This window comes from Dyella thiooxydans, from assembly GCF_001641285.1.
Lineage (GTDB): Bacteria > Pseudomonadota > Gammaproteobacteria > Xanthomonadales > Rhodanobacteraceae > Dyella_A > Dyella_A thiooxydans.
In genome coordinates this window covers 563687-618653 of the sequence record NZ_CP014841.1, presented here as the reverse complement: position 1 = coordinate 618653, position 54967 = coordinate 563687, and the positions used below count along the sequence as shown (strand labels likewise).

General features: G+C 68.1%; 57 protein-coding genes, 3 tRNA genes and 1 other RNA gene (2 of these 61 cut by a window edge). 9 read left to right on the top strand and 52 right to left on the bottom strand.

The features are described from left to right. From infB to ATSB10_RS02665, 32 genes are all read right to left on the bottom strand, one after another. Positions 1–221: the beginning of a translation initiation factor IF-2 gene (infB, locus tag ATSB10_RS02820; RefSeq protein ID WP_063670338.1), read on the bottom strand. It extends 2566 nt beyond the left edge of the window; the window shows 221 of its 2787 coding nt (coding positions 1–221); its start codon is at positions 219–221; the stop codon falls past the left edge of the window. Between the two features lie 130 nt (positions 222–351). Beyond that, positions 352–1857, bottom strand: coding sequence for a transcription termination factor NusA (gene nusA, locus ATSB10_RS02815; RefSeq protein ID WP_063670337.1), 1506 nt, complete (start codon positions 1855–1857; stop codon positions 352–354). Positions 1858–1911: 54 nt separating this feature from the next. Continuing rightward, positions 1912–2439, bottom strand: a complete 528-nt coding sequence (locus ATSB10_RS02810; RefSeq protein ID WP_063670336.1) for a ribosome maturation factor RimP — start codon at positions 2437–2439, stop codon at positions 1912–1914. 191 nt (positions 2440–2630) lie between these two features. Then, positions 2631–2707: transfer RNA gene (locus ATSB10_RS02805), tRNA-Met, on the bottom strand. A gap of 75 nt (positions 2708–2782) precedes the next feature. After that, the gene (gene nuoN / locus ATSB10_RS02800; protein WP_063670335.1) at positions 2783–4237 is read right to left on the bottom strand and encodes an NADH-quinone oxidoreductase subunit NuoN; all 1455 of its coding nucleotides are present in this window, start codon (positions 4235–4237) and stop codon (positions 2783–2785) included. Positions 4238–4249: 12 nt separating this feature from the next. Beyond that, the gene (locus ATSB10_RS02795) at positions 4250–5758 is read right to left on the bottom strand and encodes an NADH-quinone oxidoreductase subunit M (RefSeq protein ID WP_063670334.1); all 1509 of its coding nucleotides are present in this window, start codon (positions 5756–5758) and stop codon (positions 4250–4252) included. Positions 5759–5773: 15 nt separating this feature from the next. Next, positions 5774–7816, bottom strand: coding sequence for an NADH-quinone oxidoreductase subunit L (gene nuoL, locus ATSB10_RS02790; protein WP_063670333.1), 2043 nt, complete (start codon positions 7814–7816; stop codon positions 5774–5776). A gap of 4 nt (positions 7817–7820) precedes the next feature. After that, entirely contained in the window at positions 7821–8126 is a 306-nt protein-coding gene (nuoK, locus tag ATSB10_RS02785; protein WP_017462246.1) for an NADH-quinone oxidoreductase subunit NuoK, read from the bottom strand. After that, the gene (locus ATSB10_RS02780) at positions 8126–8782 is read right to left on the bottom strand and encodes an NADH-quinone oxidoreductase subunit J (protein WP_063670332.1); all 657 of its coding nucleotides are present in this window, start codon (positions 8780–8782) and stop codon (positions 8126–8128) included. Before ATSB10_RS02780 ends, nuoK begins: the two co-directional genes overlap by 1 nt. Before the next feature lie 15 nt (positions 8783–8797). Beyond that, the gene (gene nuoI / locus ATSB10_RS02775; protein WP_017462248.1) at positions 8798–9289 is read right to left on the bottom strand and encodes an NADH-quinone oxidoreductase subunit NuoI; all 492 of its coding nucleotides are present in this window, start codon (positions 9287–9289) and stop codon (positions 8798–8800) included. Between the two features lie 8 nt (positions 9290–9297). After that, positions 9298–10326, bottom strand: a complete 1029-nt coding sequence (gene nuoH, locus ATSB10_RS02770; protein WP_063670331.1) for an NADH-quinone oxidoreductase subunit NuoH — start codon at positions 10324–10326, stop codon at positions 9298–9300. A 2-nt stretch (positions 10327–10328) separates the two neighbouring features. Next, entirely contained in the window at positions 10329–12656 is a 2328-nt protein-coding gene (gene nuoG / locus ATSB10_RS02765) for an NADH-quinone oxidoreductase subunit NuoG (RefSeq protein WP_063670330.1), read from the bottom strand. Further along, complete coding sequence (gene nuoF / locus ATSB10_RS02760) at positions 12656–13999, bottom strand: NADH-quinone oxidoreductase subunit NuoF (protein WP_063670329.1); 1344 nt, start codon at positions 13997–13999, stop codon at positions 12656–12658. The genes nuoG and nuoF overlap by 1 nt, the downstream gene beginning before the upstream one ends. 4 nt (positions 14000–14003) lie before the next feature. After that, a complete protein-coding gene (nuoE, locus tag ATSB10_RS02755) occupies positions 14004–14531 on the bottom strand; it encodes an NADH-quinone oxidoreductase subunit NuoE (RefSeq protein ID WP_063670328.1) in 528 nt (175 codons plus the stop codon). A gap of 19 nt (positions 14532–14550) precedes the next feature. Then, a complete protein-coding gene (locus ATSB10_RS02750) occupies positions 14551–15807 on the bottom strand; it encodes an NADH-quinone oxidoreductase subunit D (protein ID WP_017462253.1) in 1257 nt (418 codons plus the stop codon). Position 15808: 1 nt separating this feature from the next. After that, complete coding sequence (locus tag ATSB10_RS02745; RefSeq protein ID WP_063670327.1) at positions 15809–16537, bottom strand: NADH-quinone oxidoreductase subunit C; 729 nt, start codon at positions 16535–16537, stop codon at positions 15809–15811. Between the two features lie 13 nt (positions 16538–16550). After that, positions 16551–17108 carry a NuoB/complex I 20 kDa subunit family protein gene (locus ATSB10_RS02740; RefSeq protein WP_026107339.1) on the bottom strand — a complete coding sequence of 186 codons (558 nt, stop codon included), beginning with the start codon at positions 17106–17108 and terminating at the stop codon, positions 16551–16553. Next, on the bottom strand, positions 17099–17455 hold the full coding sequence (locus tag ATSB10_RS02735) for an NADH-quinone oxidoreductase subunit A (protein WP_017462256.1): 357 nt from the start codon (positions 17453–17455) through the stop codon (positions 17099–17101). The genes ATSB10_RS02740 and ATSB10_RS02735 overlap by 10 nt, the downstream gene beginning before the upstream one ends. 255 nt (positions 17456–17710) lie before the next feature. Continuing rightward, a complete protein-coding gene (locus tag ATSB10_RS02730) occupies positions 17711–18064 on the bottom strand; it encodes a PilZ domain-containing protein (protein ID WP_017462257.1) in 354 nt (117 codons plus the stop codon). A gap of 86 nt (positions 18065–18150) precedes the next feature. Beyond that, entirely contained in the window at positions 18151–19074 is a 924-nt protein-coding gene (locus ATSB10_RS02725; protein ID WP_063670326.1) for a PIG-L deacetylase family protein, read from the bottom strand. Between the two features lie 23 nt (positions 19075–19097). After that, on the bottom strand, positions 19098–20033 hold the full coding sequence (holB, locus tag ATSB10_RS02720; RefSeq protein ID WP_063670325.1) for a DNA polymerase III subunit delta': 936 nt from the start codon (positions 20031–20033) through the stop codon (positions 19098–19100). After that, a complete protein-coding gene (tmk, locus tag ATSB10_RS02715) occupies positions 20030–20659 on the bottom strand; it encodes a dTMP kinase (RefSeq protein WP_063674307.1) in 630 nt (209 codons plus the stop codon). Before tmk ends, holB begins: the two co-directional genes overlap by 4 nt. Before the next feature lie 2 nt (positions 20660–20661). Then, the gene (mltG, locus tag ATSB10_RS02710; protein ID WP_063670324.1) at positions 20662–21696 is read right to left on the bottom strand and encodes an endolytic transglycosylase MltG; all 1035 of its coding nucleotides are present in this window, start codon (positions 21694–21696) and stop codon (positions 20662–20664) included. Further along, positions 21693–22517: an aminodeoxychorismate lyase gene (gene pabC / locus ATSB10_RS02705; protein WP_063670323.1), complete on the bottom strand. Its 825-nt coding sequence runs from the start codon at positions 22515–22517 to the stop codon at positions 21693–21695. The genes mltG and pabC overlap by 4 nt, the downstream gene beginning before the upstream one ends. Beyond that, positions 22514–23866 carry an aminodeoxychorismate synthase component I gene (locus ATSB10_RS02700; RefSeq protein WP_063670322.1) on the bottom strand — a complete coding sequence of 451 codons (1353 nt, stop codon included), beginning with the start codon at positions 23864–23866 and terminating at the stop codon, positions 22514–22516. The genes pabC and ATSB10_RS02700 overlap by 4 nt, the downstream gene beginning before the upstream one ends. A gap of 7 nt (positions 23867–23873) precedes the next feature. Further along, a complete protein-coding gene (gene fabF / locus ATSB10_RS02695; protein ID WP_063670321.1) occupies positions 23874–25163 on the bottom strand; it encodes a beta-ketoacyl-ACP synthase II in 1290 nt (429 codons plus the stop codon). 149 nt (positions 25164–25312) lie between these two features. After that, on the bottom strand, positions 25313–25552 hold the full coding sequence (acpP, locus tag ATSB10_RS02690; protein WP_017462265.1) for an acyl carrier protein: 240 nt from the start codon (positions 25550–25552) through the stop codon (positions 25313–25315). 227 nt (positions 25553–25779) lie between these two features. Then, positions 25780–26523, bottom strand: coding sequence for a 3-oxoacyl-ACP reductase FabG (gene fabG, locus ATSB10_RS02685; protein WP_063670320.1), 744 nt, complete (start codon positions 26521–26523; stop codon positions 25780–25782). Positions 26524–26556: 33 nt separating this feature from the next. Beyond that, positions 26557–27504 (bottom strand): ACP S-malonyltransferase, encoded by a 948-nt coding sequence (gene fabD, locus ATSB10_RS02680; RefSeq protein ID WP_063670319.1) that lies wholly within the window; start codon positions 27502–27504, stop codon positions 26557–26559. A gap of 141 nt (positions 27505–27645) precedes the next feature. Then, a complete protein-coding gene (locus tag ATSB10_RS02675) occupies positions 27646–28620 on the bottom strand; it encodes a beta-ketoacyl-ACP synthase III (RefSeq protein WP_063670318.1) in 975 nt (324 codons plus the stop codon). A gap of 154 nt (positions 28621–28774) precedes the next feature. Next, a complete protein-coding gene (rpmF, locus tag ATSB10_RS02670; RefSeq protein WP_017462269.1) occupies positions 28775–28969 on the bottom strand; it encodes a 50S ribosomal protein L32 in 195 nt (64 codons plus the stop codon). Between the two features lie 36 nt (positions 28970–29005). Beyond that, positions 29006–29482: a YceD family protein gene (locus ATSB10_RS02665; protein ID WP_169816734.1), complete on the bottom strand. Its 477-nt coding sequence runs from the start codon at positions 29480–29482 to the stop codon at positions 29006–29008. A 194-nt stretch (positions 29483–29676) separates the two neighbouring features. Here ATSB10_RS02665 and ATSB10_RS02660 point away from each other — a divergent pair, with 194 nt between their 5' ends. Further along, complete coding sequence (locus ATSB10_RS02660) at positions 29677–30123, top strand: hypothetical protein (protein ID WP_063670316.1); 447 nt, start codon at positions 29677–29679, stop codon at positions 30121–30123. Further along, complete coding sequence (locus ATSB10_RS02655; protein WP_063670315.1) at positions 30120–30701, top strand: Maf family protein; 582 nt, start codon at positions 30120–30122, stop codon at positions 30699–30701. The genes ATSB10_RS02660 and ATSB10_RS02655 overlap by 4 nt, the downstream gene beginning before the upstream one ends. Before the next feature lie 2 nt (positions 30702–30703). Here the strand turns inward: ATSB10_RS02655 and ATSB10_RS02650 are convergent, their stop codons facing one another. After that, complete coding sequence (locus tag ATSB10_RS02650) at positions 30704–32239, bottom strand: ArnT family glycosyltransferase (RefSeq protein ID WP_236886476.1); 1536 nt, start codon at positions 32237–32239, stop codon at positions 30704–30706. Positions 32240–32349: 110 nt separating this feature from the next. On the opposite strand from ATSB10_RS02650, the gene ATSB10_RS02645 reads away from it, so the two are divergent. From ATSB10_RS02645 to ATSB10_RS02630, 4 genes are read left to right on the top strand one after another with little or no spacing between them, the layout of a single operon-like run. Continuing rightward, positions 32350–33288 carry an AAA family ATPase gene (locus ATSB10_RS02645; RefSeq protein WP_063670313.1) on the top strand — a complete coding sequence of 313 codons (939 nt, stop codon included), beginning with the start codon at positions 32350–32352 and terminating at the stop codon, positions 33286–33288. Continuing rightward, on the top strand, positions 33288–34241 hold the full coding sequence (locus tag ATSB10_RS02640; RefSeq protein ID WP_063670312.1) for a DUF58 domain-containing protein: 954 nt from the start codon (positions 33288–33290) through the stop codon (positions 34239–34241). Before ATSB10_RS02645 ends, ATSB10_RS02640 begins: the two co-directional genes overlap by 1 nt. Then, positions 34238–36208 (top strand): transglutaminase TgpA family protein, encoded by a 1971-nt coding sequence (locus tag ATSB10_RS02635; protein ID WP_063670311.1) that lies wholly within the window; start codon positions 34238–34240, stop codon positions 36206–36208. The genes ATSB10_RS02640 and ATSB10_RS02635 overlap by 4 nt, the downstream gene beginning before the upstream one ends. Before the next feature lie 44 nt (positions 36209–36252). After that, on the top strand, positions 36253–36834 hold the full coding sequence (locus tag ATSB10_RS02630; protein WP_063670310.1) for a Slp family lipoprotein: 582 nt from the start codon (positions 36253–36255) through the stop codon (positions 36832–36834). Between the two features lie 66 nt (positions 36835–36900). Here the strand turns inward: ATSB10_RS02630 and ATSB10_RS02625 are convergent, their stop codons facing one another. The 9 genes from ATSB10_RS02625 to ATSB10_RS02585 form a co-directional block, all read right to left on the bottom strand. Further along, the gene (locus ATSB10_RS02625) at positions 36901–37245 is read right to left on the bottom strand and encodes a histidine triad nucleotide-binding protein (RefSeq protein WP_063670309.1); all 345 of its coding nucleotides are present in this window, start codon (positions 37243–37245) and stop codon (positions 36901–36903) included. 18 nt (positions 37246–37263) lie between these two features. After that, complete coding sequence (locus ATSB10_RS02620) at positions 37264–37650, bottom strand: GNAT family N-acetyltransferase (RefSeq protein ID WP_425478151.1); 387 nt, start codon at positions 37648–37650, stop codon at positions 37264–37266. Between the two features lie 22 nt (positions 37651–37672). Further along, the gene (gene recR, locus ATSB10_RS02615) at positions 37673–38275 is read right to left on the bottom strand and encodes a recombination mediator RecR (protein ID WP_063670307.1); all 603 of its coding nucleotides are present in this window, start codon (positions 38273–38275) and stop codon (positions 37673–37675) included. A gap of 103 nt (positions 38276–38378) precedes the next feature. Then, the gene (locus ATSB10_RS02610; protein ID WP_063670306.1) at positions 38379–38702 is read right to left on the bottom strand and encodes a YbaB/EbfC family nucleoid-associated protein; all 324 of its coding nucleotides are present in this window, start codon (positions 38700–38702) and stop codon (positions 38379–38381) included. 25 nt (positions 38703–38727) lie between these two features. Continuing rightward, on the bottom strand, positions 38728–40410 hold the full coding sequence (dnaX, locus tag ATSB10_RS02605) for a DNA polymerase III subunit gamma/tau (RefSeq protein WP_063670305.1): 1683 nt from the start codon (positions 40408–40410) through the stop codon (positions 38728–38730). A gap of 116 nt (positions 40411–40526) precedes the next feature. Further along, an RNA gene (gene ffs / locus ATSB10_RS02600) (signal recognition particle sRNA small type) lies at positions 40527–40623 on the bottom strand. A 61-nt stretch (positions 40624–40684) separates the two neighbouring features. Beyond that, a tRNA-Ser gene (locus ATSB10_RS02595) sits at positions 40685–40777 on the bottom strand. 140 nt (positions 40778–40917) lie between these two features. Beyond that, positions 40918–41676, bottom strand: coding sequence for an MBL fold metallo-hydrolase (locus ATSB10_RS02590; protein WP_063670304.1), 759 nt, complete (start codon positions 41674–41676; stop codon positions 40918–40920). Continuing rightward, the gene (locus tag ATSB10_RS02585; protein WP_063670303.1) at positions 41673–42437 is read right to left on the bottom strand and encodes a 3-deoxy-D-manno-octulosonic acid kinase; all 765 of its coding nucleotides are present in this window, start codon (positions 42435–42437) and stop codon (positions 41673–41675) included. The genes ATSB10_RS02590 and ATSB10_RS02585 overlap by 4 nt, the downstream gene beginning before the upstream one ends. 25 nt (positions 42438–42462) lie before the next feature. Here ATSB10_RS02585 and ATSB10_RS02580 point away from each other — a divergent pair, with 25 nt between their 5' ends. Next, positions 42463–43503 (top strand): glycosyltransferase family 9 protein, encoded by a 1041-nt coding sequence (locus ATSB10_RS02580; RefSeq protein WP_063670302.1) that lies wholly within the window; start codon positions 42463–42465, stop codon positions 43501–43503. Positions 43504–44022: 519 nt separating this feature from the next. Here the strand turns inward: ATSB10_RS02580 and ATSB10_RS02575 are convergent. From ATSB10_RS02575 to hisS, 3 genes are all read right to left on the bottom strand, one after another. Continuing rightward, the gene (locus ATSB10_RS02575) at positions 44023–44421 is read right to left on the bottom strand and encodes a DUF6165 family protein (protein WP_063670301.1); all 399 of its coding nucleotides are present in this window, start codon (positions 44419–44421) and stop codon (positions 44023–44025) included. Between the two features lie 76 nt (positions 44422–44497). Beyond that, entirely contained in the window at positions 44498–46402 is a 1905-nt protein-coding gene (locus tag ATSB10_RS02570) for an HAL/PAL/TAL family ammonia-lyase (protein WP_063670300.1), read from the bottom strand. 181 nt (positions 46403–46583) lie between these two features. Beyond that, a complete protein-coding gene (hisS, locus tag ATSB10_RS02565; RefSeq protein ID WP_063670299.1) occupies positions 46584–47969 on the bottom strand; it encodes a histidine--tRNA ligase in 1386 nt (461 codons plus the stop codon). 151 nt (positions 47970–48120) lie between these two features. Between hisS and ATSB10_RS02560 the strand changes: the two genes are divergently transcribed. After that, positions 48121–48197, top strand: a tRNA-Pro gene (locus ATSB10_RS02560). A gap of 45 nt (positions 48198–48242) precedes the next feature. On the opposite strand, the gene ATSB10_RS02555 is transcribed toward ATSB10_RS02560, so the two are convergent. The 3 genes from ATSB10_RS02555 to ATSB10_RS02545 form a co-directional block, all read right to left on the bottom strand. Then, a complete protein-coding gene (locus tag ATSB10_RS02555) occupies positions 48243–48515 on the bottom strand; it encodes a DUF4242 domain-containing protein (RefSeq protein ID WP_063670298.1) in 273 nt (90 codons plus the stop codon). Between the two features lie 26 nt (positions 48516–48541). After that, entirely contained in the window at positions 48542–48961 is a 420-nt protein-coding gene (locus ATSB10_RS02550) for an SRPBCC family protein (protein WP_083966056.1), read from the bottom strand. Between the two features lie 120 nt (positions 48962–49081). Beyond that, the gene (locus ATSB10_RS02545; protein WP_063670296.1) at positions 49082–49888 is read right to left on the bottom strand and encodes a ferritin-like domain-containing protein; all 807 of its coding nucleotides are present in this window, start codon (positions 49886–49888) and stop codon (positions 49082–49084) included. Between the two features lie 68 nt (positions 49889–49956). On the opposite strand from ATSB10_RS02545, the gene ATSB10_RS02540 reads away from it, so the two are divergent. Beyond that, a complete protein-coding gene (locus ATSB10_RS02540) occupies positions 49957–50346 on the top strand; it encodes a VOC family protein (protein WP_063670295.1) in 390 nt (129 codons plus the stop codon). A gap of 28 nt (positions 50347–50374) precedes the next feature. On the opposite strand, the gene purF is transcribed toward ATSB10_RS02540, so the two are convergent. From purF to folC, 4 genes are all read right to left on the bottom strand, one after another. Continuing rightward, on the bottom strand, positions 50375–51850 hold the full coding sequence (gene purF, locus ATSB10_RS02535) for an amidophosphoribosyltransferase (RefSeq protein WP_063670294.1): 1476 nt from the start codon (positions 51848–51850) through the stop codon (positions 50375–50377). A gap of 30 nt (positions 51851–51880) precedes the next feature. Beyond that, positions 51881–52555, bottom strand: coding sequence for a CvpA family protein (locus tag ATSB10_RS02530; RefSeq protein WP_063670293.1), 675 nt, complete (start codon positions 52553–52555; stop codon positions 51881–51883). A 28-nt stretch (positions 52556–52583) separates the two neighbouring features. Continuing rightward, the gene (locus tag ATSB10_RS02525) at positions 52584–53603 is read right to left on the bottom strand and encodes an SPOR domain-containing protein (RefSeq protein ID WP_063670292.1); all 1020 of its coding nucleotides are present in this window, start codon (positions 53601–53603) and stop codon (positions 52584–52586) included. A gap of 89 nt (positions 53604–53692) precedes the next feature. Beyond that, positions 53693–54967, bottom strand: the 3' portion of a protein-coding gene (gene folC, locus ATSB10_RS02520) for a bifunctional tetrahydrofolate synthase/dihydrofolate synthase (RefSeq protein ID WP_063670291.1). Its footprint extends 15 nt past the window's final position; the window shows 1275 of its 1290 coding nt (coding positions 16–1290); its start codon lies beyond the right edge, outside the window; the stop codon is at positions 53693–53695.

Here is a 54967-nt window from a genome sequence, read left to right as displayed (position 1 = left end):
TTGAGGGTGATCTGCCGGGGCGCCGCATCGTCGACCTCCGGTGCCGCCTCGTTCTTGCCGTGGGTACGGCGCAGGAAGCCGAGCAGCTTCACCTTCTCGGTGCTGCTGATGACCTGCTCCGGATCGGAGAATTTCATGCCTGCCTCGCCAAGCTGTCCGAGCAGCTTGTCCACCGGCATGCCAAGTACCTTGGCGAGTTGTTTGATCGTGACATCCGACATCGTGTTCTTTCTCCGCCGTTCCCGCGCTTCACGTCCGTGCGGCCATGCCTGCACGTCCACCACCGTCCCTGGTGGAGAGTCCGCATGGACTCTCCCCGGCGCGCCCGTCCCAGGGCGCGGCCGCTCGCGGTTAGCCGCCCTTCTCCAGGCGCTCGATCATCGGCTGGCGTGCAGCCATGATCAGCGCCGCAGCACGTTCCTCGTCCATGCCCTCGATATCGATCAGGTCGTCGACCGCGAGGTCGGCCAGATCGTCCACCGTACTCACTTCGCGCGCCGCGAGGGCGTAGGCCGTGGCCTCGTCCATGCCCTCGAGCGCAAGCAGGTCCTCGGACGGCTGGTGCTCCTCCAGCCCCTCCTCGACCGCCAGCGCCTCGGTCAGCAGCGCGTCGCGGGCGCGGGCCCGCAGCTCCTCGACGATGTCCTCGTCGAAGCCCTCGACCGCCAGCAGCTCGGCGCTGGGCACGTAGGCGATTTCCTCGACGCTGGAGAAGCCTTCCTGCACCAGGATGTTGGCGATCTCCTCGTCGACCTCGAGCTTCTCCATGAACAGCGCAAGCGCAGCCTGCTGCTCGGCCTCGCTCTTGGCGGTGACCTGGTCCTGCGTCATCACGTTGAGCTGCCAGCCGGTGAGCTTGCTGGCCAGGCGCACGTTCTGACCACCGCGGCCGATCGCCTGGGACAGCTTGTCCTCGGCCACCGCGATGTCCATCGAATGCTTTTCCTCGTCCATGATGATGGACTGCACCTCGGCCGGCGCCATCGCGTTGATCACGAACTGGGCCTGGTTCTCGTGCCACAGGATGATGTCCACGCGCTCGCCGTTGAGCTCGTTGGACACCGCCTGCACGCGGGAGCCGCGCATGCCGATGCACGCGCCGATGGGATCGGTACGGCTGTCGTGGGCCAGCACGGCGATCTTGGCGCGGTCGCCCGGATCGCGGGCACAGCCCTTGATCTCGACCAGGCCCTGGCCGACTTCCGGCACCTCGAGCTTGAACAGCTCGATCATGAATTCCGGTGCGGCGCGCGACACGAACAGCTGCGGTCCGCGCACTTCGGACTTCACTTCGTAGAGGTAGCCGCGCACGCGGTCGCCGACGCGGTGCGACTCGCGCGGGATGGTCTTGTCGCGGGGAATGAACGCCTCGGCGTTGCTGCCGAGGTCGAGATAGACGTTGCCGCGCTCGACGCGCTTGACGATACCCACCACCAGCTCGCCGACGCGATCGCGGAAGGCATCGACCACCTGCTGGCGCTCGGCCTCGCGCACTCGCTGCACGATCACCTGCTTGGCGGCCTGAGCCGCGATGCGGCCGAACTCGGCGTTCTCGATCTGCTGCTCGACGAACTCGCCGACCTGGGCGTCCTCGCGCTCGTCCACGGCGTCCATCAGGCGCACCTGGTAGAACGGCGACTCCATCTCGCCGTCGTCGGCGATGACTTCCCAGCGACGGAAGGTCTCGTATTCACCGGAGTGGCGGTCGATCTCCACGCGGATGTCGGGATCCTCATCGGGGTAGCGCTTCTTCGCCGCAGACGCCAGCGCGGCTTCCATCGCCTCGAAGATGACCTCGCGCGGCACGCCCTTCTCGTTGGCGACTGCGTCGACGACCAGCAACAGTTCTTTGCTCATTGCAGCTACTCCGTGGGTCGCCGCTCTCCGGCGCCCGCTCGCTAGGGATAGGTCTTACTTGGCCTTCTTGGCCGGCTTCTTGCCACCCGGCTTGGGCTGCGGCACGTAACCGAGCGCCACCCAGTCCGGTACCACGCGGGCGCTTTCCATATCCGCCTGGTCGAATTCGAACGACTTGCCTTCCGCCTCCAGCACGATCCGCTCGCCGTCCACCTGCACCAGCTTGCCGCGCAGGCGGCGGCGACCTTCGATCGGCGCCTTCAGCAACACCTTCACTTCCTGCCCGAGCACACGCCCGAACTGCTCGGCCGTGAAGAGCGGACGATCGATGCCCGGCGAGGACACCTCCAGCACGTAATGGCCCGGCACGGGGTCCTCGACGTCCAGCAGGGCCGACAGTTCGCGGCTGGCCGCTTCGCAGTCGTCGATGCCGACCTCGCGTCCACCCGAGTGGTCCAGGACGTCCAGGTAAACCCGAAGCGTACTCTGCCCCTGCGACGGGGTGAACTCCACGCCGAGGCATTCCAGCTGGAGATCCGCCAGAACTTCGCTGAACCGATTTGCCAGTGCCAGGGTATCCATGGTCGGTTTTCCGGTGCCAGAAACAAAAAATGGGCTCAAGTGGCCCATTCCCTAAACTCGCCGATGTACCGGCTCATCCAGCCTTCCCGAGCCACGGCGCCCATGGGGCGCTGCCCTCGGCCGACTGGCGACGCTTCCTTGCGCCCAACAAAAAAGCCTCACGAGGAGGCTTTCTTGTTCTAAGAAAGATCTGGTAGCGGGGGCAGGATTCGAACCTGCGACCTTCGGGTTATGAGCCCGACGAGCTGCCAGACTGCTCCACCCCGCATCAGAGTCCGAAGACTATAGCGACATGGCCGGTTTCTTGCAAGTCTTTCCGGAAATATTTCCCCGGGAAAGGGACTCAGCCGGCCAGCGCGTCGCGGCACCACGCGATCAGCGGCCCCCAGTACAGGCCGATCACCAGCAGGCCCAGTGCGTTGAGCGACAGCACCACGCGCAGCGAACCGTCGGGCTGCATGCGCAGTTCCGAGCCCTCGACTGCCTTGTCGAAGTACATCACCTTGACCACGCGCAGGTAGTAGTACAGGCCGATGATGGCGAACACCGCGCCGACGATGGCCAGCCACAACATGTTCGCGTGCACGGCCGCCTGCAGCACCAGCAGCTTGGCGAAGAAGCCGAACATCGGCGGCACGCCGGCCAGCGAGACCATCACCAGCATCATCAGGAAGGCCAGCCAGGGCGAGCGCTGGTTGAGACCGCGCAGGTCGTCGATCTCCTCGCACTCGAAGCCCGCCCGGCTCAGCGCCAGGATCACGCCGAACGACGCCGTGCTCATCAGTGCATAGCTGATCGCATAGAACATCGCCGCCGAATAGCCCTCGGGGTTGGCCGCCGAAAGGCCCAGCAGCAGGTAACCCATGTGCGAGATGGTCGAGTACGCCAGCATGCGCTTGAGGTTGGTCTGCACGATGGCGACGAGGTTGCCGATCGCCAGCGAGAGCACCGCCAGCACCGCCAGCATCAGCTGCCACTGGTGCGCGACCTCGGCCATGCCACCGGCCAGCAGGCGATAGGCCATGCCGAACGCCGCCAGCTTGGAAGCCGAGGCGATGAAGGTGGTGATCGGCGTCGGCGCGCCCTGATAGACGTCCGGGATCCACATATGGAACGGCGCGACACCGAGCTTGAAGCTGATGCCCACGACCATGAACACCAGGCCGAACAGCAGCAGGGTCGGCGCCTGGGTGTAACCCATCACGGACTTCAGCTGTGCCAGGTCCAGCGTGGCCTGCCCGCCCATGCCGGAGGCGCCGTAGACCATCGACATGCCATACAGCAGCATGCCCGAGGCCAGTGCACCCAGCACGAAGTACTTCATCGCGGCCTCGGAAGGCAGCGGCGCGTCGCGGTTCAACGCCACCAGCGCATAGGACGACAGCGACAGCAGCTCCAGGCCGAGGTAGACGGTGACCAGGCTGCCGGCCGAAACCAGCAGCATCACGCCGATCACAGCGAAGATCATCAGCGTGTAGAACTCGCCGATGAACAGCTTGCGGTCGCGCAGGTAGGGACGGGAATACACGAACACGAGGATCGTGGTCAGCAGCGCGAACACCTTGAGGATGGTCGCCACGCCGTCGCGCACAAACATGCCGTGGAACGCGCTCACCGCAACCGGCGGCGCAGCACCGACCACCATGTAGATCGCCACCGCCAGCACGGCGATCGAAAGCCAGTGCAGCCAGTGCCGCTGCTCGGGCTTCATGAACGCGTCGAGCAGCAACAGCAAGCACGCGGCGGCGACCAGGTAGAACTCCGGCGCAAGGATCAGGATGTCATTCATTGAGGGCATGGTCGGTCCCGATCAGATCTTGTGAACAGCCAGCTGCTGGACCAGCTGCGCCACCGAGTTGTCCATCAGATGGATCAGCGGCTGCGGCCAGATGCCCAGCGCGAGCACTGCGGCAGCGAAGGCGGCCAGCACGAAGGTCTCGCGCCCGTTGATCTCCTTCATTTCCGCCACGTGCGGGTTGGTGATGTCGCCCCACAGCACGCGCTTGACCATCCACAGCGTGTAGGCCGCGCCGATGATCAAGGTGAAGGCGGCGAACAGCGCGATCCACGGATTGGCGCTGAAGCTGGCCAGCACCACCATGAACTCGCCCACGAAACCGCTGGTACCCGGGAGGCCCGAGTTGGCCATGGCGAACAGCACGTAGAAGAAGCCGAACCAGGGCATCACGTTGATGACGCCACCGTAGTCCTTGATCTGGCGCGTATGCAGGCGGTCGTACAGCACGCCGATGCAGGAGAACATCGCGCCGGAGACGAAGCCGTGCGAGATCATCTGCACCATCGCACCCTGCATGCCGAGCTTGGCCGCATCCAGGTTGCCGGCATCACGCACCAGCATGAAGGCGATGAAGATGCCCAGCGTCACGAAGCCCATGTGGGCCACCGACGAGTAGGCCACCAGCTTCTTCATGTCGTCCTGCACCAAGGCCACGTAACCAATGTAGACCACCGCGACCAGGCTGAGCACGATCACCAGCGGCGCGAAGTGTGCAGCGGCATCCGGGGTGATCGGCAGCGAGAAGCGCAGGAAGCCGTATCCGCCGATCTTCAGCATCACCGCCGCCAGCACCACCGAACCGCCGGTCGGCGCCTCCACGTGGGCGTCCGGCAGCCAGGTATGCACTGGCACCATCGGCACCTTCACCGCAAAGGCCAGCAGGAAGGCGAAGAACAGCCAGGTCTGCTCGGTCATCGACAGCGGCAACGCCGCCAGCGCATGCAGGTTGAACGTCCCGGCCTTCTGGTACAGGTAGATCAGCCCGATCAGCATGAAGATCGAACCGAGGAACGTGTAGATGAAGAACTTGATCGTGGCGTAGACGCGACGCGGGCCACCCCAGATACCGATGAGGATGAACATCGGGATCAGCATCGCCTCGAAGAACACGTAGAACAGCAACGCGTCGGTGGCGCAGAACACGCCGATCATCAGGCCCTCGAGCACCAGCATGGCGGCCATGTACTGGTGCGGCTTGTCCTGGATGACCTCCCACGCGCCGACGATGACCAGGATGCTGACGAAGGTGGTGAGCAGGATCAGGGCGACCGAGATGCCGTCCACCGCGAGGCCGTAGTGCACGCCGAGCGAGGCGATCCACAGGTGATCCTCGCGCAGCTGCATCACTGCACCGTCGAGGTGGTACTGCGGGATCAGGAACAGGCTCACCGCGAAGGTGAGCACGGCGACGGCCAGGGCGAGCCAGCGGGCCAGCGAGGGACGGCCGGAGCCCGCGAGGAGCACCGGGACGGCGCCGACCACGGGAAGCCAGATCAGCAGGCTGAGCAGGTGATTGAACATGGAGCTGGATTCCCTTTAGTGCCCGACCAGCCAGAACCCGCCGAGCAGCAGGATGAGGCCGAGAATCATCGCGAAGGCGTAGTGGTAGAGGTAGCCGGACTGCAGGCGGCGCATCGCCGCAGCGATCTTCTGCACCAGGCTGGCCGAACCGTTGACCATGGCACCGTCGATCACCGCGGCGTCACCGGCCTTCCAGAACAGGCGACCGAGCTTCACGCCACCGCGGGCGAAGACCGCGAAGTAGACGTCGTCCACCCAGTACTTGCGGTCCAGCACGGTCCACAGCGGCTTCAGCGCGCTCTTGATCCGGCCGGCCAGCGCCGGGTTGAACAGATAGATGTAGGTCTGGATGACGAAGCCCGCCAGCACGAGGAAGAACGGCAGCTGCGTGAAGCCGTGCAGCGCCATCGCCATCGCGCCGTGGAACTCGCCCGCCATTTCGCCCAGCACGTTGTTGGCCTCGTCCACGTGGATCGCCTGGCCGAACCAGCCGCCGAACAGCATCGGGCCCACGGTGAAGATGCCCACCAGCAGCGACGGGATCGCCAGCAGGATCAACGGCAGGGTCACCACCCACGGCGACTCGGTCGGTGCGTGCTCGAGCACACCCGGCTCGTGGTGGCCGTGATCGTCATGATGGTCGTCATGGTGCGCATCGTGACCGTGGCCGTGATGGGCCTTCACCGTGAAGCGCTCCTTGCCGTGGAAGGTCAGGTACATCTGGCGGAAGGTGTACAGCGCGGTGACCAGTGCGCCGGCCATCACGCAGAAGTAGGCATAGTGGGCGCCCCAGCGATGCGACTCGCCGACCGCCTCGATGATCGCGTCCTTCGAGTAGAAGCCGGAGAAGAACGGCACGCCGCACAGCGCCAGCGAACCGATCCACATGGTGACCCAGGTGATCGGCATGTACTTGCGCAGACCGCCCATGTAGCGCATGTCCTGCTCGTGGTGCATGGCGATGATCACCGAGCCCGCGCCGAGGAACAGCAGCGCCTTGAAGAAGGCGTGGGTCATCAGGTGGTAGACCGCACCCGAGTAGGCCGAAACGCCCAGCGCCACGGTCATGTAACCGAGCTGCGACAGCGTCGAGTAGGCCACCACGCGCTTGATGTCGTTCTGCACGATGCCGATCAGGCCGGTGAACAGCGCGCCGGTGGCGCCGATCACCATGACGAAGCTGAGCGCCGAGCCGGACAGCTCGTACAGCGGCGACATGCGGGCCACCATGAAGATGCCGGCGGTCACCATCGTCGCGGCGTGGATCAGCGCCGAGATCGGGGTCGGGCCTTCCATCGAGTCGGGCAGCCACACGTGCAGCGGCACCTGGGCCGACTTGCCCATTGCGCCGATGAACAGCAGCACGCAGATCACGGTCGGCGCATCCCAGTGCATGCCCTGGGTGATCGTCAGCGTCTTGCCGACCAGCGAATCGGCACCGGCGAAGGCGGTGGCGTAGTCCAGCGTGCCGAGGAAGTACAGCACCGCCGAGATGCCCAGCAGGAAGCCGAAGTCACCGACGCGGTTGACCAGGAACGCCTTCAGGTTGGCGAAGATCGCGGTCGGCCGCTTGTACCAGAAGCCGATCAACAGGTACGACACCAGGCCCACCGCTTCCCAGCCGAAGAACAGCTGCATGAAATTGTTGCTCATCACGAGCATCAGCATCGAGAAGGTGAACAGCGAGATGTAGCTGAAGAAGCGCTGGTAGCCCGGGTCATCGGCCATGTAGCCGATCGTGTAGACGTGGACCAGTAGCGACACGAAGGTCACCACCACCATCATCATCGCGGTCAGCCGGTCGATCAGGAAGCCGACGCTCGCGCTGAACTTGCCGATCTCGAACCAGGTGTACAGGTTGTGGTTGTAGACCGGCGCGCCGCCCGCGGTGATCTGGTACAGCACGTAGAAGGACAGGCCGCAGGCGACCAGCAGGCCCAGGATGGTCACGCTGTGCGCGCCGGCCCGGCCGATGAACTTGCCGAAGAAGCCCGCCAGCAGGCAGCCGACCAGCGGCGCCAGCGGGATGGTGAGAAGGATTGCCGTCGAGAGTTCCATCCAATCAACCCTTCATGCTGTCGATTTCGGCGACGTTGATCGTGCTGCGGTTGCGGAACAGCAGGACCAGGATCGCCAGGCCGATGGCGGATTCCGCCGCGGCCACGGTGAGAATGAAGAACACGAACACCTGGCCGGACACGTCGCCCAGGAAGCGCGAGAACGCCACGAAGTTCATGTTCACGGCCAGCAGCATCAACTCGATCGCCATCAGCAGCACGATGACGTTCTTGCGGTTGATGAACAGGCCGGCCACGGAGATGCAGAACAGCACCGCGCCGAGCACGATGTAGTGCGAGAGCGTGAGCATCACTTGGTCTCCTCGGAAGCGGTCGGCGCCGGCGTGCGACCGTAGTTCGTATCCGCGTCCATCTTGACGATGCGCACGCGGTCGCTGGCCTTGACCGCCACCTGCTGGCTGGCGGTCTGGTAGCGCACGCCACCGCGATGACGCAGGGTCAGCGCGACTGCCGCGACCACGCCAACGGTCAGGATCAGCGCGGCGATCTCGAACGGCAGCAGATAGTCGGTGTACAGCGCATGGCCCAGCCAGGCGGTGTTGGACAGGCCCGCCTCGGTCGCCGGGTTCGCGCCCAGCACCTTCGCATGCATGGCACGCACACCGATCAGCGCGAGCATCTCCCCGAGCATCACCAGCGCCACGATCAGGCCGACCGGCAGGAACTTCACGAAACCCTCGCGCATCTTTTCCTGATCGATGTCGAGCATCATCACGACGAACAGGAACAGCACCATCACCGCGCCGACGTAGACGACGATCAGCGCGATCGCCAGGAATTCCGCCTCGGCCAGCAGCCATATGCAGGCCGAACTGAAGAAGGTCAGCACCAGTGCGAGCACGGCATGCACCGAGTTGCGCAGGGTGATCACCGCCAGCGCCGAGGCCACGGTCACCGTGGCGAAGGCGTAGAAGCAGATCAGCTGGAACAGTTGTGGATTGATCATGTGTTTCCCCTGCCCTCAGCGGTACGCCGCGTCCTGCGCGCGGGCGGCGGCGATGTCGGCCTCGAAGCGGTCGCCGATGGCGAGCAGCTGCGGCTTGGTCACCACGTTCTCGCCGCGCTGTTCGAAGTGGTATTCATGCACGTGCGTCTCGACGATCGAGTCGACCGGGCAGCTCTCCTCGCAGAAACCGCAGAAGATGCACTTGAACAGGTCGATGTCGTAGCGCGTCGTGCGGCGCTGGCCATCGCTGGCACGCGGGGCCGAATCAATGGTGATCGCCAGCGCCGGGCACACCGCCTCGCACAGCTTGCACGCGATGCAGCGCTCCTCGCCGTTCGGATAGCGGCGAAGCGCATGCAGGCCACGGAAGCGATTCGACTTGGGGATGTGCTCCATCGGGTAGCGCATCGTGTACTTGGGCGCGAACAGGTAGCGCCAGGTCAGCGCCATGCCCTTGAGAAGCTCGATGAGCAGCAGGCTCTTGAAGTAATGGGTAATGCGGGACATGGCTTTCTTCAGACCCCCGTGCCGATGGTGACCCAGCCGTAGTACTTCATGCAGCCGGCGACGAGGACCCACACGATGGTGATGGGAATGAACACCTTCCAGCCCAGCCGCATGATCTGGTCATAGCGGTAGCGCGGGAAGCTGGCGCGGAACCAGAGGAACAGGAAAGCGAAGGCGAAGGCCTTGGCGAACAGCCAGAAGAAGTTGCCGTGGCCGATCCAGCCCCAGCTCTCCGGGAACGGGCTGAGCCACCCGCCCATGAACAGGATCGAGGCGAGGAAGCTCACCAGGATCATGTTGGCGTACTCGGCCAGGAAGAACAGCGCGAACGCCGAGCCGGAGTACTCCACGTGGAAGCCGGCCACGATCTCAGACTCGCCCTCGGCCACGTCGAACGGCGCGCGGTTGGTCTCGGCGACGCCGGAGATGAAGTAGATGACGAACACCGGCAGCAGGGGCCACATGAACCACTCGCCGATGCCTTTGCTGCCCGCCTGCGCCATCACGATGTCGGTCAGGTTCAGCGAGCCGGCCAGCACCAGCACGCAGACCAGGCACAGGCCCATGGCCAGCTCGTAGGAGATCACCTGGGCGGCCGAGCGCATCGCGCCGAGCAGCGCATAACGCGAGTTCGAGGCCCAGCCGGCGAGGATGATGCCGTACACGCCCAGCGAGGTCATCGCCAGCAGGTACAGCAGGCCGGCATTGACGTTGGCCAGCACCATCTTGGTGCCGAACGGGATCACCGACCAGGCGGCCAGCGCCGGCACCAGCGCCAACAACGGCGCGAGGTAGTACAGGAAGCGGTTTGCGTTGGTCGGCAGGATCACTTCCTTGATCAGCAGCTTGACCACGTCGGCGAAGGCCTGCAGCAGGCCGAGCGGACCGATCTTGTTCGGCCCCATGCGCACGTGCATCCAGCCGATGATCTTGCGCTCCCAGTACACGAACATCGCCACTGCCAGCACCAGCGGCAGCACGATGGCGAGGATATGTACGATCGGCCAGACGAGCTGGTTGAGGATCTGGTCGCCCATGGTCAAGCCTTGCTCAGGGTGAGGGTTGCGCCGTAGGCCGGCAGCGTCGCGGTGAGGTCGTGCGCGGCCTCGATCCAGACGGCACCGTCGGGCACCGCGGCGTCGATCACAACCGGCAGCACCGACTGCCCGAGCTTGACCGCCGCGTCGACGACGAGCCCCTGGCGGGCGGCCTCGTCAGCATTCAGACGGGCGGCCGGCGCGCGGTTGAGTGGGTGTGCGTTCAGCGCTTCGGCACGACGCAACACCGCGTCGGTGCGATAGATCGGCCAGCTGGCCAGCCGCGTCAGGCCGGAAACCGCTTCGCGGGTGGCCAGGCCCGCCGCGCCCGGACGGCTCGACACCTCGGCCATGCCTGCACGCAGCCCGGCCAGGTCGTCGAATTCGAAACCGGCGAACTGCAGCATGCCACCCAGCGCGCGCAGCACCTTCCAGCCCGGCCGGGCCTGCCCCGGCAGCTTCGCACCGGCCCGCACCTGCTGCGGCACGCCGTCGACATTGACCAGCGTGCCATCGGTCTCCGGCAACAGCGCGATCGGCAGGATCACGTCGGCCACGTCACGCAGCGTGGGGCTGGCGAATGCCGCGAAGGCGACCACCGAATCCGCGCCGAGCAGCGCATTGAGCGCCTTGCCACCATCGGCGAAGTCGTACGGCGGCTCGATGCCGAACAGCACATAGCCCTTGCGCGGATTGGCCAGCATGGCCTGTGCATCCAGGCCGCCATTGCCCGGCAGCACGCCGGCACGGGCCAGGCCCAGCGCATTGGCGCCGACCGGCAGCTCGTTGACCGCGGCCCCGGTCGCCTCGCCGATGAAGCGGGCGATGGCACGCAGCCACGAAGCCTGCGGATGGGTGACGGCCAGTTCGCCAAGCACGATCACCGACGGACCGCTCTTCAGCTGGGCCAGCGCATCGGCATCGCCCTGGTCGGACGACGCCGCAGCGATCGCCTCGGCCAGCGCCGCCGGCGCGGACGCACCGGCGCCCACCGCCGCCTTGGCCAGACCGAGCAGTGCGTCGACCAGCGACTGCGGCGCGGCGATGGCTTCGCCAGCCAGCTTGTAGTTGAAGTCGAACGCGGCCGGATTGACCGTGTAGACCTTCGCGCCCTTCTTCACCGCCTGGTGCAGGCGATGGTTGAGCAGCGGCATTTCGTGGCGCAGGTTGGAGCCAACCAGCAATGCGCCGCGCACCTTGGCCACGTCGGCGACCGGCATCGCGAACGTGCCGGCGACGGCACCATCGGCGAAGTCGAGTTGACGCAGGCGGTGGTCGACGTGGGCACTGCCCAGGCCGCGCGCCAGACGCACCAGCAGGTCGCCCTCCTCGCTCGTGGCGGCCGGGTTGGCCAGCACGCCCAGTTCGCCTGAGGGGACCTTGCGCAGCGCCTCGGCGGCGAACGACAGGGCGTCCTCCCAGGTGGTCGCCTGCCACTGGCCGTTGCGCTTCACTTCCGGCGCACTGACGCGGTCGGTGGCATACAGTCCCTGGTAGCTGTAGCGGTCACGATCGGACAGCCAGCACTCGTTGATCGACTCGTTGTCGCGCGGCACCGTGCGCAGTACCTCGCCGCGGCGCGTGTGCAGCCACAGGTTGGAGCCGAGCGCGTCGTGGTAGCCGATCGACGGCTTCGCCGTCAGCTCCCAGGCGCGCGCCTTGAACTGGAACGGCTTGTTGGTCAGCGCGCCGACCGGGCAGACGTCGATGATGTTGCCTGACAGCTCCGTCTCGATCGTCTTGCCGATGTAGGTACCGATCTGCAGGTTCTCGCCGCGGTTCATGCCGCCGAGCTCGTAGGTACCGGCGATCTCGCTGGTGAAACGCACGCAGCGGGTGCACTGGATGCAGCGGGTCATCTCGGTGGCGACCAGCGGGCCGATGTTCTCGTCGGCCACGGTGCGCTTGCGCTCGGTGTAGCGGGACACGCTGCGGCCGTAGCCCAGCGAGACGTCCTGCAGCTCGCACTCGCCGCCCTGGTCGCAGATCGGGCAGTCCAGCGGGTGGTTGATCAGAAGGAATTCCATCACGTCCTTCTGGAACTTCAGCGCCTTCTCCGAGCGCGTCATCACCTTCATGCCTTCCGCGACGGGAGTAGCACAGGCCGGCTGCGGCTTGGGCATCATCCGGCCGCCCATCTCCACGTCCACCAGGCACATGCGGCAGTTGGCGGCGATGGGAAGCTTGCGGTGATAGCAGAAGCGCGGGATCGAGACACCGATGGCGTCGGCCGCCTCGATGATCATCGCGCCCTTGCGGATCTGGGTGGGCTTGCCGTCGATCTCGATGTTCAGAAGATCGGGGGCGGCGGGGGTTGGCTGCGCGCTCATCAGGCGGCGACTCCCTGGTTTGCGGCGGCAAGCTTGTCGTCCGTCATGGAGCGACCGTTGCGCACGAAGTATTCGAACTCGTCCCAGAAGTGGTGCAGGAAGCCCTGCACCGGCCAGGCGGCGGCTTCGCCGAAGGCGCAGATGGTGTGGCCCTCGATCTGGCCGGCGACCGCCTTCAGGCGATGCAGGTCATCCTCGGTACCCTTCCCGTCCACGATGCGGCTGAGCACGCGGTACATCCAGCCGGTGCCCTCGCGGCACGGGGTGCACTGGCCGCAGGACTCGGCGTAGTAGAAGCGCGAGATGCGATGGCAGGCCTTGACCATGCAGGTGGTCTCGTCCATCACGATGACCGCGCCGGACCCCAGGCCCGAACCCGCCTTCTGCAGGCAGTCGTAGTCCATGGTGGCTTCCATCATGGTGTCCGCCGGCAGCACCTTCATCGAGGAACCGCCCGGGATCACCGCCTTGAGCTTGTTGCCGTTGCGCACACCGCCGGCCATTTCCAGCAGCTCCGCGAACGGGGTGCCGAGGCGGATCTCGAAGTTGCCCGGCCTGGCCACGTGGCCGGAGACCGAGAAGATCTTCGGGCCGCCGTTGTTCGGCTTGCCGAGGTTGAGGAACCAATCGGCGCCGTTGCGCAGGATCGCCGGCACCGAGGCGTAGGTCTCGGTGTTGTTGATCGTGGTCGGCTTGCCGTACAGGCCGAAGTTGGCCGGGAACGGCGGCTTGAAGCGCGGCTGGCCCTTCTTGCCCTCGAGCGACTCCATCAGCGCGGTTTCCTCGCCGCAGATGTAGGCACCGGCGCCCAGCGCGCCATAGATGTCCACATCAATGCCGCTGCCCTGGATGTTCTTGCCCAGCAGGCCGGCCGCGTAGGCTTCCTTGAGCGCTTCCTCGAAGTGCTCGAACGGCTCATGGTGGAACTCGCCGCGCAGGTAGTTGTAGGCCACGGTGGAACCGGTCGCGTAGCAGGCGATGGCCAGGCCCTCGATCACCGCATGCGGGTTGTAGCGCAGGATGTCGCGGTCCTTGGCGGTGCCCGGCTCGGATTCGTCGGAGTTGCAGAGGATGTACTTCTGCATGTCGCCCTTCGGCATGAAAGACCACTTCAGGCCGGTCGGGAAGCCCGCGCCGCCGCGGCCGCGCAGGTTCGACTTCTTCACTTCCTCGATGATCGCGGTCGGATCGGTCTTCTCGGCAAGGATCTTGCGCCAGGCCTTGTAGCCGTCCACCTGCTCGTAGCTCGACATCGCCCAGGGCTTGTCGAAATGCAGCGTGGTGTAGACGACCTGGTGGTCCTTCGGTGCGGGTCCGACCGGACCGGTGGTGGTGTTCGCCATCGTCTTACTCCAGCCCGTCCAGGATGGCATCGAGCTTTTCGGTGGTGAGCCGTTCGTGATAATGCCCGTTGACCGTCATCGCCGGCGCGTACACGCAGGCCGCGATGCACTCTTCCTCACGCTTCAGGTATACGCGGCCATCCGGCGTGCTCTCGCCAAGCTTGATGCCGAGCTTCTGCTCGCAGTGCCTCACCAGCTCTTCGGCGCCGTTGAGCCAGCACGAGATGTTGGTGCAGATGGCCACGTTGTTGCGGCCGACCGGCCGGGTCTCGAGCATCGAGTAGAAACTCGCCACCTCGTACGCCCACACAGCCGGCAGGCCGAGGTACTTGGCGACCGCGGTGATCAGCTCATCGGTGAGGAAGCCGTGGTTCTGCTCCTGCGCCGCGAACAGCGACTGGATCAGCGCCGAGCGCTTGCGGTCCGGCGGGAACCGGGCCACCCACTCCTCGATGTGCTGGCGGGTGTGTTCGTTGAGGACGACCTGGGGATCGACGTCCTTGACCTGATCGTAATGTCCGGTGGCTTTCATGGTCTTGGCTCCCGTGCGCTCAGCGATCGACTTCGCCGAACACGAGGTCATAGGTGCCGATCATCGCCACCACGTCGGCCAGCATGTGGCCCTTGACGACAGTGTCGATCGACGACAGGTGGGCGAAGCCCGGTGCACGCAGGTGCACGCGGAACGGCTTGTTGGCGCCATCGGAGACCAGGTAGCAGCCGAACTCGCCCTTCGGCGCCTCGACCGCGGCATAGGTCTCGCCGGCCGGCACGCCGTAGCCCTCGGTGAACAGTTTGAAGTGATGGATCAGCGCTTCCATGTCGTCCTTCATCTCGACACGGGAAGGCGGCGCCACCTTGAAGTTCTTCAGCATCACCGGACCGGGGTTGGCGCGCAGCCACTTCACGCACTGCTGGATGATGCGGTTGGACTGGCGCATCTCTTCCACGCGCACCAGGTAGCGGTCGTAGCAGTCGCCGTTGACGCCCAGCGGGATGTCGAAATCCATCTCGGCGTACTTGGCGTAGGGCTGCTTCTTGCGCAGGTCCCAGGCCACGCCCGAGCCGCGCAGCATCGCGCCGGTCATGCCCCACTGCTGGGCCAGCTCCGGCGACACCACGCCGATGCCGACGGTGCGCTGCTTCCAGATGCGGTTGTTGGTCAGCAGCTCCTCGTACTCGTCGACCTTGGACGGGAAGTCCGCGGTGAACGCATCGAGGAAGTCGAGCATGGAACCCTCGCGCCAGCTGTTCAGGCGCTTGAGGTCCTTGCCCTTGTGCCAGGGCGACTCGCGGTACTGCGGCATCTGCGCCGGCAGGTCACGGTAGACGCCGCCGGGGCGGTAGTAGGTGGCATGCATGCGCGCGCCGGAGACCGCCTCGTAGCAGTCCATCAGCTCCTCGCGCTCGCGGAAGGCGTACAGGAACACCGCCATCGCACCGAGGTCGAGCGCATTCGAACCGATCCACATCAGGTGGTTCAGGATGCGGGTGATCTCGTCGAACATGGTGCGGATGTACTGCGCACGCTCCGGTGCCTCGATCCCCATCAGGTTCTCGATGGCGCGCACATAGGCGTGCTCGTTGCACATCATCGACACGTAGTCGAGGCGGTCCATGTAGCCGATCGACTGGTTGAACGGCTTGGACTCGGCCAGCTTCTCGGTGCCGCGGTGGAGCAGCCCCACGTGCGGATCGGCCCGGACGATGGTCTCGCCGTCCATCTCCAGCACCAGGCGCAGCACGCCGTGCGCAGCGGGATGCTGCGGGCCGAAGTTCATCGTGTAATTGCGGATTTCCTGGGCCATGTCAGTTCCTGCGCCAGTCGTCGGCGGCCTCGGCCTGGGCCTGCAAAAGGTCCGCGTCGTCGCGGATGGTGCGCGGCACGAGCACGCGCGGCTCGATCGAGACCGGCTCGTACACCACGCGCTTCTGCTCGGCGTCGTAGCGCACCTCGACGTTGCCGATCAGCGGGAAGTCCTTGCGGAACGGGTGACCGACGAAGCCGTAGTCGGTGAGGATGCGGCGCAGGTCCGGGTGCCCTTCGAACAGGATGCCGTACAGGTCGAACGCCTCGCGCTCGAACCAGTTGGAACCCGCCCAGATGCCGGTGACCGACGGCATCACCGGCAGCGTGTCGTCTTCGCAGAACACACGCAGGCGCAGACGGTGGTTGTGCTCGATCGAAAGCAGCTGGATCACCGCGGCGAAACGGCGCGGATCATGCCCGGCGCGTGGGCGGTTGGCCCAGGCGAAACGCCCCATGGCCTCACCTTCCACGCCGCGCGAGAAACCCTCACCGCCCGCGGTGTTGGTTTCCCACTCGCTCTGGCCGTAGCCGAGATAATCGATGCCGCACAGGTCGATCAGCTGACCGAAGCGGAACGGCGCCTCGTCGCGCAGCGCGGTGGCCACGGCGATCAGGTCGGCCGGACGCACCTCGGCGATGGTCTCGTTGCGCTCGACGCGGATCGCCAGCGTGTCGCCAAAGCGCGCGGCAAGGCGGCCGGCGAGCGAGGTGTCTTGCGTATCAGTCATGGTACGGACGCCTTCAGGAACGCGCGATGGTGCTGGTGCGGCGGATCTTCTTCTGCAACTGCAGGATGCCGTGGATCAGCGCCTCGGCCGTCGGCGGACAGCCCGGTACGTAGATGTCCACCGGCACGACGCGGTCGCAGCCGCGCACCACCGAGTAGGAGTAGTGGTAGTAGCCGCCGCCATTGGCGCAGCTGCCCATGGAAATGACCCACTTCGGGTCGGGCATCTGGTCGTAGACCTTGCGCAGCGCGGGGGCCATCTTGTTGACCAGGGTGCCGGCGACGATCATCACGTCGGACTGGCGCGGCGACGGGCGGAAGATCACGCCGTAGCGGTCCAGATCCAGTCGCGCCGCGCCGGCGTGCATCATCTCCACCGCGCAGCAGGCCAGGCCGAAGGTCATCGGCCACATCGAACCGGTGCGCGCCCAGTTCATCAGCGCATCGACGCTGGTGGTGACGAAGCCGCGCTGGATCACCGGATTGTCCCCTGCCGGACGCAGGATGTCGTCCACCAGGTTCAGCGGCTGCGGGTTGTGCATCACCCGGTCGATGGAAGACATCACTCCCATTCCAGTGCTCCCTTCTTCCAGACGTAGGCGAAACCGATCACCAGCAGCAGCAGGAACAGCGCCATCTCGATGAGCGCAGTCAGGCCAATCGACTTGAACACCACCGCCCACGGGAAAAGGAAGGCGATTTCCAGGTCGAAGATGATGAACAGGATGGCCAGCAGGTAGTAGCGCACGTCGAAGCGCATGCGGGCGTCCTCGAAGGCCTCGAAGCCGCACTCGTAGGGCGAGAGCTTCTCCGATTCGGGACGACGCGGGCCGGCGAGCAGGCCGAGGGCGAGCAGCACCAGGCCAAGCCCGGTGGCGACGCCGATAAACAGCAGGATGGGCCAGTATTCGGCAAGCACGATGCAGCGTACCTCCGCGCCCGCAGGCGCATCAGTGACCGTGAGGATGACGGTCCGGAAGTGATCAGCGGAAAGCAATGGACGCTCAGGGCGCCATCACCATCGCTCACGGTCCGTTTGCGAGCGTCCGATTGACCACGGTCTGGTTCGGGGATCGCGCCATTGTACCAGCGAGGGCAGGTGACACGACAAGTATTCAGCCGCTTTCGAACGGACTTTCGAAAGCGGTGCGCGATCGGCGAGCGCGCCGTCGCACTACATCGTGCTGGTCACGCGGTCCGAGGCGGTCATGCCGGCGAGCAGGTTCTCGATGCGCTGACGCGCCACCTCGCCGTCGCTGGACTCGTTGAAGTGCACGCCGATGCCCGCGGGCCGGTTGCCCTGCGCGCCGACCGGACTGATCCACACCACCTTGCCGGCCACCGAGATGCGTTCGCTCTCGTCGATCAGGCTGAGCAGCAGCACCACCTCGTCGCCCAACGCGTAGCGCTGGGTGGTCGCCGCGAACAACCCGCCGTTCTTCAGGAACGGCATGTAGGCGCTGTACAGCGTCGGGATGTCCTTGATCTTCAGCGAGATGATGCCCTGGCGGGCGACGACGGGGTTCATGCGTGCTCCTGGCGGACCATCCGCGAGCGCATCGGATATCGAATCCTAGCGATGCACACGGGCTTGCGCAAAGCAGGCAGGTCGCACTACCGGCGCAATTCGCGCCAGCCCCAGTGGTCGAAGATCCAGAACGATGGCAGCGTCAGCTCGAGCTTGACGAACAAGGCCCCCTCACCCGCCGGCAGTGCCTGTGCGGCCAGCCGGCCCCCCTGCCCCGGCTCCCGCTGGACCGGCGCACGCGCCCATCGCCACGCGACTCCGGTGCCCGCCGCGGCCGCGGTCAGGCGCAGACACGTCCGCTGCGGCCAACGTGGCGCCCAGGGCAAATCCCTGGGCAGTGGCCCGGTCGACAACACCTCGTACCGTTCGGTGCGGGCGGCGAGTCGCTCCATGCGACGCCGGCTCAGCACCAACTGGCTGGCATGCCGGGCGAGTGCCGCCCGCTTCCGCGACCAGGTGGACGCATCGGCGACACAGGCCACCGAAGGGCACGCCCTGCGCGCACCGCCATGCACCCGATAGAGCCAGACGACGGGCGCCCGGGCCTGCCGCTCCAGCACCAGCCGCATCAGCACATGGGCCGCACCATGGTCAGGATGACGATCATCCAGTGCAGGCATCGCCACCAGCGTGGGTTGCACCCGCGCGATCACCGCGTCCAGCGCCTCCATGCAGGCGCCCGCGGCGCTGGCGATCATCCGGGTGAGCCCCTGGTCCGGCCAGCTCATCGCCGTCATGTCGGTGCCGGACAGGCCGAGCTCCCCGAGCGCCGCCATGAATTCGCCGCGACGACGGCTCGCCCACCGCGCGCGGGCCTGCCGCCCGACCCACAGCCGCCGCTCCAGCCGACGCTGCGGCCACGGATTGTTGTCGCCATCGGTGAGCAGCAGTACGTGTACCGAGCCCCCGGCAGCGAGCACCCGCTGGATGAGGATGCCGGTGGCCAGCGTCTCGTCGTCCGGATGGGGCGCGACCACCAGCAGTCGCGTACGTGCCGACAGAATGTCCATGATCGAGGCTGTCCGTGCCGCGCTCAGCGCCAGCGGGCCAGCAGCTCCAGCAGCGCCAGGTCGTTGCGCAGGGGTCCGCGCAGCGATTCGCGCGTGCGGTTGGCACGATCGTACCAGTCAGCCAGCCCCGCCGCGTCCAGACCGCTGACCAGCGGTCCGGCCTCGCCAGCCGCCCGGGCGCGACTTTCGTCGGCCACGGCCTGCGCCGCGAACCAGACCCGCTGGGCCGGCTCGCTGTCCAGCCAGCGTCGAACGACCTCCGTGGCCTCGCCACGGCCGGCAGCCAGGGCCGCAAGGTCGCGACGCACCTCGCGGCGACGATCCAACGCCCCCTCCTCCGCCCAACGCCGGGCCAGGCCGGGATTGCCGCCGGCCGCCTGCAGCGCCGAGGCGGGATCGTCCACCCCCCGGGCCTGCAACCATGCCAGCGCCTGGGCCGGTTCGGGCAGATGGAACTCGATCCGCTGGCAACGGCTGCGGATCGTCTGCGGCAAGCGCCACGGCGCGTCGGCCACCAGCACCAGCATGGTCTGCGCCGCCGGCTCCTCCAGCGTCTTGAGCAGGGCGTTGGCCGCCGCGGCATTCAGCGCGTCGGCCGGGTCGATGGTCGCCACCTGCCAGCCACCGAACTGGCTGGCCATGGCCAGGCGGGCGGAGAGGTCACGGACCTGGTCGATCACGATCTCGCTGCGCTGCACGCCGTCCTTGCGCAGGCCGTAGCCCACCGCGACGCGATCCGGGTGCGTACCCGCGTCAAGCAGCACGCAACTGCGGCAATGTCCGCACGCCTCGCCATGCTCCGGTTGCTGGCACAGCAGGCCACGGACGAAGCGGTCGGCGAAATCGCGCTTGCCAAGACCCTCGGGGCCACAGAGCAGCAAGGCGTGAGGCAGCGCACCGCGCTCGCGACGCGCCTGCAGCCGCGACCAGGCGTCGTCCAGCCAGGGCATCGCGCTCATCGATCACGCTCCAGCAGCGGCGTCACCGCAGCGATCGCCGCAGCCAGCACCTGCTCCGGTGTCCCGCTGGCGTCGAGCACGCGGAAGCGGTTCGGCTCGGCCACGGCACGCGCGCGGTAAGTGGCACGCACCCGCTCGAAGAACGCATCGGCCTCGCTTTCGATGCGATCGGCCTCGCCACGGCCGGCCGCCCGCGCACGACCATCGGCCACCGGCAGGTCGAGCAGCAGGGTCAGGTCGGGGGCAATCCCGGCGCAGGCCCAGGCCTCGAGCCCGGCGATGCGCTCCACCGGCTGGCCGCGCCCACCACCCTGGTAGGCGTAGCTGGCGTCGGCGAAGCGATCGCACAGCACCCACCGCCCGGCCACCAGTGCCGGTGCGATGCATTCGCGCACCAGCTGGGCACGCGAAGCGAACATCATCAGCAACTCGCTCTCCGCGCTCATCCCGCGCATGGCCGGATCGAGCAGGATCGCGCGCAGTGCCTCGCCCAGCGGCGTGCCGCCCGGTTCGCGCGTCTGCACCAGATCGATACCGCGCCCCACCAGGTGATCGCGCAGACCGGCCAGCAGCGTGCTCTTGCCCGCACCCTCGCCCCCTTCCAGGCTGATGAACACACCGCGCATCGTCAGCGGCACCGCTTGAGCTGGTAGCAGTCGACGTTGCGGTCGTGCTCGGCCAGCGTCCTGGCGAACACGTGCGTGCCGTCGCCCTTGGCCACGAAATAAAGCTCATCGCCGGATGCGGGGTGCAACGCGGCCTCGATCGCCGGCTTGCCCGGCAGGGCGATCGGCGTGGGCGGAAGACCGGGCCGGGTATAGGTGTTGTAGGGCGTGTCGGTGGTCAGGTCACGCTTGTGGATGTTGCCGGTATAGCTGGCCCCCATGCCGTAGATCACGCTGGGGTCGGTCTGCAGCAGCATGTGATGTTCGAGCCGGCGCACGAACACGCCGGCGATGCGCTTGCGCTCGTCCGCGCGACCGGTCTCCTTTTCCACGATGGAAGCCAGGATCAGCGCATCGTAGGGCGTGGTCAGCGGCAGCCCCTGATCGCGCCCGGGCCACAACGCATCGAGCGTCTTGTGCATGGCGGCGTAAGAGCGCTTGAGCACGTCCAGGTCGCTGTCGCCTTTCACGTAGGCGTAGGTTTCAGGCAGAAAGCGGCCCTCGGGCATTTCACCGGGCGCGCCGATCTTCTGCATGATCGTGGCGTTGTCCATGCCCCGGGTGAGGTGGCGCAGCGGCGTGGCCTTGTCCAACGCGGCCCGCAGCTCGGCGAAGGTCCAGCCATCGATGATGGTGAAATCGTGTTGCAGCACGCGGCCGGCAGCCATGTTCTCCAGCAGCGAGCGCGGCGTGAGGCCCGGTACCAGCGCGTATTCGCCCGCATGCAGGCGGCCAGCCACGTGCATCTGCTCGGCCAGCGCGCGCCAGTACAGCGGCGCGGCACGAGTCAACCCGCGGCTGCGCAGCTCGTCGACGATCTGCTTGAAACCGGTGCCGCGAGCGATGTCGATCGTCTGCCCGGCCGAAGCGATGTCCAGCGGCGTCCGCCCGAAGCGGTCGAGGTCACGCCACAGCCATGCGGCGGCAAGCGCCGCCAGCAGCAACAGCAGGATCAGCGCACGCCACACTGCGCGGCCACGCACCAGGAAACGACTCATGCCAGCTCCAATGGAAAACCCAGCCCGCGCCAATGCCCCTGCATCGCGCGCGCCACGGGGCCGGTGGCGAAGACCTTATCGCCGACGGCCTGAACCGGCAGGATGCCGCGAACGCTCGAAGTGAGGAAGAGCTCGTCGGCACGAAGCAGCTCTTCCAGCGCCAGATCGCGCACCTGCACTGCCGGAATCGTCGCCAGCACCTCGGCGCGGGCGACGCCGGCCACACCGCAACGAGCAAGCGAGGGCGTGACGAGGGCGCCGTCGATCACCGCGAACACGTTCGCCATGGTGGTGCACGTGACGCGACCCGCGACATCGAGCAGCAGCCCATCGTGGATCGACGGATCGGCCCATTCGGCCCGGGCCAGCACCTGCTCGAGGCGATTGAGGTGCTTGAGGCCGGCCAAAGCTGGCTGTTCGGCCAGGCGCAGGTCGCACACGCGCAGGCGCACGCCTTCACTCGCCAGGCGCAGCTCCGGCGCCGGCATCGGAAAGGCCGCAACGATGCGGGTAGGTATCGACGCGACCGGCGGCGCGTAGCCACGCGGGCCGACACCCCGGGTAACGGTGATACGTGCCACGGCGGCAGCCATCCCGGCCGCGACGGCGCCCATCTCCCTCGCCAGCATCCCGGCATCCGGCAGCGGGATGGCCAGACGGCGACCGCCCTCGGCCAGCCGCTCCATATGCCTGGACCACAACGGCGCGCGGCCACCGATCACGCTCACCGTCTCGAACAGTCCGTCGCCGTAGCTGAGCCCGCGGTCCTGGGCCGACACGGTGTCGCCCGGCCGACCGTCGACAAGCATGCGCACGGTCATGCGCTGGTCGCCCCGAGCGCACGCAGCAGTCCGCGCGCCTTGGCGCGGGTTTCTTCCAGCTCGTTCGCGGCGACCGAGTCGGCCACGATGCCCGCCCCCGCCCGCAGGCTTACCTCGCCGCCGATCTGGGTCAGCGTGCGGATCAGGATGTTGAGGTCCATGTCGCCCGAGCGGTCTAGGTAGCCCAGTGCGCCGGTGTAGGCCGCGCGCGGCGACTGTTCCAGCGCCGCGATGATCTCCATGCAGCGCACCTTGGGACAGCCGGTGATGGTGCCACCGGGAAAGGTGGCCGCGATCAGCTCGCCGGGCGTGACGCCCGCCCGCAGCCGACCGCGTACATTGGAGACGATGTGGTGCACATGGGCGTAGCTCTCCACCACCATCAGCTCGTCCACCTCGACCGTACCCGGCACACAGACGCGACCGAGGTCATTGCGCTCCAGGTCGATCAGCATCACGTGCTCGGCGCGCTCCTTCGGGTGACCGCTGAGCTCGCGGATGCGCGCCGCCTCGTCGTCACCGGCTAGACGCGGGCGCGTGCCGGCGATCGGCCGGGTCTGCGCCATGCCGCCGCGCGACTCGACCAGCCGCTCCGGCGACGAGCTGGCGATCGACCAGCCGGGCTGCTGCAGCAGGCCGGCGAAGGGCGCGGGATTGGCACGGCGCAGCGCGTCGTACAGCGCAGCCGGCCGGGGCGCGGCAGCATAACGCGCACGCCAGGCACGCGAGAGGTTGACCTGGAAAATGTCGCCGGCGTGCAGGTGCTCGTGGATGCGCGCCACGCCATCGAGGAAGTGCTGCGGATCGTCTTCCTCGATCGCCAGCGGCGCCTCCGCTGCCGGCCAGCGTGCCGGCACCTCGAGATCGGCGGCCATCTGCTCGAGCAGTGTCTCGTGCCCCGGCTCGGCGACCAGCTCGGTCACGTCGCGCGCGTGGTCGACGATCGCCGCGGCTGGACAGCGCAGCGCCAGCGCGACCGGCAGCACGGTATGCGGATGCAGGCGCAGACGCGGCTCGATCTCGCCGGCCAGTTCATAGCCAAGGAACAACAGCCAGCCACCGCGGAACGGCAGCGTTTCGTCGGTTGGCTGGTCGATCCGGAGCTCGCTCCAGCGCGCGTCGAGCAGATCGAGAAAGCGGCCGGGCAACGCGCGGCCCGTCTCGTCGCGCACCACGCCATCGGCGTGCAGCGCGATGGATTCGTCGATCGCGGCAAACAGCAGGTCATGACGTGCCTGCGGCGTGCCGGAGACCACGCTCTGCAGCAGGCCGGGATAGCGCTGCGGAAACGACGCGGCCGGCGCGAGCAGATCGCGCCGGCCGCCGAGAGTGCGGCGATGGCCGTCCATCCGTCGCTCAGATGCGACGGAAAACCAGCGTGCCGTTGGTTCCGCCGAAGCCGAACGAGTTGGACATCGCCACGTTGAGGTCGGCCTTTTCCGCCTGGTTCGGCACCAAGTCCATCCCCAGCGCTTCGACCTCGGGGTCCAGGCTTTCCAGGTTCATGGTCGGCGGCATCACACCATCGCGCAGCGCCATGATCGAGAAGATCGCCTCGACGCCGCCGGCCGCACCGAGCAGATGGCCGGTAACCGACTTGGTGGAGCTCACCGCGAACTTGCCCTTGTGCGTGGCGTACTCGCCGAACACGTTGCGGATCGCTTTTGCCTCCCCCAGGTCGCCGACCGGGGTCGAGGTGCCGTGGGCGTTGACGTACTGCACGTCCTCCGCCTTCAGGCCGGCATCATGCAACGCATTGCGCATCGCCAGCTCGGCGCCGTCGCCGCTGGGCGCGGTGATGTGGTACGCGTCGCCGCTCATGCCGAAGCCGATGATCTCGGCCAGGATGGTGGCGCCACGCGCCTTGGCGAACTCGTATTCCTCGAGCATCAGCATGCCGGCGCCGTTGGACAGCAGGAAGCCGTCGCGACCGGTATCCCACGGACGGCTGGCGTGCGCCGGGTCGTCGTTGCGGGTGGACATCGCCTTGGCCGAGCAGAAGCCGGCCATCGCCGTCGGCGTGGTGGCGAACTCGGCGCCACCGGCCAGCATCGCATCGGCGTCGCCATACTGGATCAGCCGCATCGCCATGCCGATGTTGTGCGCGGCCGTGGTGCAGGCCGACACCAGCGCGATGTTGGGCCCCTTCATGCCGTGGTAGATCGACAGGTTGCCGGCGACCATGTTGATGATCGAACTGGGCACGTAGAACGGCGACACCTTGCGCGGCCCCTTCTCGGCCAGCTCCAGCGCTGTGCTCTCGATCGTATGCAGGCCACCGATGCCGGCGCCTGCCGCAATACCGATACGTCCGGCATTCTCGTCGGTGACGACCAGGCCGGACTGACGGAACGCATGCGTACCGGCCACGATGCCGTAGTGGATGAACGGGTCCATCCGCTTGAAGTCCTTGGCGATCGCGCGCCGCTCGTCGTCCGGGGCGTCGGAGCCGACGAAGTAGGCCTCGACCGGATCGAAGTCACGGACCTCGCCGGCAATGCGGGTGGCATAGGCGGAGGCGTCGAAGGCGGTGACCGGGCCAATGCCGGTGTTGCCCTCGAGCACGTTCTTCCAGGCGGTGGCGATGTCGTTGCCGACCGGCGAGACGATGCCCATGCCGGTCACTACCACGCGTCGTTTGCTCATGCGTCTGTTCCTTCACTGAGGCCGCGCGAACCATACGCGGTCGCAGGTTACGAAATGCGGAAACGAAAACTGCGCCGGTGCGGCGCAGCTTTCGTGATCGGAACGCGGAGAGATCGGCGCCACCGCAGCGGCACTCTCCCGCGTAGCGATTACTCCTTGGAGTGGGCCTTGATGTAGTCGACGGCCTGCTGCACGGTGGTGATCTTCTCGGCTTCCTCGTCCGGAATCTCGGTCTCGAACTCTTCTTCGAGGGCCATCACCAGCTCGACCGTGTCCAGCGAGTCCGCGCCCAGATCGTCCACGAACGAAGCGTTCGCCGTGACTTCATCTTCCTTCACGCCCAGCTGCTCGATGACGATTTTCTTGACGCGTTCTTCGATGGTGCTCATGTTGCCAAACCTCCCAAGGAGAAATTTTCGTGCTGCGCCGGCTTGTTCCGGCAGAGGCCCGCGTCTGGCGCTGCGCGGCTCCCCTGGGAGCCGGCCACCTTGTCGCGGACAGTGGAGCAACGCTGGCCATCCGGCCGGCGCGAAGTGGCCATTGTCGCCCAAAAAACGTCTGCTGGCGACAACCGGCCAAATGGCATGGGACAGGGCTTGCACCCCGCCCCGGAAACTCAGGGCATGTACATCCCGCCGTTGACGTGCAGCGTCTCGCCGGTGATGTAGGCGGCAGCGGGCGAGGCCAGGAAACCGACCGCTTTCGCGATGTCCACCGCTTCGCCCAGCCGGCCCAGCGCGATCTGGCCGACCAGCGCGCCACGCTGCTCCTCGCTGAGGGCGCGGGTCATGTCGGTATCGATGAAGCCCGGGGCGACCACGTTCACGGTGATGCCACGGCTGCCGATCTCGCGCGCCAGCGACTTGGAAAACGCGATGATGCCGGCCTTGGCCGCCGCGTAGTTGGCCTGACCCGGGTTACCGGTGACGCCGACCACCGAGGCGATCGAGATGATGCGACCCTTGCGCGCCTTCATCATCCCGCGCATTACCGCCTTGGAGGTGCGATAGACCGAGGACAGGTTGGTGTCCAGGATCGCCTGCCAGTCCTCGTCGCTCATGCGCATCAGCAACTGGTCGCGGGTAATGCCGGCGTTGTTGACCAGGATCGAGACCGGGCCGAACTCCTTGCCGATGGCGTCGATCAGGGTCGCGACCGCCGCCCCGTCGGTGACGTCCAGCTTGCGCCCGTGACCGCCGCTGGCCGCCAGCCGCTCGCCAATAGCAGCCGCGCCAGCCTCACTGGTGGCGGTGCCGATCACCGTGGCGCCCATCGCCGCCAACTCGTCGGCAATGGCCGCACCGATGCCGCGGCTGGCCCCGGTGACGAGGGCGACCTCACCCTTGAGTACGTCGTTCATGCATGTGTCCTTGCAGTTCGTGATCGAAAGGGCTCAGGCCCACTCGGTGCGGGCAGCCTCGAAGTCGCCCGGCGTGCCCAGGGCGCGCGCCTCCAGGCTCTTGTCGATCCGCTTGACCAGTCCCGCCAGCACCTTGCCCGGACCGCACTCGGCGAAACGGGTGGCGCCACCGGCAGCCAGCGCCTGTACGCACTGGGTCCAGCGCACCGGCTGGTAAAGCTGGCTGACCAGCGCCTCGCGGATCGAGTCGACGCCCTCATGCACCTGGGCGTCCACGTTCTGCACGACCGGGATCGCCGGTTCGCGCCATGCGTAGGCGGTCATCGCCTCGGCCAGCCGGTTGGCGGCCTCGCGCATCAGCGGCGTATGCGATGGCACGCTCACCGGCAGCTTGATCGCCTTACGCACACCGCGCTCGGCCAGCAGCGCCAGCGCCTTGTCCACCGCCTCGATATGACCGCCGATCACGACCTGGCCGGGCGAATTGAAGTTGGCCGGGACCACCACGTGCACACCGGATGCGTCCTGGCACGCCTGCTGGACCACGGCGTCCTCGGCGCCGAGCACGGCGGCCATAGCGCCGGTCCCCGCCGGCGCGGCGTCCTGCATGGCCTGTCCACGGATGCGCACCAGGTGCGCCGCGTCGACCAGGGCGATCGATCCGGCAGCGACCAGCGCGCTGTACTCGCCCAGGCTGTGGCCGGCCAGCTGTGCCGGCATGGCGCCGCCCTGGGCCATCCAGACGCGCCACACCGCGATGCTCGCCGCGAGCAGCGCCGGCTGGGTGTACTCGGTGCGGTTGAGCTGCTCCTCCGGCCCCTGCTGGCTCAGCGCCCACAGATCCATGCCGGCCCCCTCGGAGGCTTCCTCGAAAGTGGCCTGCACTTCCGGATGCAACTCGGCCAGCTCGGCCAGCATGCCGACCGACTGGGAGCCCTGCCCGGGAAACACGAAGGCCAGCGAGGGTGCGGAAGCAGTCATGGATGGGAAAACCGTCGAGGGAAAAGCGGCATGTTGCCAGCAATCGATGACGTACGCAGCCGTATCGCGACGTTACGTGCCGTAGAGCGCAAAAGCCGCCCCGGAGGGCGGCCCATGCGAAGCGGGATTCCGGACCGGGTGTCAGTAGCGCAGCAGCGCCGACGCCCAGGTGAAACCGCCGCCGAATGCCTCCAGCAACAGGTTCTGACCACGCTGCACCTTGCCCGAGCGCACGGCGAAGTCCAGCGCCAACGGCACCGAGCCGGACGAGGTATTGGCGTGCTTGTCGACGGTGACTACCACGCGGTCCATCGACATCTTCAGCCGCTTGGCGGTCGCCTCGATGATGCGCAGGTTGGCCTGGTGCGGGATCAGCCAGTCGATATCCGATTCCTGCATGCCGGCGGCCTGCAGCGTCTCGTCGACCAGGGAGTCGAGCGTCTTGACCGCGACCTTGAACACTTCGCGCCCGGCCATCCGAATGCGCACGCCATGGTTCGGCTCGTCGGTGAAGCCGGCCGACACGCCGACCGGGTTGTACAGCAGCTCCTTGTGGCCGCCGTCGGCATGCAGACAGGTGGCGTAGATGCCCGGTTCGCCGGATGCCTCCAGCACCACGGCACCCGCGCCATCGCCGAACAGCACGCAGGTCTCGCGCTCGGTCCAGTCGACCATGCGGGTCAGCGTCTCGGCACCGATCACCAGTACCTTCTTCGACTGGCCGCTCTTGATGAACTTGTCGGCCACGCCCAGCGCGTACATGAAGCCCGAGCAGGCCGCATTGACATCGAATGCCGCGCAACCGTTCGCGCCCAGGCGATGCTGCACGAGGCAGGCGGTCGAGGGAAAGATGATGTCCGGCGTGGTGGTACCGAGCACGATCAGGTCGATCTCGGACGCCTTGACGCCGGCCGCCTCCAGCGCGCGCTGCGCAGCCAGCGTGGCGAGGTCGCCGGTGGTCTCGCCCTCGGCGGCGACGTGGCGCTGACGGATGCCGGTACGGGTCCGGATCCACTCGTCGCTGGTCTCGACCAGCTTCTCCAGGTCGGCATTGGTGAGGATGCGCTCCGGCAGGGCGCTGCCGGTACCGGTGATGCGGGAGTAGATCGGGGTCATTCCACTATCCAGTCAGTGCGGTCGATCGGGCGTCGCACATCCCCACGGGATGCTGCAACTGCACCGAAGCCGGGAAAGGTACGTTCGCGCGCGCGCAAAAGCAAAGCGGCGCGTTACCGCGCCGCTTTGCCATCGGAATCCCTTGCGGGACCGATCAATCCTCTTCGACCACCGCCGTGGCGGTGTCGATCACCTTCTTGCCGCGGTAGTAACCATCGGCCGTCACGTGATGGCGCAGGTGCACCTCACCGCTGGTCGGGTCGGTCGACAGCTGCACGGTCTTCAGCTTGTCGTGCGAACGACGCATGCCGCGGGTGGACGGGGTTTTGCGGCTCTTGGCAACGGCCATGGCGAATCTCCAACGTAATCGCTTGTAGCTAGCGGGTTATTTCTTAAGTTCGCGCAACACCGCGAACGGGTTTTCGGTACGTTCGTCGCCGGCTTCGGACTCCGACGGCGGACGGGTGACTTCTTCGGGCAGCTCGCTGTCCGGGTTGACCGGGACCAGCGGCAGCGCCAACAGCAATTCGTCCTCGATGACATCGGCCATGGCCAGCTTGCCATCCTCATCCACCAGCAGCGGCTCGGACTCGGGCGACAACCCGGACTCCTCGCGCTCCGAGCGGATCAATCCCAGCCGGCTGCTGACCGAAACCGGCAGCACGAACGGCTCGAGCGATCGCTGGCAGGTGACTGACAGCGGCGCATCCGCACGAACGTCGAGATAAGCCATGCCGAGGTCGTCGCGGCCGAACTCCAGCTCGTAGGCAACCTCCCCCGCATCGCCTGCGAGCATCCCGCAAAGGCGGGGCATCGAGGCCACCGGAAGCGTTCCCGCGAAGGAACGCCGCGCCGAAACCATGCGCCAAGCGTCCACGGACTCTGGCAGTGTCACGGACATAATCGCGAAATTATCGGTTTGACGGCGATCCAAGTCAACCCGCCGCGGATCGGCCCCGATCCGGCGGGCGGCGGGGCATTTTGCCTGCAAAGGATCGCTTCAGGCAGACTGGCTGCCCGATTTTCTTGCGGCGAACGCCCCCAGTGACTCCCGAAATGATGATAGCGGGCGGCGCGGCCCTGCTCGGACTGGCCATCATCGTGGTGGTCGTGCTGCTGCGCCAGCGACAGCGTGAACGGCGGCACCACGAAAACCTGCAGACCCTGCTCGACCTCGCCGATCGACTGGAAGGCGATCTGAAGACCTGCCGCACCGGACTGCAGAAAGCCCATTCGGTGATGTCGCTCAATCCCGACAGCCCGCAACCGAGCGAGAAGGATGCCCGCCAGGCGATCGACGCCGGACTGCGGGCGCTGCTGCAGCAGCGGCTGTGGATCCGCGATTGCGCCAGCGAGGCCAGCGAGCAGCAATTGGAGGCCACGGCCCAGTCAATGCGCGACACCCGCGGCCGCCTGCGCCCCCTGCTCGAAGCGCTGAGCCAGGCCCAGCAGGACCTGGACAGTGCGATGCGCGAACACATCCACCGGGGACCGGGCGCGTGACGCCGCCGCTGGTGCTCGGCTCGACCTCGCGCTACCGGGCCGAACTTCTGCGCAGAGTGTGCGAGGACTTCGTCCAGGACGCCCCCGGCACCGACGAAGCCCACCTGGCTGACGAGCCGCCGGCCGCCCGCGCACTCCGGCTGGCGATCGCCAAGGCCGGGGCGGTGGCCGCCAGGCATCCGGGGGCGCTGGTGATCGGCTCCGACCAGGTCGCCGAACTGGACGGCTTCGTCCTGGACAAGCCGGGCACGGCCGAGGGCGCACGGGAACAGCTGCGGCGCTCGTCCGGCCGCACCGTGCAATTCCACACCGCGCTGTGCCTGCTCGATGCTCGCGACGGTGCGCAACATGTGCACGTGGACGTTACCCGTGCCGTGTTCCGCCCCCTTTCGGACCGCGAGATCGAGCGCTACGTCGCACGCGAACAGCCACTGGACTGCGCCGGCAGCTTCAAGTGCGAGGGACTGGGCATCAGCCTGTTCGAACGCATCGAGACGGACGATCCCACGGCGCTCGTCGGGCTGCCGCTGATCGCGCTCGCACGCCTGCTGCGTCAGGCTGGCCACAGCATCCCCTGAGGTCAACGGGGGCTGTCGGCCGCATGGGCCGCCAGCCAGATCGGACAGGCCCCTCGCTCGACGGGCGTGGCTGCGACAGACGCCGGCATGTCCAGCGGCACCGTCCCCAGATACAAGGCCACCCGTTTGCGTCCGTCGTAGAGCGACACGCGCGCCACCGCCCTCGGGGCATCGATGCGGCGACAGATCGTGCCCAGCCAGGTGAAGCGCTCGCGTTCGCTCTGCGCGGTCTCCTCCACCGCCAGCAGCATTGCCTGGCCGGCGTGTGCGGCGCGCAGGCCCGCCTCGTCCAGATGCCAAAGCGCCAGTTGCGGCGCGCGTCCGTGCTTGACGTTCAGCGGACTGTCCAGGCTGTACACCGGTTGCCGATCGCCCAGAAAGAACGCCAGCTCGGCAGCCAGGGCGAAATTGTCCGCCACCAGCACGCCTTCATGCCGCAGCGGCCCGACCCGCGCTGCCGCCTCGCGCCAGCCGACGAAGGCATAGGGAAACGCCTTGAGATCCGCCAGCCGCGTGGCGCCCCCCGGCGTCGCCGCCATGCCGAGCCAGGCCAGGCCCAGGCCTTGCCCCAGCACAGCCACGAACACCGCGCCCCCCAGCCAGCGACGGGCCAACGTCCCCGTCTTTGCCGCCACCAGGGCTGGCAGCGCCGCCAGCAATGGCAGATAGCCCGGCAACGGCCAGTGCGCACGAAAGCGCACGTCGTCGGCAAACAGGCCGAGCAGGAAATACAAGGCGAGAAAGCCGATCGAGACGAAAGCGATCACATCCCATGGCGCCCCCTCCTCGCGACGACGCCAGGCACACCCGCCGGCCCAGAGCAGCATGGCGTACAACAAAGGAGTACAGGCCAGCGCCTGCTCGAGCGGCTGTACCAGCGCGCCGGCATGGAATCGCCAGGGGTTGCGATCGACCAGCTGAAAGGCGAGACCCGCGCCGTGCTGGTGCCAGTTCGATATCGCCATCGGCACCAGCCCCATGGCCGCCACCGCCATGGCCAGCCACAGCCCCGGACGGCGCCAGAGCGCCCGTCCACGCGGAGCGCCCAGCACAAACAGCAACCCGACGAGCATGGGCATCGCCGCGCGGTAATGGGTCGTCCACGCCAGCGCGAGAGAACCGCCGAGCAGCAGCCAGTCGCGCAAACGATCCTTCGCCGCCGCCCGCAGCAACGCGAGCACGGCCAGCATGATCGCCGCCGTCAGCGGGACATCGGGCACCGCCAGCACGCCCAGCGTGCCGGCCAGCGGCAGCACCAGGCAGAGCAGTCCGGCCTGCCAGCCAATGCGCGGATCGAACGCCTCGCGCGCAAAACGCACCACGATCCAGGGCAGCGCCGCACCGAGCACCAGGAACGGCCAGCGCATGCCGATCACCCCGTGCCCGGCAACTGCCTCGCCGCCCCGGATCAGCCATGCCGTGAGGGGCGGCAAATCGCTGTAACCCCATGCCGGATGCCGGCTTTCCAGCCAGTAGAAGGCCTCGTCGGTGAATGGCGCCAGCGTGGCCGCCAGCCACGCCTTGATGGCGAACTGCACGGCGAAAACCGTGAGGAAAACGGCTCGCCAGCGCGCGACGGGCACCACTACACTGATCCGGTCAGGCATGCGCCACGACGCAGCCAGCCGCAAGGAAACCACCCATCGCCATGTCTGCCACTCCCCTCCGCGACGATCCGCTGATGCAGCGCCTGGAAGCGGCGCTGGCGCAGGTCAACCAGGTGCTGCTCGGCAAGCCGCGCCAGGTCAAGCTGGCCCTCACCTGCCTGCTCGCCGGCGGCCACCTGCTGCTGGAGGATGTGCCAGGCGTGGGCAAGACCACGCTGGCCCATGCGCTGGCTGCCACGTTCTCGCTCGACTTCCAGCGCGTGCAGTTCACCAGCGACCTGCTGCCGTCGGACATTATCGGCGTGAGCGTATACGAGCGCGAGACATCGCAGTTCCGCTTCCACCCGGGGCCCATCTTCGCCGGGTTGCTGCTCGCCGACGAGATCAACCGCGCCACGCCGAAGACACAGAGCGCACTGCTCGAGGCGATGGCCGAGGGCCAGGTCACCGTCGACGGCCAGACCCACGCCTTGCCGCAGCCGTTCTACGTGGTGGCCACGCAGAATCCGCTGGACTTGCATGGCACCTTCGCCCTGCCCGACTCGCAGCTCGACCGCTTCATGCTGCGCATTTCGCTCGGCTACCCGGATGCCGGCGCGGAACGGGCATTGCTGTCCGGGGCCGATCGCCGCGACCTGCTGGCCCGACTCGTTCCGCAGCTCGATGCCGCGAGCCTGGTCGCCCTGCGTGATCGCGCGCAGACGATCACCACCAGCACGGCATTGCTGGACTACCTGCAGGCGCTGCTGACCGCGAGCCGCCGCCACGCCGAGATCCGCGTGGGACTGTCGCCACGGGCCGGCCTCTCGCTGCTGGCCGCGGCACGCGCATGGGCACTGCTGAGCGGCCGCGCGCACGTGCTGCCGGAGGATCTGCAGGCGCTGTTCGTGCCACTGGCCGGCCATCGCCTTGTACCCAGCCGCGGCTCCAGCGGCGAGGCGCTGGCGCGCGAACTGCTCGCCGAGGTTGCGGTGGACTGATGCGGGCCTGGCTGGCACGCCTGCAGCAGTGGGCCGAACGGCGCCTGCCTGCGCTCACCCGCTACCGGCGCGCGGAGTCGTTGCCGATCGAGCTGCACCGACGACGCATCTATATCGTCCCGACCGGCTTCGGCCTCGGTTTCGGGGTACTACTGCTGGTGATGCTGGTCGGCGCTCTCAACTACACCAACAACGCCGCCCTGCTGCTCACGTGCCTGCTCGGTGCATCCAGCATGACCAGCATGCTGCTGACTTTCCGCGCGCTGGATGGACTGAGCCTGGCATCGGTGCGCGCCGGCCAGGCCGTCGCGGGACAGCCGCTTGACCTGCATCTGGTTTTCGCCGCCACGCGGGCGCGCGAGTCGATCCGCGTGGAGCTGACCGGCCAGTTGCAGGCATTCCATCTCACCACCGCCGGCGAGGCCGAACTGGTCTTCCAGCTGCCCACGAGCCGCCGCGGCTGGCAGCCGTTGCCGCGAATGCGCGTGTGGAGCACCTGGCCACTGGGCATGTTCCGCGCCTGGAGCTGGCTGCATCCCGAGCAGTCGGTGCTGGTCTGGCCGCAACCGGAGGCCAAGGGCCCGCCGCCGCGCCTGCCTGAAAGCGACGCCGCGGAGCGCCAGCTCCATCACGGGGAGGATCTCGCCGCCCTGCGCAACTACCGCACCGGCGATCCGCCGCGCCATGTGGCGTGGAAGGCCAGCGCCCGCCACGAGGGGCTGCTGGTGAAGGATTTCGAGCAGCCCCGTGCACACGAGGAATGGCGCCTGGACTGGCGCGAACTTGGCGCGCTCGACAACGAGGCGCGCATCGCCCGACTGGCCCGCTGGGTCGGCGAGGCCCACGCACAACGTCGCCGCTACGGCTTGTGGCTGCCCACACTGGAGATCGCCGCCGACAGCGGCAGCGACCATTACGCGCGCTGCATGAGTGCGCTGGCACTGTTGCCATGAACTGGCGCATCCACTGGCGCCGACGCGTCGAGGGTCCGCTGCTGTCACCGCGCAGCTTCGACCTCACCGTGCTGACCATGCTGATGGTGCTCGCGGTGCATGCCCCGCACCTGCCGGTGTGGCTGAGCCTTGGGCTCGGCAGCGTGCTGGCGCTGCGCTGGTGGCAGCGGCGCCGCGCCCCGGGCAAGACACCGGCCTGGCTCAAGCTGCCGCTGATCGCCCTGCTTGCGCTGGCCATCGTCACCACCTATGGCACCGTGTTCGGACGCGCCCCGGGCGCATCGCTGGCGGTCGGCCTGCTGGTATTGAAGCTGCTGGAGACCGAAACGGCCCGCGATGCCCGGGTCGGCATCGCCTTCGCCTGCTTCGCGCTGATGGCCGCGCTGCTGTTCGACCAGGGCCTGGTAGCCACGCTCGGCGTGGCGCTCGGTCTGCTGCCGGTGCTGGCCGCATTGCGTTCGCTGGAGCCGGCACAGACGCTGGTCTCCCTGCCGCGACAGCTGCTGCCGGGGCTGACCCTGCTCGCGGTGTCGCTGCCGCTGACGCTGTTCGCCTTTGCGGTCGTACCCCGGCTCAGTACGCCGCTGTGGGGGGCGCCGCAGGACGACCAGGCGCGCACCGGGCTGAGCAGCGAAATGTCGCCCGGCGACATGACCCAGTTGCTGGTCGACGACAGCCCGGCCATGCGCGTCAGCTTCGACACGGCACCGCCACCGCGCGGCGACCTGTATTTCCGTGCCTTCGTGATGTGGAATTACGACGGCACGAGCTGGCGGGCGTCGCCCCCCTACGCGAAGCCCGAGCCGGTCGACGCGACGGACCGTGTCAGCTACGCGGTGACGCTGCTGCCGAACGGGCAGCGGGTCCTTCCGGCGCTGGGGGTGCCGCTGGGCGTCCCGGACGGCGCCGTGCTTCGTGCAGGCCGCGTCCTGGCCCGCGACAAGCCTGTCGACGATCTACTGCGCTACCGGCTGACCTCGGCGCTTCACTACCGGCTCGGTGCAGCGATCGGCCCGGAACGGGCTCCCGCCCTGGAACTCCCGTCAGGCCTCAATCCACGCACGCTGGCACTTGGACGCGAGTGGCGCGAGCGCCTCCACGGCGATACGGCGGCGATCGTCGGTGCCGCGCTGGCCCTGTTCCATGACGGCGGATTCAGCTACACGCTGACCCCGGCACCACTGGGACGTGACGCCATGGACGACTTCTTGTTCTCCACCCGCGAGGGCTTCTGCGAGCACTATGCCTCGGCCTTCACCGTGCTGATGCGTGCCGCGGGTGTACCGGCCCGGGTGGTCACCGGCTACCAGGGCGGCTTCTGGAACCGCCTGGGCAACTACCTGCTGGTACGGCAGTCCGACGCCCATGCCTGGAGCGAGGTATGGATGGAGGGGCGCGGCTGGGTCCGCGTGGATCCCACCGCCGCAGTACGCCCCGAGCGGGTCAGCCTGGGGGCCGCGGCGGCCGGTGGCGGAGTACGTCCGTGGTACCAGGACGCCTGGCTGCAGAACCTGCGCAACCGCTGGGACATCGTCAACCGCTGGTGGGACAAGGGCGTTATCGGGTTCGATGCACTACGTCAGCGTGGCCTGCTCACGCCATTCGGCGTGGAGCAGACCGACAACCAGACGCTGGCCTGGTTGCTGGTGGCCGGCAGCCTGCTGTTCGGCGGCGCCGGGTTGGCGTGGGCGATGGCGCGGCGCCAGCGGATCGACCCGGCGCTGTCGGCGCTCCGCCGGCTCGAGCGCAAGCTCGCCCGTGCGGGCGTGGCACGGCGACGCGGCGAAGGACCACAGCACTACCTGCGCCGTGCCGCGCGCGCCCTGCCCGGGCATCGCGAGGCGCTGCGGGTGCTGATGGAGCAGTATCTGCAATTGCGCTACGCCGGCGATGAACCGGCCGATGAATCACTGCGGGACTTCCGCAGAAAGGTGCGGGATTTTCGGGCCGCTCGCGTGGTCCAATAAACATCGACGCGATGGCACGTCCATCGTCCCTGCTGGAGAGACTCATGGCTCACTACCGAACGCTCACGCTTGCCGCAGCCGTCGCCTTGCTCGCCGGCTGCGCCACCGTGCCCAAGCCACTGGAAGGCACCTACGCCGACGTCAGCACAGTCAACGCCCAGCAGGGCGGAGCCGGCGGCACCAAGGTGCGCTGGGGCGGCGAGATCATCAAGACCGAACCCGGCCCGCAGGAGACCTGCTTCTACATGCTGGCCCATCCGCTCGATTCGCAGGCCCGCCCGCGCGCCGGCCGGGGCGACGACAGGCAGGATGGCCGCTTCGTCGCCTGCCATGCAGGCTTCTACGATCCGGAAGTGTTCTCCAAGGGTCGCGAATTGACCGTCACCGGTACCGTGCATGGCATGGTCACCCGCAAGGTGGGTGACTACGACTACGCTTATCCGCGCGTGGAAGCCGACGTGGTGTACCTGTGGCCGCGTCGTCCGGTGACCGTGAACTACCCGTACCCGCCGGGCTTCTACGACCCGTTCTGGGGACCCTGGGGACCGGGCTTCGGCTACCCGTACTGGTACCAGCCGCGGGTGATCGTGGTGCCCGCACCGCCCCCGCCGCCGCCAAAGAAGTAAGCGTCCCGCGCCCATGAAAAACGCCGGCTCCTGGCCGGCGTTTTTCGTTGCTCGCGGCGGCGCACCTCAGCCGGGCGGCCAGGTCATCCGGCGGCCGGCCAGCAGGTGCACATGCAGGTGGTAGACGGTCTGTCCGCCGTGGGTGTTGCAGTTGACGACCGTGCGGTAGCCGTCCTCGGCAAAGCCCTGCTGCTTCGCGTAGTTCGCCGCAGCCAGCAGCATCTTGCCGAGCAGGGCCGCGTCATCGGGCGTGGCGTCGTTGAGCGTGGCGATGGCCCGCTTCGGGATGAACAGCACGTGCACCGGAGCCTGCGGATTGAGGTCGCGGAAAGCGAGCACCTCGTCGTCCTCGTAGACGATGTCGGCGGGAATCTCGCGCTTGATGATCTTGCCGAAGATCGTGTCGCCCATGGCCTGGTTCCTCTCGTTTCAAAGACGCAGCAGCATGCCTTGCGCTCCCGGCCCAACGAGCCGGAAACCGAATTTCTCGTAGAGCTTGTGCGCGGTACCATCGGCGATCAGGCCGACCATGGTGCGCGCCGGCGCGCGCGAGTGCACCTCGTCCATCAGCGCCTGCATGATCCGCCGTCCCAGCCCCCGACCTTGCCAGGCCGGAGTCACCGCAATGTCGACGACGAACAGGAACAACCCGCCGTCGCCCACCACACGCCCCATGCCAACCAGTTCCCCCCCGTGGCGCAGGCACACCGAGCACCAGCTGGCCGGCAGGCCGAGTCGCGCACCCTCGGAGCTCATCGCGCTGAGACCGGCTGCGACGCGCAGCGCGCGGTATTCGTCTTCCCCGGGAACCGCCATGGAGAGCTCAGGCACCATGGCCTCACTCTACCGACTGACGACTGCCGAAGGCGTGAGCCAGCGTGCCGCGATCGACGTACTCGAGTTCGCCACCCAGCGGCACGCCATGGGCGAGACGTGTGGCCTTCACGCCGCCCGCCCGCGCCAGCTGCACCAGATAGTGCGAGGTCGCCTCACCTTCCACGGTCGGACTGGTGGCGAGGATGAGCTCTTCCACCTCGCCTTCGGCCAGCCGCTCGGTCAACAGGTGCAGGCCGAGCTCCCGCGGGCCCAGGCCATCCAGAGGCGAGAGCCGGCCAAGCAGCACGAAGTACTGCCCGCGATAGCCGGTCGCCTGCTCCACCGCCGCCAGGTCGGTGGGCGACTCGACCACGCACAGCACGTGGCGGTCGCGACTGGAGCTGGCACACAGCGCGCATACCGGCTCCTCGCTGAAGTTGCGGCAGCGGCTGCAGTTGCCGATGCGCTGCATCGCCTGCTCCAGCACACCGGCCAGTTTCAGTCCCCGCTCGCGCTCACGCTCGAGCAGATGGAAAGCCATGCGCTGGGCGCTCTTCGCGCCCACGCCGGGGAGGCAGCGCAGGGCGTCGATCAGTTCGGCAAGGAGAGGGGAGCTGGAGGACATGGGAGCGAGTAGTGAGGGAAGAGGTGTGAGAAGTGAGAGAAAAGCGGAGATTCGAGGGCCGGAGCCCTTCTCACTCCTCACTTCTCGTTACTCACTCCTGCTTTCAGAACGGCATCTTGAAGCCGGGTGGCAGGTTCAGGCCGGCGGTCACGCCACCGAGCCGGTCCTTGCTTGCAGCAGCCACCTTGTTCACCGCGTCGTTCACCGCCGCGGCGACCAGGTCCTCGGCCATCTCCGGGTCGTCGGCGAACAGCTTGCGGTCGATCTGCACGCGGCGGACTTCGTGCGCACCGGTCATCACCACGCTGACCAGTCCGCCACCAGCGCTGCCGGTGACTTCCATCTTCGCCAGTTCATCCTGCGCACGCTTCATGTCTTCCTGCATGCGCTGCGCCTGCTGCATCAGCTGGCCGATCTGTCCTCTCATGGGGGTACTCCGTCGTTCTTGGGGGTCAGCCCGACACGGGCTTGATGGATTGCGGTACGACGCGGGCGCCGAAATCGCGCTTGAGCGCCTGCACCAGGGGATCTTCCTCGATGGACTGCTCGGCGCGCGCCTGGGCAGCGTCGCGCGCCTCGGCCGCGCGGGCGGCCGGAGTCTGGGTGGCGGCGCTGGCATCGCTGACGAAGCGCAGGCGGATGCGTTCGCCCAGCGCATCGCTGACGCGCTCCTCCATCTGGCCGACCATCGGCTCCACCGCCAGGTGCATGTGCGCCTCCTGCAGCAGCAGGGTCAGCGTCTGGCCGTCGCGGTCGCGCAGTGCGGCGTTCTGCGCCAGCTGGCCCAACGGTCCGCGCAGACCGGCCTGATCGACCAGTGCCGCCCAGTCCGGCAGGCCGCGGGCATCCACGGGGACAGCACGGCGCGGCGCAGGTGCCGGCGACGCGACAGGTGCGGCGGCCGGGCGCTCGGCCGGTACCGGAGCGGCGGCGGCACCGGCGGGCGGCACCACGCGCGCGGGCGTCGGCCGCACCGGGCTGGATACCGTGGCGGCTGCCGGCATCGCCCGCGCAGCCACCGAACGGGCTGCCGCCGCATCGCCAACCTCGCCCGGCCGGAACGCCAGCATGCGCAACACGGCCATCTCGAAGCCAGTGCGGGCATCCGGCGCCATCGGCAGGTCGCGCCGACCGGTCGTGGCGATCTGGTAGTACAGCTGCACGTCTTCCGGAGCGAACTGCTGCGCCAGCGCGGCCAGCTCCTCGCCGGCCCCCTCGTCGCCCTCGGCCTGGTAGCCTGGCACCAGCTGCATCAGCTGGATCCGGTGCAGCACCGCAGCCACGTCGTCGAGCACGCCGCCGAAATCCGGCGAATACGAGGCGATCCGCGCGCACTCCAGCATCAGCGCCTCGCCCTGCCCGGCCGCCAGCGCCTGCAACAGGCCCAGCACCTGGCCGCGCGCCACGCTACCGAGCATGGCGCGCACGTCGTCGGCCTTCAGCGCACCGCCGCCGTAGGCGATCGCCTGGTCGAGCAGCGACAGGCCGTCGCGCAGCGAGCCGTCGGCGCCGCGTGCCAGCTCGACGATCGCCGCGTCCTCGAAGGCGATGCCCTCCGCACCGAGGATGTGCCGCATTTGTCCGGAGATCTGTTCCGGCAGCAGGCGCTTGAGGTTGAACTTCAGGCAGCGCGACAGCACCGTCACCGGCAGCTTCTGCGGGTCGGTGGTGGCGAGCAGGAACTTCACGTGCGGCGGCGGCTCCTCCAGCGTCTTCAGCAGGGCGTTGAAGGCCGGCTTGGAGAGCATGTGCACCTCGTCGACCAAGTACACCTTGAAGCGGCCGCGCGAGGGCGCGTACTGCGCGTTCTCGATCACCTCGCGCACGTCGTCCACGCCGGTGTTGCTGGCCGCGTCGATCTCCAGCAGATCGACGAAGCGACCGGCGTCCACCGCCGTGCACACTGAGCACTCACCGCAGGGATCGGCCGATTCGCCGCGCTCGCAGTTCAGCGACTTGGCGAAGATGCGCGCGATGGTGGTCTTGCCCACGCCCCGCGTGCCGGTGAACAGGTAGGCGTGGTGCATGCGGCCGGTGTCGAGCGCATTGGTCAGCGCGCGCACCACGTGCTCCTGGCCCACCAGTTCGGCGAACTTGCGGGGGCGCCACTTGCGCGCGAGTACCTGGTAGGACATGCGAATGAGGGCCTGTGTTGCTGCGCCGGGTCGGTCCGTGCGGACGTGGGGGCAAAGGCCGATTGTGCCAAGTCGAGGCGGGCAAGTCAGCCGCGCGGATCCCGGAAAGGTGGCGGCCCCGCCAGCCACACCCCGGCACCCGAATCATCCACTACCGTTGCTTCCTTCCGGACCTGGCGGGGTTTGCGGACTATCGTCGCGGGGGGACCGACGGGGCCACCATAGACGTTGGGCTTTGCGCCCATGCGACAGCAAGCCGTCGCGATTCAAAAACTGGCGGAGAGGGCGGGATTCGAACCCGCGATACGGGGATAAGCCGTATACACACTTTCCAGGCGTGCTCCTTCAACCACTCGGACACCTCTCCGCAAAACTTCCCCGGGCTGCGTCCTGCGGCGCCGGTCCGCAGACACCCTTGGACGGGCGCCCTGCGTGCCGGGCGGATCCGCCCCGGCAAAGAGGCGGAAGAATAGCGGCACCCATGGGCCGAGACAAGCGGCGCGGCGTTCAGCCAGCGTCGGCGCGCGGTGCCGGCGGCGGATCCAGCGCGATGCGCCCGCCCGGGCGGGCGATGCGGTAACCGCGGGCGGCCAGGGCCTCGCCGTCCGCCGCGCTGCCGTAGTGGTACAGACACAGTCGGGCGCGCAGTGCAGCGTCGTACTCGCGCTCGATATCGTCCACGCCGGTGTGGGAGGGGTTGCCCACCATCCCGCAGTCATGCGCGATGCATCCGGTCCCGGAGCCATGCACGGCGAGCATCTCCGGGATCGGCCGGGTATCGCCGGTATAGACGAAGCTGCCACGCAGGGCCACGCCGAACGAGGTACCCGGGCGATGGTGGCGCGTGGCGAACACGTCGAACCACAGACCGTCCAGCCAGAAGCCACGCGTGCATGGCACCAGATGGAAGGCCTCCCAGTAGTTCGCGCCGCCCTCGGCCAGCGCACCGGGATAATCGGCCACCCGCATCTGCAACCACGGCAGCAGGTCGGCATGCAGGAACACACGGGTGCGCCCCCGGCGTTCCGAATCGAACCAGAGCCGGAAAAACAGACGCTCCATCCCCGCCACGTGGTCCATGTGGGTATGCGTGACATACAGCGCACACGGCGGCTCGCCATAGGCGGCCTCGTAACGGTCCAGCGTGTCCGGGCCGCAATCGATCAGCAGTATCGGGCGGCCGTCGCGTTCCAGCACCGCGGACGAGGAACCGAGCTCCACGGCATGCGCCGCGCCGGTGCCGAGAAAATGCAGCACCCAGCTCACGCGCTGAAGGTCCGCTCGTAGCCGCGCAGCAGCGGGGCCCAGATGCGCCGGTCGAACTCGCCCTGCTCGTCCTCCATGGCCCCGAGCTTGAGCAGCGAACGACGCAGGCGCTGCAGGTTGGCCAGTCGCCAGCCCTCCGCCAACGGGCGCAGGCGGCCGCGGTCGAAATCGATCAGGAACAGGCCCTGCGGTGCGATCAGGATGTTGTGGGCATTGAGATCGGCGTGCCAGACGCCCTCGCGGTGGAAGCGCGCCACCAGGGACCCAACCTCCTCGGCCAGCTCGGTGTCGATACCGGTCACGGTGAGCCGCTCGGCCAGCGTCTCGGCGCGGGCGATGCGGCGGGTGATCAGGTCGGCGTTGTACCAGAGCGTCCGGCGCCGGTAGCGCACGGCTACCGGCACGGGTACCGGCAGGCCGCGCGCCTGCAACGCCTGCAGCAGGCGGAACTCGGCGAAACAACGGGTCCGCGCGGCGCCGGTCCACAGGTAGAGGTCACCCATCAACACGGCCACGACACCGCCGCGGCGGTAATGCCTGAGCACGCACTCGCCGACCGGCGTCTCGATCACCGCCACGCCGCCGCGACCGCCCCGCTGGGTCTTCAGCACACCATGACGCCGCCAGTAATCCGGGTCAAACCAGTCAGCATCGACTTGTGGGAACACGCCGGGGTCGAACAGAATCACGCCTTCCGCGCCCCGGCGGATCTGTTCTCGCGCGCTCGTGTCCGGCGCGTCGGGGGCGATGTCTGCATTCATGGCCCGCCGATTCTAGCCCAAGCCGATGACCGTTCCCGCCTCGATCTGCCTGCTGCGCACCTCCGCCATCGGCGACGTCACCCACGTGGTGCCGCTGGTGCGCACCCTGCAACGGGCGCTGCCCGCCACGGCCCTGACCTGGATCGTGGGCAAGCTGGAACGTCGGCTGGTGGGCGACCTGCCCGGCGTGCGGTTCGTCACCTTCGACAAGTCCGCCGGCCGCGCCGGCATGCGCGCCGTGCACGCCGAGCTGAAAGGCGAGCGTTTCGACGCCCTGCTGCAGATGCAGGTGGCGATGCGCTCCAACCTGCTCAGCCTGGGTATCCGCGCCGAACGGCGTATCGGCTACGACCGCGCCCGCTCGAAGGACCTGCACGGCCTGGTCATCAACGAACGCATCCCGGCGCGCACCGGCGAGCACGTGCTCGACGCCATCGGCAGCTTCTGCGAGCCGCTCGGTCTGAAGCAGACCGAGGTGCGCTGGGACATCCCGATCCCCGAGGCCGACCGCGCCTGGGCCGAGGAGCAACTGCCCGGCGAACGCGCCACCCTGCTGGTCAGCCCCACGTCCAGCCATGCGCTGCGCAACTGGCGCGCCGAGCGTTATGCAGCCGTGGTCGACCACGTGATGGACAGGGGCTGGCGCGTGGCGCTGGCCGGCGGTCCATCCGGACCCGAGCGCGCGATGGCGGACGCGGTGCTCGCCGCCTGCCGGCACCGCCCAATCGACCTGACCGGCAAGGACACGCTGAAGCGCGCGCTGGCCCTGTTCGAGCGCGCAAACCTGCTGCTCACCCCGGATTCCGGCCCGATGCACATGGCCAATGCGGTGGGCACCGCCGTACTCGGCCTGCACGCGGCCAGCAACCCGGACCGTTCCGGCCCCTATTCCGACCGCCGCTGGTGCGTGAACCTCTATGACGACGCCGCACGGAAATTCCTCGGCAAGCCGGCCGGCGAACTGGCCTGGGGCACCAAGATCGAGAAGCCCGGAGTGATGGACCTGATCACGGTGGACGACGTGATCGAGCGCTTCGAGGCATTCGCTGCGGAGCGCGGTTTCTGACCATCTGTAGGAGCGCACCCTATGCGCGACCAGCAGCTCGCTGTCGTAGCCGTGTCTTGTCGCCCACAGGGTGGGCTCCTACGGGGGAGCCTGCCGCTGCGAGACCGCATGTAGGAGCGCACCCTGTGCGCGACCAGCAGCTCGCTGTCGTAGCCGTATCTTGTCGCCCACAGGGTCGGCTCCTACGGAGGAGCCTGCCGCTGCGAGACCGCATGTAGGAGCGCACCCTGTGCGCGACCAGCAGCTCGCCGTCGTAGCCGCATCTTGTCGCCCACAGGGTGGGCTCCTACGGAGGAGCCTGCCGCTGCGAGACCGCGTGTAGGGGCGCACCCTGTGCGCGACCAGCAGCTCGCTGTCGTAGCCGTATCTTGTCGCCCACAGGGTGGGCTCCTACGGAGGAGCCTGCCGCTGCGAGACCACATGTAGGAGCGCACCCTGTGCGCGACCGGAACGCGCCGCCGTAGCCGTGTCTTGTCGCCCACAGGGTGGGCTCCTACAAGGAGGGCGGCGACGGTCGGATCAGGAAGCCCGGTAATCCTGGTAGGACTTCTCTTCCACCAGCTGCGAGCCGAGCTTGAGGTTGATCTCCCGCTTCACCGCGGCGCGCTCGTCGTTGCGGAAGTAGACCGAGCGGGCCAGTTCGATGAACTCGGCGTCGAACGCCTGGGCCTTTTCCTTCAGGCGGATGTGGTCCTCGATGTCCCACAGCGCCTGGTTCACCGCCAGCAGGCGGGCGCGCTCGTCGGTGATGTCGGTCTGCGAAGCCGGGTGGGCGGCCCAGGTGGCGTTGAGCAGGTCAAGCTCGGTGCGCACGTTGGCCAGCTTGGCCGGATCGCGGATCTGCTGCGACTTGATCTCCAGGATGGTGATCTTGTCGATCAGTTCGCCGTAGGAGACGGGGGTCTGGATCTGGCTCATCGATAACTCCGGAGTCGTGCGGTGCGCCTGCCGGCGCACCGGGAAAATCGGCGGATCAGGGTCGTCCGTGGGCGTTTCAGGCGGCGCCGTCCAGCACCGCCCCCTGCGCGATCAGCTCACACACGGTGCGCACATCGCCGTCCATCGCGCGGTCGCGGTGCATGAAGGCGATGCGCCCGCGCAGGCGCTCGTGCGCGCGGCGCACGGCAGCACCGGCGTGATAATCGCCGACCTCGGCGAGCGCGGCGGTGAGCGCCTTCACCTCGTCCACGAACTGGGCGTAGTGCGGGCTGTCCTCGCGCGGCGCGTTGGTGATCTTGGCCGCCAGCGCGCGCCAGTCGCCACGCGCAGCGAGCCGGCGGGCGGCGTTGAGCATCTCCTGCCGGTAATCCAGCGCCTGCGCGGCGGTATACAGCTCCAGTGCCAGCACGTGGCCGAGGTCCTCGCACATGTCCAGCACGTGGCGCGCCTCGTTGGCGCCCATCGACACGTGGTCCTCGGCGTTGGCGCTGGTCGGCACCGAATACACGCTGGCCGGATGCGCGCGCGTGGCCAGGTCGTTGACCAGCGCCGCGGCGGTGTACTGCACGATCATGAAGCCGGAATCGGTGGCGTCCTCGTTGCCGGTGAGGAAGGCCGGCAGGCCGTCGTTGGTGGCCGGATCGACCAGCTTGTTGAGGCGCCGCTCGGAGATCGAGGCCAGCACCGGGATCGCCGCCTTCACGTAGCTCATCGCCAGCGCCAGCGGCATGCCGTGGAAGTGGCCGGCGGAGATCACCTGCTCCTCGATGAACTGCGCCCCGTCGTTGTCCGGGAAGATCAGCGGATTGTCGGTGACCGCGTTCAACTCGATGTCGAACACGCGGCAGGCCTGGTTCCAGGCATCGCGCACAGCGCCGTGCACCTGCGGCATGCAGCGCAGGCAATAGGCGTCCTGCGGCTGGTGCTTCTTGCCGCCCTTGAACGGCAGGAAGCGGCTGTAGAAGGCCTCGCGGCCGTGCCGCTGGTTGGCCGGCACCCATTCCCAACCGATGTCGAAGCTGAGCGCCTGGTCCTCCGGCGTCGTCCACGCATCGGACGTCCACTGCCGGAAGCGCGGCACCAGGTGATAGGGGATGTCGACCAGGGTCGAGCCGTCGAGCAGTTCGCGCACCTGGGCCGCGGTGTCCACCTGGCCCGGATGCGGACGCAGTGCGTGCACCTCCGGCCTGAGCGCGCCACTGCGGCCGGCGAAGGCGTCCAGCGTCATTGCGGCGGCCAGGTCGGCGGTATCCAGCAGGCGCTCCAGCGTATCCAGCGCCAGCGCGCCGGTGGCCAGCATCTGCGCGGTGCCGTTGTTCAACGCCAGGCCTTCCTTGAACGACAGGCGGATCGGCGCAAGGCCGGCGCGCTTGAGCGCTTCACCGCCGGCCATGCGCTCGCCGCGGTAGAACGCCTCGCCACCGCCGAGCAGCACGATTGCCAGGTGCGACAGTGGTGCCAAGTCGCCGCTGGCGCCGACCGAGCCCTTCTCCGGCACCACCGGCACGATGCCGGCATTGAGCATGGCAGTGAGCGCTTCCAGCGTGGACACGCGGATGCCGGAATGGCCGCGCATCAGGGTGTTGATGCGGATCACCAGCATCGCCCGCACCACGTCCTCGGCAAACGGCTTACCCACGCACACCGCGTGGGTGATGATCAGGTTGTGCTGCAGCTCGTCCAGCAGGGTGCCTTCCGGCTGGTGCGGGTTGCCGCCCGGCAGCTCGTCGCGCAGGCGATGCGCACCCAGCAGCTTGTCGGCGTTGGAGCCGAAGCCGGTGGTGACGCCGTAGGTCGGCTCGCCGCAGCTCACCTTCTCGGCGAGGAAGTCGGCCGCGCGCTGCACGCGGGCCAGTTGCGCGGGATCCAGCCGGACCGATGCACCGCCACGTGCCGCGGCTACCAGCTGCTTGCGGGTCAGGCTGGAGCCGTCCAGCGTGATGAAGTCCTGCGAAGTCACTCGATTCTCCCTGCGGGTGACACGCGCCTGTGTCGCGGGGTCACCGGATGGTGGGGCGCGGTCGTGACCGGCGCCGGATGTGAAAAGCCGTCGCGCGAACCACCCAGGGGGCTCGCGGCGACGGCGCATGCTCGGGGTTGCGGCGATGGCGGGCAAGCTGCGCCGCGCCATCGCAGGAACATCAGCCCATGACGGCCGCCTGTTCCAGCTCCACCCGCAGGGTCTTGATCAGCTCGCTGCGCGCCACCTCGAACTGGTCCTCGCGACGCAGGTCCTTCACCGTCACCACGCCCTTGGCCAGCTCGTCCTCGCCCAGCACCAGCACGAAGCGGATGCCGGCGCGGTCGGCGTACTTGAACTGCTTGCCCAGCTTGCCGGCCTCCAACACCACTTCGGTGGCGATGCCGGCGCTGCGCAGTTCGTTGGCCACCGCCAGGTAGGCCGGCAGCTGCGCCGGGTCCATCTGGGTCACCAGCACATCCACCGTGCTCTGCGCGGTGTCGATCAGGCCGGCGTCGCGCAGCTGCCAGTACAGGCGGGTCAGGCCGATCGAGATGCCCACGCCCGGCAGGTGCGACTTGGTGTACTGGCCGGCCAGGTTCTCGTAGCGGCCGCCGGAGCAGATCGAGCCGATCTGCGGGTGGTCGTTGAGCGTGGTCTCGTAGACGGTGCCGGTGTAGTAGTCCAGGCCGCGCGCGATCGACAGGTTGAGCGCGTAGTGCGTCTCCGGCACGCCGAAGGCGTGGATCAGGCCCAGCACCTCCTTCAGCTCGGCGCGACCGAGCTCCATCGCCTCCGGGCCCTCGCCCAGCGCGTCGAGCTTGTCGTAGGCGTCCTGCAGCGAGCTGGAGCGCACCTGCACGAAATCCAGGATCTGCTGCGCCACTTCGGCCGACAGACCGAAGCCCTCGCCGGTCAGCGTGTCGCGCACGTAGCCCTCGCCGCGCTTGTCCAGCTTGTCCACCTCGCGCAGCACCAGCATCTGCTGCTCGGCGTCGGCGATGCCCAGCTTCTCGAAGAAGCCGCGCATCAGCTTGCGGTTGTTGAGCTGGATGGTGAACGGGCCGATGTCCAGCTCGCGGAACACGCTGTAGATCACCGCCGGCACCTCGGCGTCGTAGCGCACCGACAGGCTGTCCTTGCCGATCACGTCGATGTCGCACTGGTAGAACTCGCGGAAGCGGCCGCGCTGGGCGCGCTCGCCGCGGTACACGCGCTGCATCTGGTAGCGGCGGAACGGGAAGCTCAACTCGCGCTCGTGCTCGGCCACGTAGCGGGCCAGCGGTACGGTGAGGTCGAAACGCAGCGCCAGTTCAGGCACGCCCTCGGCGGACTTCTCCGACTGCAGCGCTCCGGTGGACTGCACGAAGTACACCTGGCGCTCGGTCTCGCCGCCGGTCTTGGTCAGCAACACGTCGGAGTATTCGATCACCGGCGTTTCCACCGGCAGGAAGCCGAAGCGCTCGTAGTTGCGGCGGATCGTGTCCAGCATGCGCTGGAACGCGATCTGGTCGAGCGGCAACAGCTCGAGCACGCCGGGCATGGTGCGGGCCGGGGTAAGCGCCATGGAATCCTCTGCTTGACGGGGTGGAACGCCGCAAAACGGCAGCCCTTAAGATTAGCAGATGGCCGCCCGCACCCGACCGCACGGACGGCACCGGAATGTCGCGCCCCCTGTTGCCAAGGTCCCGGACCATCGCTAGAATGCGCGGCTCCCACGGGGTGTAGCTCAGCCTGGTAGAGCGCTACGTTCGGGACGTAGAAGTCGCAGGTTCGAATCCTGTCTCCCCGACCAAAATTCGACGAAAAAGCCGGCCTTGCGCCGGCTTTTTTGTGGCCGTCATTCCGCCGTGGTCGGATCGATGATGGCGTGGACCGGGGTGACCCGGTTGGCCGGGAATCCGCCCCGGCTGGCGTGCTCCCGCACGGCGGCTTCGTCCGGGGCGATGTAGACGCAGTACACCTTGTCGTCGGTGACGTAGCTATGGACCCACTGGATCTGTGGTCCCATCGCACCCAGCACGCCGCAGGAGGTCTGGGAAATGCTCTTGAGCTGCTCCGGCGTGAGCGCGCCAGCTCCGGGGATCTCGCGTTCGATCAGGAATTTCGGCATGGCGTTGTCTCCCTCGTGGTGGCGACCTACGTGGCATGCAGGCGTCGCAGGCCATCGAAACCCATGCGGTAGATCGCGGCGACAGCGTCGCGGGCCTGCTCCTCGGCGGCCCCGTCCGGATCGAACGTCGCCGACCAGCTGACACGGCAGCGCTCGCCATCCAGGGCGTCGACGCGAAGCGTGCTGACGTAGTCGGCCACCGGCAACGGCGAATCGACGATGGTGTAGCGCAGCGCGCGGTCATGCGGGCAGTCCTGTACCAGGCGCTCATGCACCAAGCCGCCTCCGCGCAGGTGGAGCAGCCGCTCCACGCTGCTCCCGTGATGCCGCAACTCGCATCGTTCGACCACGTCGAGGTAACGATCGGCGGCACCGAAATCCCCCAGCGTCTTCCAGACGACGTCCGCGGGCACGTTCAGTTCGGCAGCTTCGGACACACTCAGCATGACAGCTCCTCCGGTGGGGATCGGCTGTCGCAGCGGAATCGCGATCCGGCGATTCCGGCAGCGACCCGACCGACCCTACCCGCCTGCCGTCCCCGGAGAAAGGTGCAGCGCAGCGCCCGTTCAGGCGTTCGCCAGTTCCAGCAGGCGATCCATTTCCCCGGCATCGAAGCCGGCGCGCAGTCGCGCCTCGTGGTTGAACGGCCCGCGCAGGCCGGGGCCCATGTACTGACGCAGCAGCGCGATGAAGGTGTCGCGTGGTTCCACGCCGTCGCGCGCGCAGCACCAGTGGAACCAGCGGGTACCGGCGGCCACGTGGGCCACCTCCTCGCGCAGGATCACTTCGAGGATCGCGATGGTCCGCGTGTCGCCGACGGTGGTCAGCCGCTCGATGATGCCCGGCGTCACGTCCAGTCCACGCGCCTCGAGCACGCGCGGCACCAGCGCCATGCGGGCCGTGTCGTGGTGGGCGGTTTTCTCGGCCATCTCCCACAGGCCGTTGTGCGCATCGAAGTCGCCGTAGGCGTGGTCCAGCTCGGCCAGCCGCTCGGCCAACATCGCGAAGTGCCGTGCCTCGTCATGCGCACAGCTGGCCCAGTCGCGGTAGTACCCGGCCGGCATGCCGCGGAAACGGTAGACCGCGTCCCAGGCCAGGTTGATCGCGTTGAATTCGATATGCGCCACCGCGTGCACGAGCGCGGCGCGGCCGGCCGGCGTACCCAGGCCACGCTGCGGCACCTGGCGGGCCGGCACCAGTCGGGGCCGCGGCGGTCGGCCCGGCGCCCCGATCGGCGCCGGTGGCGGCGAGCCCGCATCCGGCCCGAGCTCGCCGGCCAGCAGGGCCTGCCAGGTTTCATGGGTCAGGCGCAGCTTCTCGACCGGGTCGGCGGCGTCCAGGCAGGTCTTGGCGGCGGCGTGCAGATCGTTCATCGTGGCAAGTCTAGATCGTCGCCGGCCGTGGCCGGCCAGGCACGGACCCCAACCCCGGAGATATTCGCATGGACCGCCTGGACACCATCGAGATCAAGGCTTTCGTTCCCGCCCGCGACTACGCGCTGTCGCGGCGCTTCTACGCCGATGCCGGCTTCGAGGAAAAATCCGAGGGCGATGGCGTCGCCTACTTCGCGGCCGGCGACTGCAGCTTCCTGCTGCAGGACTTTCACCATCCCGACCTGGCCGGCAATTTGGTCATGCACCTGCTGGTTGCCGATGTCGATGCCTGGCACCGGCACCTGTGCGAACGGGGCATCGCCGAGCGCTACGGCGTCCGTCTGGACACGCCGGCCGACCGGCCCTGGCGGATGCGCGATTTCTGCATGACCGATCCGTCCGGCGTGCTCTGGCGCATCGCCCAGAACATCGGCGGACGCCCGCTCGCGGACGGCTGAACCGTCCGCGGGTTCCCGCCTCGACGGGTCAGGCGATGCGGCGCGCCGCCTTGGCGTCGTCCGAGCGCATCAGCTCGATCTGCTGCAGGTAGTCCTTCTCCAGACCGGTGACGTACTCGCCGGAGAAGCACGAGGTATCGAACTGCTGCAGGTCCTCGTTGCCGTCCTGCACCGCCCAGATCAGATCCTCCAGATCCTGGTAGATCAGCCAGTCGGCGCCGAGCATCTGCTCGACTTCCTGCTCGGTCTTGCCGGCCGCGACCAGCTCGTGCGCCGACGGCATGTCGATGCCGTAGACGTTCGGATAGCGCACCGGCGGCGCGGCCGAGGCGAAATACACGCGCTTGGCGCCGGCATCGCGCGCCATCTGGATGATCTGCTTGGAGGTGGTGCCGCGCACGATGGAGTCGTCGACCAGCAGCACGGTCTTCTTGCGGAACTCCAGGTCCACCGCGTTGAGCTTGCGGCGCACCGATTTCACGCGATCGCCCTGCCCCGGCATGATGAACGTGCGGCCGACGTAGCGGTTCTTCACCAGGCCCTCGCGGAACGGCACGCCGAGCGCGCCGGCCAGCGCGCTGGCGGCGGTGCGCGAGGTGTCGGGAATCGGGATCACCGCGTCGATGCCGTGGTCCGGGCGCAGCCGCATGATCTTCTGCGCCAGCTTCTCGCCCATGCGCAGGCGCGCCTTGTACACCGACACGTCCTCGATCATCGAGTCCGGGCGGGCCAGGTAGACGTATTCGAAGATGCACGGCGCGTGCACCGCAGCCTCGGCGCAGTGGCGGCTGAACAGCTGGCCGTCGTCGGTGATCACCACCGCCTCGCCCGGCTCGATGTCGCGCAGGCGCTTGAAGCCCAGCACGTCCAGCGCCACCGACTCGGACGCCACCGCGTACTCGCGGCCCTCCTCGGTGACGCGCTCGCCCAGCACCAGCGGACGGATGCCGTTGGGGTCGCGGAAGGCGACCAGGCCGTAGCCGAGGATCAGGCCGATGCAGGCGTAGCCACCCTTGGCGCGCGCGTGCACGCCGGCCACCGCCTTGAAGATGTTGTCCGGGGTGATCGCCATGCGCTCCTGGATCTGCAGCTCGTGTGCCAGCACGTTCAGCAGCACCTCGGAGTCGGAATCGGTGTTGATGTGGCGCCGGTCGTCCTCGAACATCTCCTTGCGCAGCGTATCGGTGTTCACCAGGTTGCCGTTGTGCGCGAAGGCGATGCCGTACGGCGAGTTCACGTACAGCGGCTGCGCCTCGTCGGCCCCCTCGGAGCCGGCCGTGGGATAACGGCAGTGGCCGATGCCGATGCGCCCGCGCAGGCGGCTCATCGTCGTCTGGTTGAACACGTCGCGCACCAGGCCGTTGCCTTTGTGCAGGCGCAGGCGGGATCCATCCACGGTGGCGATGCCCGCGGCGTCCTGGCCCCGGTGCTGGAGGACGGTGAGCCCGTCATAGAGCGCCGAGGCGACCTCGGTGATGCCGACAATGCCGATGATTCCGCACATGATGTTGGGTGCCTGCGTGGGGTGTTGCGATTACGGATGCGAGGGCGCGCCGGCCGGAGCCACCGCGGGAGAAGACGTCGCCGGAGCGGGCGATGTGGGTGCGGCAAGCGGCCCGCGCAAGGTCGCGGCCTGCGCGTCGAGCAGGCGCCGCATGCCGGAGAGATCGGCACCTTCCGCGCCGGTCTTGAGCCGGGACAGGCTGTCGCTCACCTCGGGCGAAGGGTGCAGGTAACGCCCCGTGCTGGCCGGCAGGTGCTGGCCGACGGCGACCGCCACGCCCTGGAACTGCGGCAGCAACAGCGACTGGTGCCACCAGGGCTCGCGCACCACGGCGGTGAAACCGAGCAGGAACACCATCAATGCCACCAGCAGCACGCCGCGGGCGAAACCGAACAACACGCCCAGCGCGCGATCCGGCCCAGACAGGCCGGCACCGACCACCAGCCGGTGGAAGATCGCATTGACCAGCGCGCCGACGATCAGCATGCCGACGATGCACAGGCCGTAGCCGGTCACCAGGCGCAGTTCGGGCGTGTGGATGCTGTGGTCGAAATAACCCGCGACGGTCGGACCGAATGCCCAGGCGACCCAGATCGAGCCGATCCAGATCGCCAGCGACAGGACCTCCGCCACCAGCCCGCGCCACAGGCCGATCAGCACCGAAATGGCGATCACCGCAGCGATGACGTAATCGGCCCAGTTCATCCTGCGGTCACTCCGTTACGACTGCTGCTCAGGGGACGCTGACGACGTTGCCGGACAGGCCAAGCTTGGACTTGATCTGCTCGCGCACGCGCATCGCGTCGTCCCGCTGGGTCTGCGGCCCGGCACGCACGCGCCAGAGTTTCTTGCCGCCCACGACGACCGAGTCGACGAAGCCGTCGAAGCCGTTCGCACGCAGCTTGTCGCGCAGGGCGATGGCGTCGGACTGGCTGCTCATCGCAGCCACCTGCACCGCCCAGCCGCCGGCCCGGCGGGCCTTGGCCGGCACGCTGGCCGGCTCGTCGCCGACCGGGGTGCTGGCGCTGCTCTCCAGCTTCGCCGGCACGCCGGCGATGCTCTGGGTGATCTTCAGTCGCGCGCTCTCGGCCGCGGTGCGCGACGGGAACGGACCGGCCTCCACCGCGGTGAGCGTCTTGCCGCCCTGGTGGACGGCATGGCTGCGCACCGGATAGCCAAGCGCGCGCACCTTCTGCATCAGGCTGGCTGCGCCGCTGCTGGAAGCGTAGGCGCTGAGATTGAGGGTGTAGCTGCCGCGCGCCGCGGTGGCCGACGGCATCGCCGGCTCCGACGCCGGGGTCGGCTTGCTGGCCGGAGCCTGCGGGGCCGGCTTGGGCGTCGAGGGAGTCTTGGAGGCGGGCGCCTGCGACGGGATCACCGGCTGCTGGGCGGCTGGCGGGGCGGGCTGCGCCGCGGCCTGGGCGGCGGGCGCGGCCGAGGACGCGCCGACAGCGCCGGTCTCCACGTCAGTCGGCCGGTGGGACGGGATGTCGACCGTGGCCAGCTGGTCGCTGCTGCCGTTGTTGGCCGCCGGGATCACCGTCGCGCCGGTGCTGGCCGGAATCGCCGGTGCCGAGGCGTCCGGATTCAGGCTCATCGTGCGGGTCTGCAGATCGCGATCCGGCGCCGGCGGGATCGCCAGGCTCACCGACTGGTCGCCCGGCGCCGCTGGCGGGTGGCTCGGGAAGAACATCGGGACGATGAGGACCAGCAGCGCGATGAGAACGGCAGCTCCCAGCAGGCGAGTTTTCAAGACGGGCTCCAGGGGTGGCGGGCGCGGCGCGAAGCGGCGGAATTATACCCGGCGTACCCCTGCCGCCGGAAACGGCCGGGCCTCCGCGTTCAGGCGCGATGCGCGACGAGCACCGCCGAGGCGACGAAAAACGAACCGAACGCAAGGATCGTCTCGCCGGGAAGCGCGGCTGCCCGTGCTGCATCCAGCGCCTCGGCGACGCCGGGATGCAGCTCGAACCGGGCGTCGGGCCGGCCGGCGACCAGGGCGTCGGCCAGGGCATGCGCCGACAGGCCGCGGGGCGTATCACGCTCCAGCCCGGCCAGGTGCCAGTGGTCGATGCGCGGGCCCAGCGCACCGATCACGCCAGCCACGTCCTTGTCCGACAGCGCGCCGAACACCGCGTGCACGCGCCCGTGCGGCACGGCATCCAGCCACTGCGCCAGCGCGCGCGCGGCCTGGGGATTGTGGCCCACATCCACGTACAGCGCCGGATCGCCGCCCAGCGCCTGCAACCGCGCCGATACCGAGACCCCGCGCATCGCCGCGGCCACCACCGGCAGCGGGTCCGCCCCGAGCAGCCCGTGCCCCAGCGCATGCAGGGTGGCGATCGCCGTGGCGGCGTTGGCGTACTGCACCGGCGCGGCGAGTGCCGGGTCGGGCAGCGTCATCGCGGTGCCGTCTCGATGCGTCCAGCGCCAGCCGGACGGCAGGCGCTCCACGCGAAAATCGACGCCGGCGCGGATCACCGTCGCGTCCAGCGCATGCAGCGCCTCGAGCAGGCCTGCCGGCGGCTCGGCTTCGCCGACGACGGCCGGACGCCCGGGCCGCGCGATGCCGGCCTTTTCCCGCCCGATACTGTCGCGGTCCGGACCCAGCCAGTCCATGTGGTCCAGATCCACCGTGGTGATCGCCACCACGTCGGCATCGACGATGTTCACCGCGTCGAGCCTGCCGCCCAGGCCCACCTCCAGCACCGCCACGTCGAGCCCGGCGCGGGCGAACAGGTCCAGCGCGGCCAGCGTGCCGAACTCGAAGTAGGTCAGCGGGATCGGCTCGCCCGGCCCCTGCATGCGTGCCGCCTCGATGCGCTCGAACGCGGCAACCAGCGACGCGTCGTCCACGTCGGTGCCGTCGATGCGTACGCGCTCGTTGTAGGCCAGCAGGTGGGGCGAGGTGAAACAGCCCACCCGCCGGCCGGCCTGGCGCAGCATCGCCTCCAGCAGGGCCACGGTGGAGCCCTTGCCGTTGGTGCCGCCGACGGTGATCACGTGGCGCGCCGGCCGCTTTGCGCCCATCCGCTGCCACACCGCGCGCACGCGTTCCAGCCCCAATTCGATGGCGCGGGGATTGACCTGTTCCTGGTAGCTCAGCCAGTCGGCAAG

What these genes read in the sequence shown, in the direction of transcription:
- ATSB10_RS02630 (WP_063670310.1), top strand. Translation starts at nt 36,253, where the DNA reads ATGGCTCACTACCGAACGCTCACGCTTGCCGCAGCCGTCGCCTTGCTC.
- ATSB10_RS02555 (WP_063670298.1), bottom strand. Translation starts at nt 48,515, where the DNA reads ATGCCGAAATTCCTGATCGAACGCGAGATCCCCGGAGCTGGCGCGCTC.
- ATSB10_RS02580 (WP_063670302.1), top strand. Translation starts at nt 42,463, where the DNA reads ATGACCGTTCCCGCCTCGATCTGCCTGCTGCGCACCTCCGCCATCGGC.
- ATSB10_RS02810 (WP_063670336.1), bottom strand. Translation starts at nt 2,439, where the DNA reads ATGGATACCCTGGCACTGGCAAATCGGTTCAGCGAAGTTCTGGCGGAT.
- mltG (WP_063670324.1), bottom strand. Translation starts at nt 21,696, where the DNA reads ATGAGTCGTTTCCTGGTGCGTGGCCGCGCAGTGTGGCGTGCGCTGATC.
- ATSB10_RS02740 (WP_026107339.1), bottom strand. Translation starts at nt 17,108, where the DNA reads ATGGGAGTGATGTCTTCCATCGACCGGGTGATGCACAACCCGCAGCCG.
- ATSB10_RS02730 (WP_017462257.1), bottom strand. Translation starts at nt 18,064, where the DNA reads ATGAACCCCGTCGTCGCCCGCCAGGGCATCATCTCGCTGAAGATCAAG.
- tmk (WP_063674307.1), bottom strand. Translation starts at nt 20,659, where the DNA reads ATGCGCGGTGTGTTCATCAGCCTGGAAGGGGGCGAGGGTGCGGGCAAG.
- ATSB10_RS02585 (WP_063670303.1), bottom strand. Translation starts at nt 42,437, where the DNA reads ATGAATGCAGACATCGCCCCCGACGCGCCGGACACGAGCGCGCGAGAA.
- ATSB10_RS02665 (WP_169816734.1), bottom strand. Translation starts at nt 29,482, where the DNA reads ATGGTTTCGGCGCGGCGTTCCTTCGCGGGAACGCTTCCGGTGGCCTCG.
- ATSB10_RS02540 (WP_063670295.1), top strand. Translation starts at nt 49,957, where the DNA reads ATGGACCGCCTGGACACCATCGAGATCAAGGCTTTCGTTCCCGCCCGC.
- nuoE (WP_063670328.1), bottom strand. Translation starts at nt 14,531, where the DNA reads ATGAAAGCCACCGGACATTACGATCAGGTCAAGGACGTCGATCCCCAG.
- ATSB10_RS02780 (WP_063670332.1), bottom strand. Translation starts at nt 8,782, where the DNA reads ATGATCAATCCACAACTGTTCCAGCTGATCTGCTTCTACGCCTTCGCC.
- ATSB10_RS02700 (WP_063670322.1), bottom strand. Translation starts at nt 23,866, where the DNA reads ATGGACGGCCATCGCCGCACTCTCGGCGGCCGGCGCGATCTGCTCGCG.
- ATSB10_RS02660 (WP_063670316.1), top strand. Translation starts at nt 29,677, where the DNA reads ATGATGATAGCGGGCGGCGCGGCCCTGCTCGGACTGGCCATCATCGTG.
- rpmF (WP_017462269.1), bottom strand. Translation starts at nt 28,969, where the DNA reads ATGGCCGTTGCCAAGAGCCGCAAAACCCCGTCCACCCGCGGCATGCGT.
- ATSB10_RS02675 (WP_063670318.1), bottom strand. Translation starts at nt 28,620, where the DNA reads ATGACCCCGATCTACTCCCGCATCACCGGTACCGGCAGCGCCCTGCCG.
- holB (WP_063670325.1), bottom strand. Translation starts at nt 20,033, where the DNA reads ATGAGCGCGATGCCCTGGCTGGACGACGCCTGGTCGCGGCTGCAGGCG.
- ATSB10_RS02725 (WP_063670326.1), bottom strand. Translation starts at nt 19,074, where the DNA reads ATGGACATTCTGTCGGCACGTACGCGACTGCTGGTGGTCGCGCCCCAT.
- dnaX (WP_063670305.1), bottom strand. Translation starts at nt 40,410, where the DNA reads ATGTCCTACCAGGTACTCGCGCGCAAGTGGCGCCCCCGCAAGTTCGCC.
- ATSB10_RS02750 (WP_017462253.1), bottom strand. Translation starts at nt 15,807, where the DNA reads ATGGCCCAGGAAATCCGCAATTACACGATGAACTTCGGCCCGCAGCAT.
- fabG (WP_063670320.1), bottom strand. Translation starts at nt 26,523, where the DNA reads ATGAACGACGTACTCAAGGGTGAGGTCGCCCTCGTCACCGGGGCCAGC.
- nuoL (WP_063670333.1), bottom strand. Translation starts at nt 7,816, where the DNA reads ATGGAACTCTCGACGGCAATCCTTCTCACCATCCCGCTGGCGCCGCTG.
- ATSB10_RS02795 (WP_063670334.1), bottom strand. Translation starts at nt 5,758, where the DNA reads ATGTTCAATCACCTGCTCAGCCTGCTGATCTGGCTTCCCGTGGTCGGC.
- ATSB10_RS02530 (WP_063670293.1), bottom strand. Translation starts at nt 52,555, where the DNA reads ATGAACTGGGCCGATTACGTCATCGCTGCGGTGATCGCCATTTCGGTG.
- pabC (WP_063670323.1), bottom strand. Translation starts at nt 22,517, where the DNA reads ATGACCGTGCGCATGCTTGTCGACGGTCGGCCGGGCGACACCGTGTCG.
- ATSB10_RS02575 (WP_063670301.1), bottom strand. Translation starts at nt 44,421, where the DNA reads ATGAGCCAGATCCAGACCCCCGTCTCCTACGGCGAACTGATCGACAAG.
- ATSB10_RS02745 (WP_063670327.1), bottom strand. Translation starts at nt 16,537, where the DNA reads ATGACTGATACGCAAGACACCTCGCTCGCCGGCCGCCTTGCCGCGCGC.
- nuoK (WP_017462246.1), bottom strand. Translation starts at nt 8,126, where the DNA reads ATGCTCACGCTCTCGCACTACATCGTGCTCGGCGCGGTGCTGTTCTGC.
- ATSB10_RS02645 (WP_063670313.1), top strand. Translation starts at nt 32,350, where the DNA reads ATGTCTGCCACTCCCCTCCGCGACGATCCGCTGATGCAGCGCCTGGAA.
- hisS (WP_063670299.1), bottom strand. Translation starts at nt 47,969, where the DNA reads ATGGCGCTTACCCCGGCCCGCACCATGCCCGGCGTGCTCGAGCTGTTG.
- nuoH (WP_063670331.1), bottom strand. Translation starts at nt 10,326, where the DNA reads ATGGGCGACCAGATCCTCAACCAGCTCGTCTGGCCGATCGTACATATC.
- ATSB10_RS02610 (WP_063670306.1), bottom strand. Translation starts at nt 38,702, where the DNA reads ATGAGAGGACAGATCGGCCAGCTGATGCAGCAGGCGCAGCGCATGCAG.
- nusA (WP_063670337.1), bottom strand. Translation starts at nt 1,857, where the DNA reads ATGAGCAAAGAACTGTTGCTGGTCGTCGACGCAGTCGCCAACGAGAAG.
- ATSB10_RS02625 (WP_063670309.1), bottom strand. Translation starts at nt 37,245, where the DNA reads ATGGGCGACACGATCTTCGGCAAGATCATCAAGCGCGAGATTCCCGCC.
- ATSB10_RS02635 (WP_063670311.1), top strand. Translation starts at nt 34,238, where the DNA reads ATGAACTGGCGCATCCACTGGCGCCGACGCGTCGAGGGTCCGCTGCTG.
- nuoI (WP_017462248.1), bottom strand. Translation starts at nt 9,289, where the DNA reads ATGTCCCGCATTACCCATTACTTCAAGAGCCTGCTGCTCATCGAGCTT.
- fabD (WP_063670319.1), bottom strand. Translation starts at nt 27,504, where the DNA reads ATGACTGCTTCCGCACCCTCGCTGGCCTTCGTGTTTCCCGGGCAGGGC.
- nuoN (WP_063670335.1), bottom strand. Translation starts at nt 4,237, where the DNA reads ATGCCCTCAATGAATGACATCCTGATCCTTGCGCCGGAGTTCTACCTG.
- nuoG (WP_063670330.1), bottom strand. Translation starts at nt 12,656, where the DNA reads ATGAGCGCGCAGCCAACCCCCGCCGCCCCCGATCTTCTGAACATCGAG.
- recR (WP_063670307.1), bottom strand. Translation starts at nt 38,275, where the DNA reads ATGTCCTCCAGCTCCCCTCTCCTTGCCGAACTGATCGACGCCCTGCGC.
- ATSB10_RS02550 (WP_083966056.1), bottom strand. Translation starts at nt 48,961, where the DNA reads ATGCTGAGTGTGTCCGAAGCTGCCGAACTGAACGTGCCCGCGGACGTC.
- ATSB10_RS02640 (WP_063670312.1), top strand. Translation starts at nt 33,288, where the DNA reads ATGCGGGCCTGGCTGGCACGCCTGCAGCAGTGGGCCGAACGGCGCCTG.
- ATSB10_RS02620 (WP_425478151.1), bottom strand. Translation starts at nt 37,650, where the DNA reads ATGGCGGTTCCCGGGGAAGACGAATACCGCGCGCTGCGCGTCGCAGCC.
- ATSB10_RS02545 (WP_063670296.1), bottom strand. Translation starts at nt 49,888, where the DNA reads ATGAACGATCTGCACGCCGCCGCCAAGACCTGCCTGGACGCCGCCGAC.
- nuoF (WP_063670329.1), bottom strand. Translation starts at nt 13,999, where the DNA reads ATGGCGAACACCACCACCGGTCCGGTCGGACCCGCACCGAAGGACCAC.
- fabF (WP_063670321.1), bottom strand. Translation starts at nt 25,163, where the DNA reads ATGAGCAAACGACGCGTGGTAGTGACCGGCATGGGCATCGTCTCGCCG.
- purF (WP_063670294.1), bottom strand. Translation starts at nt 51,850, where the DNA reads ATGTGCGGAATCATCGGCATTGTCGGCATCACCGAGGTCGCCTCGGCG.
- acpP (WP_017462265.1), bottom strand. Translation starts at nt 25,552, where the DNA reads ATGAGCACCATCGAAGAACGCGTCAAGAAAATCGTCATCGAGCAGCTG.